Source organism: Kitasatospora purpeofusca, from assembly GCF_042691725.1.
GTDB classification, from domain to species: Bacteria; Actinomycetota; Actinomycetes; order Streptomycetales; family Streptomycetaceae; genus Kitasatospora; species Kitasatospora purpeofusca_B.
On the sequence record NZ_CP170483.1, the window covers coordinates 1,541,456 to 1,594,265 of the forward strand.

The 52,810-nt window shown below is 73.7% G+C and carries 62 protein-coding genes and 2 pseudogenes (2 of these 64 cut by a window edge); 23 read left to right on the forward strand and 41 right to left on the reverse strand.

From position 1 onward, the window contains the following. The 6 genes from ACFCLZ_RS05985 to ACFCLZ_RS06010 all read right to left on the reverse strand — a co-directional run. A protein-coding gene (locus ACFCLZ_RS05985; RefSeq protein WP_380283655.1) for a hypothetical protein crosses the window boundary here: on the reverse strand, positions 1 to 136 show its 5' portion. The gene continues 65 nt to the left of window position 1, outside the view; only the first 136 of its 201 coding nucleotides appear in the window; the start codon lies at positions 134 to 136; its stop codon lies off the left edge, out of view. 98 nt (positions 137 to 234) lie between these two features. Continuing rightward, on the reverse strand, positions 235 to 405 hold the full coding sequence (locus tag ACFCLZ_RS05990) for a hypothetical protein (RefSeq protein ID WP_380283656.1): 171 nt from the start codon (positions 403 to 405) through the stop codon (positions 235 to 237). Between the two features lie 54 nt (positions 406 to 459). Continuing rightward, a complete protein-coding gene (locus ACFCLZ_RS05995) occupies positions 460 to 693 on the reverse strand; it encodes a hypothetical protein (protein ID WP_380283657.1) in 234 nt (77 codons plus the stop codon). Between the two features lie 313 nt (positions 694 to 1,006). Then, positions 1,007 to 1,855, reverse strand: coding sequence for a helix-turn-helix domain-containing protein (locus tag ACFCLZ_RS06000; protein WP_380283659.1), 849 nt, complete (start codon positions 1,853 to 1,855; stop codon positions 1,007 to 1,009). A gap of 20 nt (positions 1,856 to 1,875) precedes the next feature. Then, positions 1,876 to 2,406, reverse strand: coding sequence for a DUF6879 family protein (locus tag ACFCLZ_RS06005; RefSeq protein WP_380283660.1), 531 nt, complete (start codon positions 2,404 to 2,406; stop codon positions 1,876 to 1,878). Continuing rightward, complete coding sequence (locus ACFCLZ_RS06010; protein ID WP_045704700.1) at positions 2,378 to 2,620, reverse strand: hypothetical protein; 243 nt, start codon at positions 2,618 to 2,620, stop codon at positions 2,378 to 2,380. The genes ACFCLZ_RS06005 and ACFCLZ_RS06010 overlap by 29 nt, the downstream gene beginning before the upstream one ends. A gap of 203 nt (positions 2,621 to 2,823) precedes the next feature. On the opposite strand from ACFCLZ_RS06010, the pseudogene ACFCLZ_RS06015 reads away from it, so the two are divergent. After that, positions 2,824 to 3,414, forward strand: a pseudogene (locus ACFCLZ_RS06015) (alpha/beta hydrolase fold domain-containing protein); the annotation flags it as partial. Between the two features lie 20 nt (positions 3,415 to 3,434). Here ACFCLZ_RS06015 and ACFCLZ_RS06020 read toward each other — a convergent pair. Beyond that, entirely contained in the window at positions 3,435 to 3,866 is a 432-nt protein-coding gene (locus ACFCLZ_RS06020) for a nuclear transport factor 2 family protein (protein ID WP_380283661.1), read from the reverse strand. Positions 3,867 to 4,001: 135 nt separating this feature from the next. Here ACFCLZ_RS06020 and ACFCLZ_RS06025 point away from each other — a divergent pair, with 135 nt between their 5' ends. After that, positions 4,002 to 4,574 (forward strand): TetR/AcrR family transcriptional regulator, encoded by a 573-nt coding sequence (locus tag ACFCLZ_RS06025; protein ID WP_380283662.1) that lies wholly within the window; start codon positions 4,002 to 4,004, stop codon positions 4,572 to 4,574. A 677-nt stretch (positions 4,575 to 5,251) separates the two neighbouring features. Here the strand turns inward: ACFCLZ_RS06025 and ACFCLZ_RS06030 are convergent. Genes ACFCLZ_RS06030 through ACFCLZ_RS06050 form a run of 5 tightly spaced genes read right to left on the reverse strand, consistent with a single transcriptional unit; the run spans position 5,252 to position 13,283 of the window. Further along, the gene (locus tag ACFCLZ_RS06030; RefSeq protein ID WP_380283663.1) at positions 5,252 to 8,395 is read right to left on the reverse strand and encodes a hypothetical protein; all 3,144 of its coding nucleotides are present in this window, start codon (positions 8,393 to 8,395) and stop codon (positions 5,252 to 5,254) included. A 29-nt stretch (positions 8,396 to 8,424) separates the two neighbouring features. After that, the gene (locus tag ACFCLZ_RS06035; RefSeq protein WP_380283664.1) at positions 8,425 to 9,003 is read right to left on the reverse strand and encodes an FHA domain-containing protein; all 579 of its coding nucleotides are present in this window, start codon (positions 9,001 to 9,003) and stop codon (positions 8,425 to 8,427) included. Then, on the reverse strand, positions 8,991 to 9,698 hold the full coding sequence (locus ACFCLZ_RS06040) for a 4Fe-4S cluster-binding domain-containing protein (RefSeq protein WP_380283665.1): 708 nt from the start codon (positions 9,696 to 9,698) through the stop codon (positions 8,991 to 8,993). The genes ACFCLZ_RS06035 and ACFCLZ_RS06040 overlap by 13 nt, the downstream gene beginning before the upstream one ends. Continuing rightward, positions 9,686 to 11,866, reverse strand: a complete 2,181-nt coding sequence (locus ACFCLZ_RS06045; protein ID WP_380283667.1) for an AAA family ATPase — start codon at positions 11,864 to 11,866, stop codon at positions 9,686 to 9,688. Before ACFCLZ_RS06045 ends, ACFCLZ_RS06040 begins: the two co-directional genes overlap by 13 nt. Then, positions 11,856 to 13,283: a hypothetical protein gene (locus ACFCLZ_RS06050; protein ID WP_380283668.1), complete on the reverse strand. Its 1,428-nt coding sequence runs from the start codon at positions 13,281 to 13,283 to the stop codon at positions 11,856 to 11,858. The genes ACFCLZ_RS06045 and ACFCLZ_RS06050 overlap by 11 nt, the downstream gene beginning before the upstream one ends. Positions 13,284 to 13,616: 333 nt before the next feature. Here ACFCLZ_RS06050 and ACFCLZ_RS06055 point away from each other — a divergent pair, with 333 nt between their 5' ends. Beyond that, a complete protein-coding gene (locus ACFCLZ_RS06055) occupies positions 13,617 to 14,285 on the forward strand; it encodes a hypothetical protein (RefSeq protein ID WP_380283669.1) in 669 nt (222 codons plus the stop codon). 4 nt (positions 14,286 to 14,289) lie between these two features. Next, the gene (locus ACFCLZ_RS06060) at positions 14,290 to 14,955 is read left to right on the forward strand and encodes an RES family NAD+ phosphorylase (RefSeq protein WP_380283671.1); all 666 of its coding nucleotides are present in this window, start codon (positions 14,290 to 14,292) and stop codon (positions 14,953 to 14,955) included. Positions 14,956 to 14,991: 36 nt separating this feature from the next. Here ACFCLZ_RS06060 and ACFCLZ_RS06065 read toward each other — a convergent pair whose 3' ends face one another. From ACFCLZ_RS06065 to ACFCLZ_RS06080, 4 genes are all read right to left on the reverse strand, one after another. Beyond that, positions 14,992 to 15,426 (reverse strand): hypothetical protein, encoded by a 435-nt coding sequence (locus ACFCLZ_RS06065; RefSeq protein ID WP_380283672.1) that lies wholly within the window; start codon positions 15,424 to 15,426, stop codon positions 14,992 to 14,994. Between the two features lie 236 nt (positions 15,427 to 15,662). Further along, complete coding sequence (locus ACFCLZ_RS06070; RefSeq protein ID WP_380283673.1) at positions 15,663 to 16,823, reverse strand: PQQ-binding-like beta-propeller repeat protein; 1,161 nt, start codon at positions 16,821 to 16,823, stop codon at positions 15,663 to 15,665. Positions 16,824 to 16,999: 176 nt separating this feature from the next. After that, positions 17,000 to 17,533 carry a hypothetical protein gene (locus tag ACFCLZ_RS06075; RefSeq protein WP_380283675.1) on the reverse strand — a complete coding sequence of 178 codons (534 nt, stop codon included), beginning with the start codon at positions 17,531 to 17,533 and terminating at the stop codon, positions 17,000 to 17,002. 184 nt (positions 17,534 to 17,717) lie between these two features. Further along, a complete protein-coding gene (locus tag ACFCLZ_RS06080; protein ID WP_380283676.1) occupies positions 17,718 to 18,518 on the reverse strand; it encodes a siderophore-interacting protein in 801 nt (266 codons plus the stop codon). A gap of 179 nt (positions 18,519 to 18,697) precedes the next feature. On the opposite strand from ACFCLZ_RS06080, the gene ACFCLZ_RS06085 reads away from it, so the two are divergent. Then, positions 18,698 to 19,096, forward strand: a complete 399-nt coding sequence (locus ACFCLZ_RS06085; RefSeq protein ID WP_380283677.1) for an ASCH domain-containing protein — start codon at positions 18,698 to 18,700, stop codon at positions 19,094 to 19,096. 6 nt (positions 19,097 to 19,102) lie between these two features. On the opposite strand, the gene ACFCLZ_RS06090 is transcribed toward ACFCLZ_RS06085, so the two are convergent. Then, positions 19,103 to 19,909 carry an alpha/beta fold hydrolase gene (locus ACFCLZ_RS06090; RefSeq protein ID WP_380283679.1) on the reverse strand — a complete coding sequence of 269 codons (807 nt, stop codon included), beginning with the start codon at positions 19,907 to 19,909 and terminating at the stop codon, positions 19,103 to 19,105. 426 nt (positions 19,910 to 20,335) lie between these two features. Here ACFCLZ_RS06090 and ACFCLZ_RS06095 point away from each other — a divergent pair, with 426 nt between their 5' ends. Then, on the forward strand, positions 20,336 to 20,806 hold the full coding sequence (locus ACFCLZ_RS06095) for an NADAR family protein (RefSeq protein ID WP_380283680.1): 471 nt from the start codon (positions 20,336 to 20,338) through the stop codon (positions 20,804 to 20,806). Here the strand turns inward: ACFCLZ_RS06095 and ACFCLZ_RS06100 are convergent. Both ACFCLZ_RS06100 and ACFCLZ_RS06105 read right to left on the reverse strand, forming a co-directional pair. Beyond that, positions 20,792 to 21,133, reverse strand: coding sequence for a hypothetical protein (locus ACFCLZ_RS06100; protein ID WP_380283681.1), 342 nt, complete (start codon positions 21,131 to 21,133; stop codon positions 20,792 to 20,794). The two genes, ACFCLZ_RS06095 and ACFCLZ_RS06100, sit on opposite strands and share 15 nt — an antisense overlap. Positions 21,134 to 21,137: 4 nt before the next feature. Next, positions 21,138 to 21,713 (reverse strand): GNAT family N-acetyltransferase, encoded by a 576-nt coding sequence (locus tag ACFCLZ_RS06105; RefSeq protein WP_380283682.1) that lies wholly within the window; start codon positions 21,711 to 21,713, stop codon positions 21,138 to 21,140. Between the two features lie 387 nt (positions 21,714 to 22,100). Between ACFCLZ_RS06105 and ACFCLZ_RS06110 the strand changes: the two genes are divergently transcribed. After that, the gene (locus tag ACFCLZ_RS06110; protein ID WP_380283683.1) at positions 22,101 to 22,868 is read left to right on the forward strand and encodes a hypothetical protein; all 768 of its coding nucleotides are present in this window, start codon (positions 22,101 to 22,103) and stop codon (positions 22,866 to 22,868) included. Positions 22,869 to 23,086: 218 nt separating this feature from the next. Here the strand turns inward: ACFCLZ_RS06110 and ACFCLZ_RS06115 are convergent, their stop codons facing one another. The 6 genes from ACFCLZ_RS06115 to ACFCLZ_RS06140 form a co-directional block, all read right to left on the reverse strand. Next, positions 23,087 to 24,253, reverse strand: a complete 1,167-nt coding sequence (locus ACFCLZ_RS06115; RefSeq protein ID WP_380286090.1) for a lipase — start codon at positions 24,251 to 24,253, stop codon at positions 23,087 to 23,089. A 198-nt stretch (positions 24,254 to 24,451) separates the two neighbouring features. Then, positions 24,452 to 25,207, reverse strand: a complete 756-nt coding sequence (locus ACFCLZ_RS06120; protein ID WP_380283684.1) for a methyltransferase domain-containing protein — start codon at positions 25,205 to 25,207, stop codon at positions 24,452 to 24,454. Positions 25,208 to 25,522: 315 nt separating this feature from the next. Beyond that, positions 25,523 to 26,020 (reverse strand): NUDIX domain-containing protein, encoded by a 498-nt coding sequence (locus ACFCLZ_RS06125; protein WP_380283685.1) that lies wholly within the window; start codon positions 26,018 to 26,020, stop codon positions 25,523 to 25,525. Between the two features lie 8 nt (positions 26,021 to 26,028). Next, entirely contained in the window at positions 26,029 to 26,223 is a 195-nt protein-coding gene (locus tag ACFCLZ_RS06130; protein ID WP_380283686.1) for a hypothetical protein, read from the reverse strand. Beyond that, complete coding sequence (locus tag ACFCLZ_RS06135; protein WP_380283687.1) at positions 26,189 to 26,446, reverse strand: hypothetical protein; 258 nt, start codon at positions 26,444 to 26,446, stop codon at positions 26,189 to 26,191. Before ACFCLZ_RS06135 ends, ACFCLZ_RS06130 begins: the two co-directional genes overlap by 35 nt. Next, positions 26,446 to 26,649 carry a hypothetical protein gene (locus tag ACFCLZ_RS06140; RefSeq protein WP_380283688.1) on the reverse strand — a complete coding sequence of 68 codons (204 nt, stop codon included), beginning with the start codon at positions 26,647 to 26,649 and terminating at the stop codon, positions 26,446 to 26,448. Before ACFCLZ_RS06140 ends, ACFCLZ_RS06135 begins: the two co-directional genes overlap by 1 nt. A gap of 116 nt (positions 26,650 to 26,765) precedes the next feature. Between ACFCLZ_RS06140 and ACFCLZ_RS06145 the strand changes: the two genes are divergently transcribed. The 4 genes from ACFCLZ_RS06145 to ACFCLZ_RS06160 all read left to right on the forward strand — a co-directional run bounded on the left by ACFCLZ_RS06145 (position 26,766) and on the right by ACFCLZ_RS06160 (position 28,374). Next, a complete protein-coding gene (locus ACFCLZ_RS06145; protein WP_380283689.1) occupies positions 26,766 to 27,605 on the forward strand; it encodes a Scr1 family TA system antitoxin-like transcriptional regulator in 840 nt (279 codons plus the stop codon). Beyond that, on the forward strand, positions 27,590 to 27,796 hold the full coding sequence (locus ACFCLZ_RS06150) for a DUF397 domain-containing protein (protein WP_380283690.1): 207 nt from the start codon (positions 27,590 to 27,592) through the stop codon (positions 27,794 to 27,796). Before ACFCLZ_RS06145 ends, ACFCLZ_RS06150 begins: the two co-directional genes overlap by 16 nt. Before the next feature lie 83 nt (positions 27,797 to 27,879). Next, complete coding sequence (locus ACFCLZ_RS06155) at positions 27,880 to 28,092, forward strand: DUF397 domain-containing protein (protein WP_380283691.1); 213 nt, start codon at positions 27,880 to 27,882, stop codon at positions 28,090 to 28,092. A 69-nt stretch (positions 28,093 to 28,161) separates the two neighbouring features. Further along, positions 28,162 to 28,374: a DUF397 domain-containing protein gene (locus ACFCLZ_RS06160; RefSeq protein WP_380283693.1), complete on the forward strand. Its 213-nt coding sequence runs from the start codon at positions 28,162 to 28,164 to the stop codon at positions 28,372 to 28,374. Here ACFCLZ_RS06160 and ACFCLZ_RS06165 read toward each other — a convergent pair. Next, a complete protein-coding gene (locus ACFCLZ_RS06165; protein WP_380283694.1) occupies positions 28,368 to 28,805 on the reverse strand; it encodes a hypothetical protein in 438 nt (145 codons plus the stop codon). The genes ACFCLZ_RS06160 and ACFCLZ_RS06165 overlap by 7 nt on opposite strands. A gap of 35 nt (positions 28,806 to 28,840) precedes the next feature. Next, a complete protein-coding gene (locus ACFCLZ_RS06170) occupies positions 28,841 to 29,869 on the reverse strand; it encodes an erythromycin esterase family protein (RefSeq protein WP_380283695.1) in 1,029 nt (342 codons plus the stop codon). Between the two features lie 78 nt (positions 29,870 to 29,947). Here ACFCLZ_RS06170 and ACFCLZ_RS06175 point away from each other — a divergent pair, with 78 nt between their 5' ends. Then, a complete protein-coding gene (locus ACFCLZ_RS06175) occupies positions 29,948 to 30,667 on the forward strand; it encodes a TioE family transcriptional regulator (protein WP_380283696.1) in 720 nt (239 codons plus the stop codon). A 17-nt stretch (positions 30,668 to 30,684) separates the two neighbouring features. Beyond that, the gene (locus tag ACFCLZ_RS06180) at positions 30,685 to 31,161 is read left to right on the forward strand and encodes a hypothetical protein (protein WP_380283697.1); all 477 of its coding nucleotides are present in this window, start codon (positions 30,685 to 30,687) and stop codon (positions 31,159 to 31,161) included. A gap of 310 nt (positions 31,162 to 31,471) precedes the next feature. On the opposite strand, the gene ACFCLZ_RS06185 is transcribed toward ACFCLZ_RS06180, so the two are convergent. Both ACFCLZ_RS06185 and ACFCLZ_RS06190 read right to left on the reverse strand, forming a co-directional pair. Next, the gene (locus ACFCLZ_RS06185) at positions 31,472 to 32,197 is read right to left on the reverse strand and encodes a hypothetical protein (RefSeq protein WP_380283698.1); all 726 of its coding nucleotides are present in this window, start codon (positions 32,195 to 32,197) and stop codon (positions 31,472 to 31,474) included. Then, on the reverse strand, positions 32,194 to 32,712 hold the full coding sequence (locus ACFCLZ_RS06190) for an RNA polymerase sigma factor (protein ID WP_380283699.1): 519 nt from the start codon (positions 32,710 to 32,712) through the stop codon (positions 32,194 to 32,196). Before ACFCLZ_RS06190 ends, ACFCLZ_RS06185 begins: the two co-directional genes overlap by 4 nt. Positions 32,713 to 32,837: 125 nt before the next feature. On the opposite strand from ACFCLZ_RS06190, the gene ACFCLZ_RS06195 reads away from it, so the two are divergent. Then, positions 32,838 to 33,611, forward strand: coding sequence for an ATP-grasp domain-containing protein (locus ACFCLZ_RS06195; RefSeq protein ID WP_380283700.1), 774 nt, complete (start codon positions 32,838 to 32,840; stop codon positions 33,609 to 33,611). 8 nt (positions 33,612 to 33,619) lie between these two features. On the opposite strand, the gene ACFCLZ_RS06200 is transcribed toward ACFCLZ_RS06195, so the two are convergent. The 3 genes from ACFCLZ_RS06200 to ACFCLZ_RS06210 form a co-directional block, all read right to left on the reverse strand. Next, positions 33,620 to 34,162 (reverse strand): MOSC domain-containing protein, encoded by a 543-nt coding sequence (locus ACFCLZ_RS06200; RefSeq protein ID WP_380283701.1) that lies wholly within the window; start codon positions 34,160 to 34,162, stop codon positions 33,620 to 33,622. A 132-nt stretch (positions 34,163 to 34,294) separates the two neighbouring features. After that, positions 34,295 to 34,768 carry a signal peptidase I gene (lepB, locus tag ACFCLZ_RS06205; protein ID WP_380283703.1) on the reverse strand — a complete coding sequence of 158 codons (474 nt, stop codon included), beginning with the start codon at positions 34,766 to 34,768 and terminating at the stop codon, positions 34,295 to 34,297. A gap of 68 nt (positions 34,769 to 34,836) precedes the next feature. Next, on the reverse strand, positions 34,837 to 35,634 hold the full coding sequence (locus ACFCLZ_RS06210) for a hypothetical protein (RefSeq protein ID WP_380283704.1): 798 nt from the start codon (positions 35,632 to 35,634) through the stop codon (positions 34,837 to 34,839). Between the two features lie 352 nt (positions 35,635 to 35,986). Here ACFCLZ_RS06210 and ACFCLZ_RS06215 point away from each other — a divergent pair, with 352 nt between their 5' ends. Then, positions 35,987 to 36,487 (forward strand): GNAT family N-acetyltransferase, encoded by a 501-nt coding sequence (locus tag ACFCLZ_RS06215; protein ID WP_380283705.1) that lies wholly within the window; start codon positions 35,987 to 35,989, stop codon positions 36,485 to 36,487. Positions 36,488 to 36,644: 157 nt separating this feature from the next. Here ACFCLZ_RS06215 and ACFCLZ_RS06220 read toward each other — a convergent pair whose 3' ends face one another. Together ACFCLZ_RS06220 and ACFCLZ_RS06225 are read right to left on the reverse strand one after the other, a co-directional pair. Further along, on the reverse strand, positions 36,645 to 37,379 hold the full coding sequence (locus ACFCLZ_RS06220; protein WP_380283706.1) for a hypothetical protein: 735 nt from the start codon (positions 37,377 to 37,379) through the stop codon (positions 36,645 to 36,647). A 498-nt stretch (positions 37,380 to 37,877) separates the two neighbouring features. Further along, on the reverse strand, positions 37,878 to 38,426 hold the full coding sequence (locus tag ACFCLZ_RS06225; RefSeq protein WP_380283707.1) for a GNAT family N-acetyltransferase: 549 nt from the start codon (positions 38,424 to 38,426) through the stop codon (positions 37,878 to 37,880). Here ACFCLZ_RS06225 and ACFCLZ_RS06230 point away from each other — a divergent pair. After that, positions 38,425 to 38,751, forward strand: a pseudogene (locus ACFCLZ_RS06230) (RNA polymerase sigma factor); the annotation flags it as partial. The gene ACFCLZ_RS06225 and the pseudogene ACFCLZ_RS06230 sit on opposite strands and share 2 nt — an antisense overlap. 308 nt (positions 38,752 to 39,059) lie before the next feature. On the opposite strand, the gene ACFCLZ_RS06235 reads toward ACFCLZ_RS06230, so the two are convergent. The 6 genes from ACFCLZ_RS06235 to ACFCLZ_RS06260 are packed head-to-tail and all read right to left on the reverse strand — an operon-like array spanning position 39,060 to position 43,652. Then, on the reverse strand, positions 39,060 to 39,536 hold the full coding sequence (locus ACFCLZ_RS06235) for a hypothetical protein (protein WP_380283708.1): 477 nt from the start codon (positions 39,534 to 39,536) through the stop codon (positions 39,060 to 39,062). 7 nt (positions 39,537 to 39,543) lie between these two features. Next, positions 39,544 to 40,092 (reverse strand): hypothetical protein, encoded by a 549-nt coding sequence (locus tag ACFCLZ_RS06240; RefSeq protein ID WP_380283709.1) that lies wholly within the window; start codon positions 40,090 to 40,092, stop codon positions 39,544 to 39,546. Continuing rightward, positions 40,089 to 41,477 carry a hypothetical protein gene (locus tag ACFCLZ_RS06245; protein WP_380283710.1) on the reverse strand — a complete coding sequence of 463 codons (1,389 nt, stop codon included), beginning with the start codon at positions 41,475 to 41,477 and terminating at the stop codon, positions 40,089 to 40,091. Before ACFCLZ_RS06245 ends, ACFCLZ_RS06240 begins: the two co-directional genes overlap by 4 nt. Continuing rightward, positions 41,474 to 42,280, reverse strand: a complete 807-nt coding sequence (locus tag ACFCLZ_RS06250) for an ATP-binding cassette domain-containing protein (RefSeq protein WP_380283711.1) — start codon at positions 42,278 to 42,280, stop codon at positions 41,474 to 41,476. The genes ACFCLZ_RS06245 and ACFCLZ_RS06250 overlap by 4 nt, the downstream gene beginning before the upstream one ends. Positions 42,281 to 42,306: 26 nt before the next feature. Continuing rightward, a complete protein-coding gene (locus tag ACFCLZ_RS06255; RefSeq protein WP_380283712.1) occupies positions 42,307 to 43,152 on the reverse strand; it encodes a zf-HC2 domain-containing protein in 846 nt (281 codons plus the stop codon). Continuing rightward, positions 43,149 to 43,652, reverse strand: a complete 504-nt coding sequence (locus tag ACFCLZ_RS06260) for an RNA polymerase sigma factor (RefSeq protein WP_380286092.1) — start codon at positions 43,650 to 43,652, stop codon at positions 43,149 to 43,151. Before ACFCLZ_RS06260 ends, ACFCLZ_RS06255 begins: the two co-directional genes overlap by 4 nt. Before the next feature lie 217 nt (positions 43,653 to 43,869). On the opposite strand from ACFCLZ_RS06260, the gene ACFCLZ_RS06265 reads away from it, so the two are divergent. After that, positions 43,870 to 44,454, forward strand: coding sequence for a MarR family winged helix-turn-helix transcriptional regulator (locus ACFCLZ_RS06265; protein ID WP_380283713.1), 585 nt, complete (start codon positions 43,870 to 43,872; stop codon positions 44,452 to 44,454). Between the two features lie 2 nt (positions 44,455 to 44,456). Beyond that, the gene (locus ACFCLZ_RS06270) at positions 44,457 to 45,287 is read left to right on the forward strand and encodes an alpha/beta fold hydrolase (RefSeq protein WP_380283714.1); all 831 of its coding nucleotides are present in this window, start codon (positions 44,457 to 44,459) and stop codon (positions 45,285 to 45,287) included. A 147-nt stretch (positions 45,288 to 45,434) separates the two neighbouring features. Here ACFCLZ_RS06270 and ACFCLZ_RS06275 read toward each other — a convergent pair whose 3' ends face one another. Continuing rightward, on the reverse strand, positions 45,435 to 46,844 hold the full coding sequence (locus tag ACFCLZ_RS06275) for a helix-turn-helix domain-containing protein (protein WP_380283715.1): 1,410 nt from the start codon (positions 46,842 to 46,844) through the stop codon (positions 45,435 to 45,437). Positions 46,845 to 47,297: 453 nt separating this feature from the next. Here ACFCLZ_RS06275 and ACFCLZ_RS06280 point away from each other — a divergent pair, with 453 nt between their 5' ends. The 5 genes from ACFCLZ_RS06280 to ACFCLZ_RS06300 all read left to right on the forward strand — a co-directional run. Next, positions 47,298 to 50,486, forward strand: a complete 3,189-nt coding sequence (locus tag ACFCLZ_RS06280; RefSeq protein ID WP_380283717.1) for a M28 family peptidase — start codon at positions 47,298 to 47,300, stop codon at positions 50,484 to 50,486. Positions 50,487 to 50,799: 313 nt separating this feature from the next. After that, entirely contained in the window at positions 50,800 to 51,387 is a 588-nt protein-coding gene (locus ACFCLZ_RS06285; RefSeq protein WP_380283719.1) for a hypothetical protein, read from the forward strand. 3 nt (positions 51,388 to 51,390) lie between these two features. Next, the gene (locus ACFCLZ_RS06290) at positions 51,391 to 51,813 is read left to right on the forward strand and encodes a hypothetical protein (protein ID WP_380283720.1); all 423 of its coding nucleotides are present in this window, start codon (positions 51,391 to 51,393) and stop codon (positions 51,811 to 51,813) included. A gap of 163 nt (positions 51,814 to 51,976) precedes the next feature. Beyond that, the gene (locus ACFCLZ_RS06295; protein WP_380283721.1) at positions 51,977 to 52,363 is read left to right on the forward strand and encodes a hypothetical protein; all 387 of its coding nucleotides are present in this window, start codon (positions 51,977 to 51,979) and stop codon (positions 52,361 to 52,363) included. A gap of 106 nt (positions 52,364 to 52,469) precedes the next feature. Continuing rightward, positions 52,470 to 52,810, forward strand: the 5' portion of a protein-coding gene (locus ACFCLZ_RS06300) for a cytochrome P450 (RefSeq protein WP_380283722.1). It continues 979 nt past the right edge of the window; 341 of the gene's 1,320 nt are visible here — the first part of the coding sequence; the start codon lies at positions 52,470 to 52,472; the stop codon falls past the right edge of the window.

The following is a 52,810-nucleotide window of genomic DNA, read 5'->3' on the forward strand; positions in this document are numbered from 1 at the left end:
CGATGCAGTCGTCGCAGATCGAGTGGCAGGTGCTCTCGCTGTCGCCGGGGGCCTGGAGCGTGGTGCCCGCGCAGACCAGCGTTTCGCGGTGGCAGACCCAGCAGGTCCCCTGCCGGTAGCCGTCGGGGCGGTCCACGACCAACCCCTCGCCCACGATCCGTACCGGCGTCGGCGGGGGGATGTCCTCTCGAACGGGGAATGGCGGGGTCACGCGGACGGGTAGCGGTTGGGCGCTCATTCCGCGGGCTCCAAGTCGGTCAGGAGGACCATCTGCGGGTAGGGGTCACTGGAGCTGTCCGGGTTCACCCAGGCGTGGTTGGCGAGCTTGCTCGGGGTCTCGGCGACGGTGCCCGTCCAGCCGGCCGTCCGGTGCCGGACCGGGTCGCCCTGGATCACACTGTTCACAGTTGCGCCTCTCCATCGGGTCGGGGCGTGCGGTGTAGTGGTGCTCGTTACCGATCAGGCCGCGCGGCCGGCGGGGTGGCGGTTGACTCCCGCCACGACCACCGCGTCCGTGCCGGGGTGGGCCCTGATGTACCCGGCCGACAGGAGGAAGCCGTAGCGCCCGCAGATGTCGCATCCCCAGGTGTCGTCGGTGGGCGACGGGGAGTCGTACGCCGTCTGAAGGAAGCAGAACGGGCACAGCGGCGGCGGTTCCATGCGCTGGCGTGCGGCCTTGGGCATGGCGGTCATGCCGCCGGTCTGCGGGCCTTGCAGTCCCGGCAGACGCAGGAGGAGAGCACGGCGTCCCGCTGGAGCAGGGAGCCCGCGGAGGGGGGACTGCCAGCGGGGTTCGCCGCTCGGTAGTCGTCCAGCGGGTTCCAGCCAGCGGCCGGTCGGTTCGACTCACTCTTGCTCGGGCCGGTCACGACCTCGCGGTACTCACGCGGGGGGTTGCGTCTCGCCATCGGTCTGTCCTCCTTCGCCGTGGCGGTGGGGGGTGCGTGATAGACCGTAGGGAGTCGGCTACAGACGGTGCCACGAAGTTGCACGCGGTTGCACAGGTTCACCCGAGAGCGCTGCGGGCCTTGGCGATTCGGCTTCGTGCTTCGGCTCCGTGAACCGCGATCTTGGCCAGTTCGGCGAAGGCACGAAGGTAGGTGCGGATCTCACCAGGAGCGGTGACGTTGACCTCCGCCGTAAGCGTCTCGACTGCCACAAGGCTCTCGTCAAATGCGTAGAACGCTTCGAGGGGCCAGACGGTCCGGCGAGCCCGAAACGGGATCACGCCGACGGAGACGTTCGGAAGGGACGAGACCCCGAGCAAGTGGTCAAGTTGACCAGCGAGTGCTTCGTCATCGCAGACGCCGTAGTAGAGAACGGCCTCTTCCAGGATCAGGGCGAACTGATGGCTGGCGTCGTGCAGGACACGGGATCGCTTCAGCCGGGCCTTGACCGCGTCCTCCACGTCGTCCGGAGTGCCCTGGAAGGTCGTAATCGAACGGAGAAGTCCGGTCGCGTACGGGGCCGTCTGCGTCATCCCTGGCATGACGTTGGAGGCGTACACCTTGAATTTTCGTGTCCGCTGGTAGAGCGGCAGCGTCTTTTGATGCACTCGCCTCATGCCGTCGCGGTGGAGGTCTCGCCACTGCGTGTACATCGACTCAGCGGTCCGCGACGCTGCGATCAGATCCGCTGCCTTCTCCGCAGACCCACACGCTGTGCACCAAGCACGGATGTCGCTGTCGGAGGGAACCGTCAGGCCGCGGGCGATGCGGGATGACTTGGACTTGTGCCACCCGCACCGCGCGGCCAGTTCAAGCCCTGAAAGTCCGGCGTCCCGCCGGATCTGGTCGAGCTGATCGGCGAGCGCCTTCCGTGCGGCTTGGGCACTGGAGAGAGGAGAAGAGGACATGAACTGGCCGGCTGCGGTGACTACTCGGCGACGCTGAATGCCTCGTGAGGGACAGCACGCTCCCACACAGCGTCGAAAGCCGCCGCGCAGTTGCGCGCCACAGCGGGATCGTCACTCTGATCGGTGTGCACCCATCGGCCGTCGCCGTCAAAGATGTTGAACTGGACGATCTTGCCGTCGAACAGCCAGAAGTCGTTTCCGGGCAGCAGGAGATCAGAGGCGCCCCGGCGAGGGAGCCAGCGCACCTGCTCGCCGCCGGCCACGTTGGTGAACGTGAACGAGTGCTCGTACCGGATGTACTCGCTGGCGGGCTCCGAGATGACCCTGGCTCGTCGCAGGGAGACACCGTTGGCGGTTACCTCCTGGACGAGGTCCAGCCACGGCCTCCACCACGACGCGCGATCAGCAGGGTCGAGTCGGCGACCGGACTTCCATGCGCGAAAGCCTTCGTCCTCGTTGTCGACCGCGTAGACATCGCGCAGTTCCAGGTGGACCGCCGACTCCCGCGCAGACCTCAAAAGGTCAGCGAAGCTGTTCAAGCTCTGCGACATCCAACGCCTCCTTGAGCGCCTTGGCCATGCGGGCAGGGATGCGGACCACGGTCTCATGATCCGGGATCGGACCGTCAGCCAAGCAGTCCGCCGTCGTGGCCTCGTCAATCTTCCACCCCTGAATGACGAAGTCCCTGGTCTCGGGGTCTACCCACACAGTGGGAGAGCCGTGATCCCCCGACTTCTCGTCCTTCGCAACGAACCGTAGTGCCATCTGATCCTCCCGTGTCGAGCCGGTTGCGCTCAGTTGCAAACCTGAGCCGGTGCTCATACTCCGCCCTGAAGGCTCCCCCTGTCAGGACTTTCCATTTCTGACGAACCGCCAGGTACGAGGCGGAGGAATGTCCGGTGATGAGGAGGGGTGGGGCCTGGTGCCGTCGGCCGGCGCGCTCGCCGGGGCCACCTGCCACCGAGGCCGCCCCGGCGGCGCGGTACCCGGCCGCGGTGGAGGACTGCTTCGCCGGGCTCCGTTGGACGGCCGACCACGCGGACCGGCTGGGCATCGACGCCGGGCGCGTCGTCGTCGGGGGCAAGAGCGCGGGCGGCGGCCTCGCCGCGGCGCTCGCCCTGCTGACCCGCGACCGCGGCGGACCGGTCCCGGCCGGCCAGCTGCTGCTGAGTCCGATGCTCGACGACCGCAACGACAGCTTCTCCGCCCACCAGTTGGCGGGCCACGACACCTGGGACCGGATCTCCAACGCGACCGCCTGGCGGGCCGCGCTGGGCGAGCGCCACGGCGCCGCGGACCTGCCGCCGTACGCGGCCCCGGCGCGGGCGGCGGACCTCTCGGGGCTGCCCGCGGCCTATGTCGAGGTGGGGTCGGCCGAGACCTTCCGGGACGAGGCCGTGGCGTACGCCGACGCGATCTGGCGGGCCGGCGGCGAGGCCGAACTGCACGTCTGGCCCGGCGCGTTCCACGGCTTCGACACCTTCGCCCCCGGAGCGGCGATCAGCCTGGACGCCCGTGAGGCGCGGATCCGCTGGCTGCGCCGGATCCTCGCGCGCTGAGCCCGTGCCGGGCTCTCCCGCTACCGCGCGGCCGGCTGCGGCGGCGGGGTGCCGAGCAGGTCGGCGAGGGCGGCGTGGTCGTGGAAGTCCCGGCTGTGCACGATGAGGCCGTCACGGACGCGCAGCACCTGGAGATTGGCCACCGTCACCTCCCGCCCGGTGGCGCGGTGGCGGGCGCGGTAGTCCCACTCGGTGACGACCACCTCGGGGTCGTCGGTCGTGCGGACCACCACGTTGTCGGCGCTCAGTTCCAGCAGCGCGCGCTCGCCGACGGCGAGGAACCGTTCCCGCAGGGCCGCCCGCCCCTCCACCCGGCGCGGGCCGACCGGCTGGTACACCATCTCCACCACGGCGTCCTCGGCGTAGAGCCCGGCCAGTTCGGCGAACCGCCCGGCCGTGATGCCGTCGAGCAGCGCGTGGAACACCTCGCGCGGCGACCGCGTTTCGGACATGATCAACCCCCGGAATGATGTGCGGTCGCCGGAACCGGACCAGCGACTCCGTTTAACACGATACGGACTGGCCACTCCGGTTGTCCAGGGGCCGCGTCCCGTCGTTTCCGCCGTCGAGCAAAGGGAGTTGGAGAGTTGAGCGGCACCCAGGACCGCCCGCTCCGGGCGGACGCGGCCCGCAACCGGGCCAAGCTGCTGGACGCCGCCACCGCGGTGTTCGCCGCCCGGGGCGTCGGCGTGCCGACCGAGGAGATCGCCCGCGCCGCCGGCGTCGGGGTCGGCACGCTGTTCCGGCACTTCCCCACCAAGGAGGCGCTGCTGGAGGCGGTGATGGTGCGCCGGCTGGAGACGATCGCGGCCGGGGCGGCCCGGGTCGCCGCCGAGTCCGAGCCCGCCGACGCCCTGTTCGCCTGCTTCCGGCTGATCGCCGAGCAGTCGGTGGGCAAGACCGCCTTCGCCGGGGCCCTCGCGGCGGCCGGCATCGACGTCCACACCTCGCTGCGCGGGCCCTCGGCGGCGATCCGCGAGCTGCTGGCCGACCTCCTGCACCGCGCCCAACGGGCCGGCGCCGTCCGCCCCGGGCTGACCCTGCCCGACCTGCTCGCCCTGCTGGTCGGCGCCAACGCCGCCCTGGATCAGCTCGGCCCCGACGCGGCCGGACGCGGGCGCGTACTGGAGGTGGTCCTCACCGGCCTGCGGCCGCACTGACGGCGACGCGACCCCGCCGACGGAGGCCCGGGGCCTCTGCTCCGGCGCAGGGCCCGGACGCCAACGCAACGCCGCGCTGCGCGCGGGCTGCGGCACGGTCACCTCGCGGACCTTCGCCGTCGACTTCGTCGCCCAGGCCCTGGCCGTCGGCCGCGACGCCTGGGCGCTGTCCGCCCTCGTCCACGACGACTGCTCCAACGCGCCCGCCTGCTACGGCAACGCCTCGCACCTCGTCAGCGACCTGACGCTCGGTTCGGACGTCACCGAGGACGTGCTGGACACCTTGATCACCCAGGCCTGCCGCAAGGACGGCGACGAGAACGACCTGAACCCCGACTTCGGCACCCTGACCGCCGGGTCGGCCGCCCCGGCGAGCGTCACCCGGGCCGGGGCGGTGGTCGCCTACCGGGTCACCGCGGAGGACGCCGCGCGCGATCCGCTCACCAACACCGTGAGCGCGACGGGCACGCCCCGACCGGGGGCCGCCCCGCCGACACGCCCCCGTCGACGGCCACGGTCGGCGTCACCGCCCATGGCTCCCTGCCCCGCACCGGACCCGCCGGCCACCACGGCCGCCGCAGGAGGCGGTGACCCCGTCCGCGCCCGCCACCGTGCGCGGGACGTCGGGGCCGGGCGTCGGACCGGCCGGCCCTGCCGGCGGGGGTGCGGCGGCGGCGCTACTCCGCGGGGGCGGTGAAGCGGCGGGTGGTCCAGCGGGCCAGGTAGCAGGCGAGCGGGAGCATGAGCAGGAGGGCGGCCCAGAAGGCGGCGTGGCCCCAGAGGGTGGCGAGGGAGCGGAACCAGGGGGCCAGGACGGGGATGCGGAGGGCTTCGAAGGGGCCGAGGGGTGGGGGCCAGGCGCCGAGGGCCACCGTGCCGATCGCGGCGGCGGCCAGGAGGCGGCGGGCGGCCCGGGGGGTGGCGCAGGCCGCGAGGAAGGCGAGGGCGGCCAGGAACAGCAGGTAGTCGGCCTGGTAGGCGGCGCCGACCACCCCGGTGCCCCAGGACTCCGCGGTGGAGTGGTGGTCGCGGTCCACCACGGCCAGCCGGATCTCGACCGCCGCCCACAGCAGCAGGGTCAGCACCAGCGTCCCGCCGAGTCCGAACAGCAGCCGCTCGCGGAAGCCACCGGCCTGGCCCGCGCCGGCCGGACGGCGGCGGGCGGCGAGGCGGCGGCGGTCGCCCGCCGCCCGTTCCGCGGCCGCGTGGGCGGGCGTGAGCAGCCAGCGCGCCGAGCGGCCGTTGAGGACCAGCGCGAGCACCACCGCCCCCACCGCGCCGACGCCCGCCCAACTCCCGATCCCGCCCTCGAACATGACCACCCGGTCGACCACCGACCGCGGCGGCTCGAGCACCGTCATCGGCGGTCCGAGGCTCAGGTAGCCGACGGCGAAGGAGGCGGCGACGGCGAGGAACAGCACCCGCCGTCCGATCCGGGCCGGGAACGCGGCCACCGCCACGGCCGCGACCAGCGCCGCGCCGAGCTGGCCCGCTGTCGCCCGCGCCGCCGCCTCGCCCGCCGTCCGCAGCGGGCCGCCGAACGGGCCGCCGGGCAGCAGCCGCGTGCCCGCGCCGAAGTCGACGGCCATCCGCCAGACCGTGCCCGCCCAGAGGGTGATCCCGAGCGCGAGGAACAACAGCACGCCTGCCACCGCGCGCCGGGGCAGTACGCTGCGTGCGCCGCCCCACCAGGCGCGCAGATCCGCCTTCCACGCCCCCCGGTTGCGGCCGCTCCCCCTCCCCTCCGCCCGGACGCTGCGCACGTGCAGCACGGCCGCCGCGGCGAGCACGCCCCGGCCGTCGGCCGTGGCCGGGTCGGCGGCGAACGCCCGGCGGCTCAGCTCCGACCAGCTGCGGCCGAACGCTCCGCGCCCACCGCCGCGCACCCGTGCGGCCACGGCTCCCGCCGCTCCGCCGATGGCGGCGACCGCCGTGTGGGCACGCGGGGGCAGTCCGGCCAGCGGGCCGGGCAGCGCGGAGATCCGCCGGACGACCGCGCGCCGCTGCCCGTCCGGCTGGACGGTGAGCAGCAGCGCCCAACGCCGCGCGGCCTTGCGCTCGTCCGCGGTCAGCCGACCGCGCAGGGCCCGGGCCTCGCGCTCGACCGCGTCCAGCACGGCCGCCAGCTGGGTGAGCCCGAGCAGCCGGGCGCAGGCCCGCTCCGGGCAGGCCTCGTGCCCGCAGTGGAAGCGGGCGGCGAGCCCGGGCAGCCCGGCGGCGACCAGCTCGTCGACGAACGCCGGCCCGTCCGGCTCCCCCGCCACAAGCGCCAGCCCCGCCGCGTCCACCCGGCGGTCCCGCACGTACGGGACGGCGCCCGGCGCGAACGCCGCGCCGAGCGCCAGCACGGCCCGGGAGGCCGCCGCCGACTTCTCCGCCGGGGTGCCGCGCTCGACGTCCTTGAGGTAGTGCAGGTCGAGAACGGTGTCCTTCACCTCGTCCCGCAGCCAGTCCCGCAGCCGCCGCGCCCCGCCGCTCACCAGCCACGCCGCCGCGTCCGCCGACCGCCCGAGCAGCGCCTCGGCGAGCGCGGCCGGGTCGTGGAAGTCCTCGCCGCGGAAGGCGACCGGACGGTGCGCGGGCCCGGTCGGGGCGGGCGCGGGCGGCGGCGGGTCGACCCGGCTGCGGACCACCTCCGGGCTGCCGCCGGCCAGCCAGGCGCGGACCTGGTCGGCCGTCCAGCGGTCGGCCGGGTCCTTGGTGAACAGCCCCTGGAGCAGCAGCCGGCGCCGCTCGTCGGCGATCGCCGAGACGTCCACCTCGGCGTCCATCACCAGCCGGATCTGCAGCGCCTCGTCGCTGATCAGCCCGCCGTCCGCCCGGCGGTAGCGGCCGGCGCCGGTGAACACCTCATGGAGGATGGTGCCGAGCGCCCACCACGGGCCGGCCGGGTGGTTGTGGCCGGCGAGCTGCTCCGGCGCCATGTAGGCGACGGTGACCTGCATGTCGGTGGAGAAGCGGCGGCTGGCGGTGAGTTTGGCGACGCCGCCGAAGTCGGCCACCACGAACTGGGCGGCGCCGCGGCCGCCCTTGCCGGCCGGGCGGACCAGGATGTTGGCGGGTTTGAAGTCGACCGGGTTGCGCGCGACGGTGCTCTGCCAGAAGGCCAGCAGGTCGACCAGCTCGCGGATGATCCGCTCGCTCTCGCCGGGCCGGTCCAGCCGGCGCCGGGTGCGCAGCTCGGCGACGTGGTCGGCGAGGGTGACCGGGAGGTACTCCATCGCCATCCAGTCGCAGAGCGCGCCCGCGTGCTCGACCCGGCCGTGGCCGAGGATCTCGGGGACGTGGCGGCGGAAGGCGGGGTCGCCGGCGAGGTGGGCGAGGAGTTCGGTGTCCGCCCGTACGCCGGGGTTGCCGACCTTCACGGCCGCGTCGCCGCCGCCGTCGGCGCGGCGGACGTGCCAGACGGTGCCCTCGCTGCCGGAGCCGACGGGGCCCAGCGGGTGGTAGCGGTCGGTGAGGGCGGCGGGGAAGGCACCGGCCGGGTCGGCGGTCGGCGGGGCGGGGGTGGGGCGGTCGGTGGGCGCGGCCGCGTCGGCGGGGCCGGTGGGGCTGGTGGGGCCGGTGGGGCCGCCCGGCCGCTGGACCCGGGTGGGGGCGCCGCGCTGCACCCGGGTCCGCGGGCTCGCCGCGTCGGCGGCGCCGCCGTCCGGGCCGCCGGGGCCGTGCTGGACGCGGGTGCGCGGGCTCTCGGCGGGCGGCGTGTCGCCGGATCCCGGACTCCGCTGCGGGGACCGGCCGGGGACGCGGCCCCGGCCGTTCGCCTGCCCGCGGCCCTGCTTGCGGGTGGGCGGGCTCGGCTCCGGCGGTGTGTCGGCCATCGTGCCGTTCTCCTCCTCGCGCCCCCGGCTCACCGGGGAGCGCCGAACTCGTCGATCTCGATCACCTGGGCGTCCACGTCCATCGCGAACCGCAGCCGCTGCCCCGGCCCGATCGGGGTCGGGCCGGTGATCCGGCGGCCGTCGACGAATGTGCCGTTGGTCGAACCCAGGTCCTCGACGTGCAGCGCGCCGTCGATCCAGCGCAGCCGCGCGTGGCGCCGGGAGAGCTGGTCGAGGCCGGCCAGGCCGGGGACGGCGGCGCAGTCGGCCTCGTCGCGGCCGACCGCCAGCCCGCCGCCCCCGCGCCGGTGTTCGCCGTGGACGGGCAGCATGGCCCCGGCGATCACCAGGGCCAGCCGGACCACCGGCCGCCGGGGCGGGCGCGCCGGACGGGTCGCGGGGTCTCCGGCCCCGGCGGCCCCGGCGGCTTCGGCGGCTTCGGGAGCGGCAGTGGACGGCGGCACGGGCGGCGGCGCGGGCGGTGCGTCCTCGGCCGGGTCGTACCGCTCCAACTGCTGGAACATGTGCACCTGGCAGTACCCCCGGGTGGCCGAGGTCGGACACTCCCCCGGTGCGCCCACCGGGCAGCGGTAGATCACGGTCGCCACGAGGTCTCCCGAAGGGTCACGCCGCGCCGGACCAGGTCGCGCTCGATCCGGCCCAGGTCCCCGGGGCGCGGCACCCCGATCACCCGGACCTCGCCCTCGCTCACGCGCACCTGGAGTTCGGGCCGCTCCGGCCGGTGGTCCAGGAAGGGCGCGTACCGCTCGCGGCCGAGGGCCGTGCGGGTGAGCAGCCGCTGGTTGGCCGAGCCGCGCCAGACGAGCCGGGTGGGCTGCCCGGCCCGGTAGCGGCCGGTGATCACCGCGTCGGCGCCGTCCAGGGCCGCCGCGCTGACCGGGTCGGCGGCCAGTTCCTCGGGCTCCCGGCCGGTGTACACCAGCAGGTCGGCCGTGGCCCCGGCCCGGCGGCGTTCCGCGTCGGCGGCGGCGAGCAGCGCGGCGAGGGCGGCGGGCTGCTCCAGGGGTTCGCCGCCGCTGACGGTCAGGCCGTCGAGGCCCTCGGCGAGCGCCGCCCGCCACATCACGGAGAATCGCTCGATCGTCAACTCCCGTCCGGCGGAAGGGTCCCAGGTGTGCCGGGACATGCAGCCGGGGCAGGCCAGCGTGCACCCCTGGAACCAGACGCCGAGCCGACGGCCGGGGCCGAGCGCGGTCACCGGCCGGGAGACCTGGGCGACCCGGACGGCCACGGCGCCGGTGGACGCGGCAGCGGCGGCGCCGTCGGCGCTCAGCCCGGCCACCGTTCGACCTCCAGGCGGTAGCCCTCGCCGTCCCCGTCGCCCTCCACGGCGACCACCTCGATGCGCTCGCCGCGCCGGGGCGGGTTCCGGAAGACCTCCTTGGCCAGCGGGTTGACCAGCGCCGACTCGACGGCGGTCAGCACGCCGCGCCCGCCGTGGTCGAGCCGCCGGGTGGCTTCGACCCGCAGCACCTCCCAGGCGTCGTCGGCGAGGGTGAGCACTGCGCCGTGGACCTCCTGGACGCGGGCCGCCACCGAGGCGATGGCCTTGTCGAGGATCCGCGGCACCCACTTCTCCTGCATGAAGTCCATCGGGATGAAGTTGTCGCCGAAGCGGTTGCGCAGCTCGGGCCGCTTGATCTGCTCGTTGAAGAAGAGGTCGAAGGCTTCGCGCAGGGCCTGACGCACCGTCACTGGATCGTCGTGGCGGCCCAGTTGACGACCAGCGGCACGGGGTGCGGCGCCGACGGCCGCGTCCGGGCCCGCCGCCCCGGCACCGGAGTCCTCCGTGCCCGACGCGACCTCGCCGCCCGACGCGCCCCCACCGCCCGGCGGGTCGCCCAGCACGGTGGCGGCGACGCCGAGGTTGGAGGTGAAGATCAGCACGCACTCGGTGAAGTAGACGGTGGCGCCGCGCCCGTCGGTGAGCCGGCCGTCCTCCAGGATCTGCAGGAAGAGGTCGAACAGCCGCGGGTTCGCCTTGTCGATCTCGTCGAAGAGCAGCACGCTCATCGGGTTGGCCCGTACGGCGTTGGTGAGTTCACCGCCCGCGTCGTGGCCGACGAACCCGGGCGGGGCGCCGATCAGCCGGTCCCGGGCGTGCTCCTCGGCGAACTCGCTCATGTCGAAGCGGATCGGCCGGGCGTCCTTGCCGAGGATCATCTCGGCGACGCCCTTGGCGAGTTCGGTCTTCCCGACGCCGGTCGGACCGGAGAGGAAGAGCGTGCCGCGCGGACGGCTGGGCGAGCTGGACGCCTGGGCGCCGTTGAGCCCGGCCGCCGAGCGCATGAAGATCTCCAGGGTGCGGCGCACGGCGTGCGGCTGGCCGATCACCTTGCCGTTGAGGAACTCCTCGCCGTCGGCAATGCGTTCGCGCAGCGCGGCGGTGGCCCACGGGTTGTCGAGCACGCCGATCCGGTACAGCCGGGCTGCCTCGTCGAGCCGCTGCACCGGCAGGCTGCGGTCCAGGGCCATCCGTCCGATCGCCATGACCTCCGAACTGCCCATCCCGTGCGAGGAGTCGGCGAGCGACTTGGCCGCCGCCGCGGTCTCGGCCTCGGTCAGGGACGGGCCGCCGGTCGCCGCCTGGTAGCGGGCGAGCCCACCGACCACGTGCCGGGCGGCGGCCAACCGCTGGTCGTGCGGCGGCTGCGGCACGTTGATCACCCGCACGGCGCGGCTGCCGACCGCGAACTCCCTCGGCAGTTCCTCCTGTCGCTCCACCACCCAGAACACCGTGTTGTACGGCGTGACGGTGCTCGCGCCCTGCACCGGGCGGGCGGTGTGGCCCAACTCCTCGGCGGCGGCGAACAATCGGGCGGCCTCCCCGTCGACGGGGGCCTGCGGCGAGCCGAGCCGGCCGGCGTACGGGACGACCAGCGCGATCGGCGGGCCGGGGTGCTGGACGACGCCGACCATCGCGTCGCGCAGGCGGTCGAGCATGTCCGCCTCGTCGTCGTCCTCGCCGGAGCCGCCCTCGCCCGAGCCGCCCTCGCCGGAGCCGTTCGGCGCCGCGCCGCGCCCGCGCCGCCACCGCTCGTCGCGCTCGACGAACTCCCGGATCACCGCCGGGATCTGCTCCGGGGTGGCGCTCAGCCGCAGCAGGGCGATGCGGTCGTTGACCTGGTCGACGAACGCGATCGCACCGTAGCCGCGGGCCGTGCAGACCGACTCGATCACTCCGCCGAGGGTGTACGGCGCGAGCGTCCCGCTGCTGCCGGCGGCGTGGTCGTCCGGCAGCAGGTACTGGTCACGGACGTTGCCGGTGAGCAGCACCTGCGGGTAGACGGTGAGCGCCATGTCCAGTTCGCGGATCCAACTGGGCGTGGCCGGGCGATCGTTGTCCTCGGCCGGGTCCGGCGCGGCGTCCTTGCGCAGGTCCGCCCGCTCCGTACGGTCGGCTCCGTCCGTAGGGGCGGCCCGGTCGGCGGGCGGGGGCTCAGCGGTCACGGTGACGCTCCTGCGGCTTCGGGCGGGCTCCGGTCGACTCGCTCCTGGTGGCGCCGCTCCCCTTCCTGCGGCGGCGCGGCGGGGCGGCCTCGGACGGCGGCTGCGGCCACCATCCGCCCGGCACGAGGCCCGCGGCCAGCGCGCCCGGCGGCATCGCGGAGGTCCGCTCCAGCCGGACGCCCCGCTCCCGGACGCCCTCCTCGATCGCGGGCAACTGCTCCTCGCAGAACCACTGCTGGACTTCCTCGTCCCGCTCCTCGTTCCGCTCTTCGTTCCGCTCCTCGTCGTGCTCCCGGTCGCCGGTCCCGCCGTCGTCGCGGCGGACCACCGCCGTGGTCAGGGTCGCCTGGCCGGGCGCCAGCACCAGGCGCAGCCCGTACCCGGCGGCGGGCGGCTCACCGTCCGTCCCGCCCGCAGCGGAGGCCGCCGCCCGCCCGGGGTCCGGGTCGCCGAACGGCACCACCACCGCGCCCTCCTCGGCGAGCAGGTCCTCGAAGCCCTCGCCCACCTGGTAGTCCCGGGCGCGCAGCACCTCGGCGAGCGCCGCGACCACCGGCGCCCGGTGGCGGCGCGCGTCCGCCCGGGCCAGCGCCTCCTCCACGTCGGGCCGCAGGTACGCCGGGTCGTCGGCGGCGGCGAGGGACGCGAGCAGCCGGTCCCGGTCGGCCGGATCCGCCTCCTGGGCCAGTTCCGCCAGGGCGGCGCGCAGTTCGGCGCGCTCCTCCTCGCGGGCGCGGCGCTGCACCGAGTGCTGGACGAGCGCGGCGAGGTCGGTGAGCGTCGTCCGCACCTCGGAGACGGTGCCGGCCGCCTTCAGCGAGCGCACCAGGCCCGCCACCCGCTCGAGGTCGGCCGGGTCACAGCGGGGCACGTCGCGGTCGAGGATCGCCTGCGCCTCGGCGAGGGCGCCGGCGCGGACCCGCCCGGTCCGTTCGGCACGCTCGCGCTCGGCGGCATCGGCGGCCTCGGCCGTGGCGGCATCGGCGGCGGCGCGGTCGGCCCGGTCCGAGCGAACCGGGCGCGGACGTTCCGGTTCGGCCACCGCCTCCGGCAGCACCGCCGACCAGACGTCCTGCACCGCCTCCGCCAACTCCCGCGCCGCGCGGGCGTTCGCCGCCTGCGCGCGCTCGATCGCCCGCGTGAGCTCGGCCTCGTCCGCCCCCGCCCCGACGGCGACCGTCTCCACGGTGACCCGGGCCGTGCGGTAGGCGCGGCGCAGCTGCCTGGCCTCGCCGCGCAGCCCCTGGGCCTGCTCGCCCAGCTCGCCGAGCCGGGCACGCAGCTCCGACCGCCGCTCCTCGGCCCGCCGGAGGTTCTCGGCGCGCTGGGCCTCGGCGGCCAGCCGGGCCCGCAACCTGCGGCGGCGCTCGGCCTCCTGGTTGACGTAGGACCACCCGTATCCCGCGGAACTGCTCACCGGCCGCCTTCCGAGCGCGAGTCGTGACCTGCGGCGCGGACCGACGGCATGCCACCGGTCCGGACCCCCTGCGCACGCGCCGCCGAGACCGGTACGGGTCGTGCGTGAGGACGTGAGGACGTGAGGACACGTGACAGACGACCGCGCGCGAACCGGCACCGCCCCCGAGGTGCTGCTGAGGCCCCATCATGCCGCAGAACCGGCCATGGCCGTTCGGCCTTTGCAAATCCGAGATCACCACCCGCGGCCGGGCTCCGACGCGCTAGATTGACGTACCGTCGGCACCCGCGGGGTCGGGGTCGCAACCGGGCTGAGGGGGGTGAGGGGACGGTGGTGCCACCGGAGGACGTCCTGGCAGCGCTGCGCGCGCACTGGGACGAGATCCGCGAATTCCTCGACGCGCCGTCCCTGGCCGGGCTCCAGGCACTCGCCGAGGACACGACCGGCGATCCGGAACGCGTCGCGCGCAGGATCGTCCGCCTGGTGCTCGCCGCCCTCCCGGACGGGCACCCGCTCCGGGAGCTGTTCGACGACTCCGTGCGCTATGCCCGGGGCGACAACGGCGTCCGGGTCGGCAGCAAGGACATCGGGTCCTTCACCCTCCAGGCCGGCATCGCGCACCTGGTCCGACCCGCCTCGGCCGCCCCCGGCGCCTCGCCCCCCGACGACGCCGACGACTGGCTGCTCGCCGCGGACTCCGTCACGGCCGCCGCCTACCGGGCCGGCGGGCACGACCCCGCCGACCCCGACCTCATCCGGCTGACCGACCGCCAGGGCACCGTCCGGCTCCCGTCGTTCCAGTTCGACGGCGCCTCCGGACGCCCGCTGCCCGTCGTCGTGGCCGTCAACCGCCTGCTCGACGCCGCCGACGACCCGTGGGGCGTGGCCGACTGGTGGCTGGGCGCCAACGCCTGGCTGGACGCCGTGCCCGCCCGTCTGCTGGGCACCGCCGGTGAGCGCACGCTGCTCGCCGCCGCCCGCGCCGAGATCGCGGAGTGGTGAGGGCATGCCCGACGTGAAGGTCCCCGCCCCGGCCGTGCGCGCCGCCCCGTTCCGCGAGGTGCTGCCCGCCGGAACCGTCCTCCACCGGGTGCACTCCGCCGCGTACCCGGCCACCTCGTTCAACCCGAACCCCTCCGACACCCATTACGAGGGCGGCCGGTTCTGCTCCTACGAGGGCGACGGCGCCCACCTGCCGTACCTGTACGCCGGGTTCTCGGAGCGGACTGCGGTGATGGAGACGCTGGTCCGCGGCGTCCCGTTCGACGAGCGTGGCCGGCGGCGGATCCGGCGTGCCTCGGTGCGGGGCAGGGTGCTGTCGCGGATCGAGACCACCTGCGACATCCCGTTGGTCGGCCTGATGACGCTCGACCAGCTCGCGGCCGTCCACCAGGACGAGTGGCTGATCCACTCCACTCCCGACGCCTACCCGCGCACCCGCCGCTGGGCGGCCTGGATCCGCGGCCAGGCGCCGTGGGCGCTGGGGCTGCGCTGGCCGTCCAAGCGGGACCTGGGGAGCAGCGCCTGCGTCCTCTACGAGCGGGACGCCGCCACCCCCCTCGTCAAGCCGGCCGGGCCCGCGCCCGTCGCGCTGGACACCGCCGAGGGCGCCGAGCTGCTCAACCGCCTCCTCGCTCCGGCCCGCACCCGGATCGACCCGCCGCGCCGGTAGGGCCGTGGGCGTCGGCCGGGCCGGCCTTCGCGGGTCTCACCAGCGCAGGGCCATCGGCCGGTTCCTGGTCCGGCGCACCGCCCGCCGCAGGGCGACGGTGCACGCCGCGGCGGCCAGGAGCAGCGCCGCCGGGGCCGCCAGGGCCGCGGACCAGGCGGCGAGTCCCCTGCGGGGAACGACGTACGAGCCCCAGGGCGCCTGCACCGCGTCCACGCTCTCGCCGGGCCGGCCGGCGTGGCGCAGTGAGACGCGGGTGCCGTCGGCGAGGAGGCCGTCGCACTGGACGTAGGCGTTGCGTCCGGCGTGCCTGGTCTCGCACTCCGACACCGCCACGCGTTCCGCCGTCCCCCAGGGCGCCACCTGGGTCAGGCCGAGCAGCAGCGCGACACCGACCGCCCCCACGCACAGCGCCGTCAGCACCGCCCACAGCACGACCGTCGCCCGGCCGCCCGCCCCGCTCACCATGGTCACGGTACGAAGCTACCCGCCGGACGCCGTCCGCACCATGGCCTTTTCACTCCTCCGCTTCGCCCCGCCGTCGATACTTTGCAAAGTGTCACTTTGCAAAGTATCGACACATATACCCAGTTCACCGCCCCTGTCGTGGCCGCCCTCGCACTTTGCAAAGTATGAGACTTTGCAAAATACATGGCCCGCAGGTGGGCTCGCGCTCAAGCTCAGGCTCAAGCTCGCGCTCAGGTTCAGGCTCAGGCCGAGGGAAGGGCGGTGAACGCGCGGAGGCCGGTGCGGCTGCCCCGGTAGACGGCGGATCCGGCGACGGCCAGGGAGACCCAGGTGAACGCGGTGTCGGCGCGGAGGCGCTCCGGCTCGTCCTGCCAGCGCAGCCGGCCCGTCGTCAGGTCGTACGCGAAGAGGCGGTCGTCGTTCGTCCCGACGTACACGGCGCCCTCGGCGGCCGTCAGCGAACTCGTCCCCCGCCCCATCCCGCGCGGCACGGTGGCCGTCCACCGCTCGTCGCCCGTCACCGCGTCCAGGGCCAGCAGCTGGTCCCCCTTGATCAGGCAGACCGCACCGTCCGCGGCCGCCGGGCCGATCGGGCCGTGCTGCTGCGCCCGCTTCCAGAGCACCCGACCGGTGGCCGCCTCCAAGGCGAACACGGTCGACCTCCCCGAGGCGAGGTCGGTGTCCGCCACGTGCACGATGCCGCCGTGGACGACCGGCGGGTCGAAGACGAAGCCGACGCCGTCCTGCGCCCACCGCTGCTCGCCGCTGCGGACGTCGAACGCGAGCAGCCCCGCGGACCGGCCGGGGACGTACACGGTGTCCCCGGCCACGAGCGGGGCGCCCGAGACCGCCGGCGGGCCGCTCCAGCGGGCCCGGCCGGTGGCCGCGTCGAAGGAGCGCAGCGACGCCCCGTCGACGATGATCACACTGTCCCCCGCCACGGCGACGCCCTGGGCCGTCGAGAAGTCCCGCCAGTCGGGCACGGCGACCTCCCAGCGCGGTTCTCCCGAGGCGGCGTCAAAAGCCTGGACCTTGGTCGCGGAGTTCACGCACACCACGCCGCCGCCCTCGGCCAGCGGCCAGCCGCCCCGGTTCTCGGCGGCGTCGGCCGTGCTGACCGCCGTGGCCCAGCGGACGGCGCCGGTGCCCGGGTCGAGGGCCCGGACGCTGCCGTCGTACCCGGCCGCGTAGAGGTGCCCCCGGGGATCGGCCGACGGGACGACCCGCCCGCCGGCGTCCGCCGCGTCCCAGAGCCGGGGGCCGCGGGCGGTCTCCCGGACCGCCCACCACCGGGCCCCGGCCGGCACCGCGAGCGCGCCCAGCCCGGCCGCAGCGCTCAGCAGCAGGCGGCGGCGGTCGATCCGGTGCGGGGAGGGCTCGTTGCGCGCGGTGTCGGAGTTCACGCCGCCCACGACATCGCCGACCGCTCCCCCGGTTCCCCCGGTGGCGGTGGTCGGCCCTTTCGGGCACCGCGCACGGGTACGCCCCGCCCGGACGGGAGCCGGGCGGGGCGGGTCTGCGGGTCACCGCGCTACCCGGTCACCCGGTCATGCGGTCATGCGGTCACCCGGTCACCCGGTCACGGGCAGAGGCGGCCCGGGCGGCACTCGGGGTCGGTCGGGTCCCCGCCGGGGCGGTAGTTGGACCACCAGAGCGGGGTGCTGCCCGAGTAGATGACGAGGTTGCCGCTGTTCTGGATGGCGAGGTAGGCGCCCGGGTGGTACGGCGTCCGGCTGTTCCACACCGCGCGCATGCCGGCGTCGTACGCGACGAGGTTGCCGTCCGCCTGCATGTAGAGGTAGGTGCCGACGCCGTACGTGCCGACGGCCGTCCAGATGGCGACGTTGTTCTTGTACAGCACCACATGCCCGTCCCACTGCTGGTAGAGCACGGTGCTGCCGTCCGGCGAGGACCAGCTCTCCCCGCGGTTGAGGCCCGCGGTGCCGTAGATGACGGTCTGGTTGGCATCGGACACGGCCGCGGCGGCTGCGGGGGCGCTCGCGGCCGGGGCGCCGTCGGCCGCGTGGGCCGGGCCGCCCAGCAGCCCGGCCGCCATCAGCACGACGCCGAAGGCGACGCCGGCGCGGGGAACGAGGGAACGAGGGATTCTCATGACGGGAACTCTCCTGAAGTCGCTGCTGCGTGAGACACCTTGGGGAACGTTCCGGTACACCGACGCCGTGATCGCGTCGGCCCGGCCAGTCTCACGGCGCGCGGGACCGCCGGGCAAAGCCCTTCGAGCGCCCTCGAATCCGGACTCGCCCGCGTCAGCCCGCGTCAATCCGCGTCAGCCCGCCTCAGTCCGCGTCCGCCTCCACCGGTTCGTCGGCCCGCTGGTCCTCGGTGCGGCCGAGGCGCCAGTAGCCCATGAAGCAGACGGCGCGCCGGTCGTAGCCGCGCTCGCCGACCAGGTGGCGGCGCAGCTCGCGGACGGCCGCCGCCTCGCCCGCGATCCACGCGTACGGCGTGCCGCCCGGCAACGCTGCGGCGCGGACGGCGTCGGGGAGGGCGGGGGTGCCCGGGGCGCCCCGGTGCAGCCAGGTGATCTCGGTGCCGGCGCGGCCGGCGGGCAGGTAGGCGTGCTCCTGCGGCCTGTCGACCTCGGCGAACACCTTCACCGGCAGGCCCGCCGGCAGTTCGTCGAGGATCGCGGCGACGGCGGGCAGGGTGGACTCGTCCCCCGCGAGCAGCACCCAGTCCGCCCCGTCGGGCAGCCGGAACTCGACGCCGCCGGCGTCCTCGATCGCCGGCCCGCAGACGACCACCCGGTCGCCGGGCGCCGCCGTCACGGCCCAGCGCGAGCCGGGTCCGTGGTCGCCGTGGACGGCGATGTCGATGTCGACCTCGTCGGGGTCGTGGCGCTGGGCGCGGACGGTGTAGGTGCGCAGCACCGGGCGGACGGCGGGGTCCATGGCCCGCCAGCTCTGGTACCAGCCGAACTCCTCCTCGCCCTCGGGCACGACGGGTTCGGTCTGTCCGGGGAGGGGCAGCAGGAGCTTCACCCGCTGGTCGAGGCCGCCGTTGACGAATCCGGCGAGGCCGGGGCCGCCGAGGGTGATCCGGGCCATGTGCGGGGTGATCCGGGTGACCCGGATCACCTGGAGCGGGAAGAGCAGGAAGCGCGCGGGGGCGGTGGTGCTGGTCAGGGCCGTCTCCTCTCACCTGAATTTAGGTAAGGCTAACCTATCTTGGCGCGTGTTCGCCCCCGCCCGGCCGCCTCGCCGCCCTATCGTCATCAGGAGACACGATCGCGGTACGCGGAAGAGGTGATGACAGGATGTGGCCACGCGTCAACGGCCTGCGCTCGATGGAACTCGGCACTCCGGGCCGGATACGGGCCGAGCTGAACGCCCTGGCGCTGTCCGGCCGGAAGACCGCCACCACCGGCCTGCTGGCGGAGTACGCCGAGGAGGCCGAGGGCCTGGAGTACCCCGGCGAACGACTGGCGCTGCTCGACGACGACGGGCGGGCCGTCGCGGTCATCGAGATCACCGGCGTCGAGGTGAAGCCGTTCGCCGAGGTCACCTGGGAGCACGCCCGGGCGGAGGGGGAGGGTGACGCCTCCCTGGCGGAGTGGCGCGCCGGGCACCTCGGCTACTGGGAGCAGTTGGGCACCCCGGTCGAGGAGCACACGCCCCTGGTCTGCCTGGCCTTCCGCCTCGTCGGGGCCTCGTAGCCGTCCTCAGTCGCCCAGGAACCCGGCGACCAGGTCACGGAAGGCCGTCGGCCCGTCGACCCACGGCCAGTGCCCGCACCCGGCGAGCACCTCCAGGCGCCCGGCCGGGTAGCAGGCCGCGACGCGGCGCGGCGTATCGACGCCCGCCACCCCGTCCTCGGCTCCGGCGACCACCAGCACCGGGCTGGACACGGCGGCGCGACGGGCGGTCTCGGCGGCCGCGGCCGCCTCGGAGGCCGGGCGCACGTAGAAGGCCTCGCGCAGCCACGACGGCGGCTGCGGATAGCCGGCCTCGGCCTCGTGGTGCCGGCGCGCCGCCTCCGACCAGGCGCCGTAGCTCCAGGGCTGCGCCCCGGCGGCCAACGCCTCGGCGCTGCCCGGCCCATCGGCGCGCCGGGCCCGGATCGCCGCCACCTCGGCCTCCTCCACGTCCCGGGAGACCAGGCCGGGCGGGGTGACGAGGACGAGCCGGCCGAGCCGCTCCGGCCGGTCGGCCGCGAACGCCTGGGCGGTCAGCGTGCCCGCCGAGTGGGCGAGCACGTCCAGGCGTTCGATCCCCAGCCGCCGCCGCAGTTCCTCCACGTCGCGGGCCTGCGCGGTGAAGGCGCAGCTCGCGCGGTCCGTCGGGGTCGCCGAGCGTCCGGCGGCCCGGCCGTCCAGCATGACCAGTGTGCGGAACCCGTCCAGCCCCCCGAGGTCGCCGAGGTCGCGTACGTCCGCCCCCGGCCCGCCGGCCAGGCAGAGCAGGGCGGGGCCCGTTCCGGTGACTGAGTAGAACAGTGTCGTTCCGTCAGTTGAGGTGAAGTCAGGCATCCGGCCATCCTCTCACCCCGCCCCGAACCACCGTGGTGCCGCCGGGACGTCGGCGGGCCTGCGCGTACTGCCGGGCCGCCGCCAACGTCGCCTCGGTGAAGGCCCCCGTGGTGCTCCGGCGGATCCCGACGCCGGGCAGCCGGGGCGGGCATCACCCGCAGGGCGTACACCACTTGGGCGGCCAGGTCTGCGACCGGGGCACTTCAGGCCTGGGCGCCGTCGGACCGATCAGCATCCAGACCGCCGCGAAGACCACGGCGTACCTCACCGAGGCGTCCACGAGCTGGAGCCATTTGCACGTGTTCAATGACGAGTTCCGCCGCCCACCGCGGTCGCGCCCGGCGGGAGGAAAACCGGTTGCGGGGGCCGGAGCAGGCCTGACACGGTGCGGGGGTTCCCGCCACACCCGTGAGGTTGCAGGTAGCCATGACGATCTACTTCTACGGCGCCGACGAGGCCCCTTATGGATGCTTCTCGAACTTCTCCGATCACGGCTTCGACCTCGACGGCCTCTGGTGGCCGACCTCGGAGCACTACTTCCAGGCGCAGAAGTTCAAGGGCACCCGCCACGCGGACCTCGTCCGGCGAGCGCGCACCCCGCTGCGGGCGGCGGAGCTGGGCCGGGACGCTTCCCGGCCGCTGCGCAGGGACTGGGAACGGGCCAAGGACGACGTGATGCGCCGCGCGGTGGCGGCCAAGTTCCGCGCGCACGCCGACATCCGCGGGATCCTGCTGTCCACCGGTGACGAGGAGATCGTCGAGGACACCACCACCGATCACTACTGGGGCCGGGGCAGGACCGGGAACGGCAAGAACATGCTCGGGCGGATCCTGGCGCGCACCCGCGGCCAGTTGCGTGCCGAAGGCGCCGACGCCGCCGAGTCACTCGGGCAGTGAGACACCGAGCGATGCGATCCAGGACGCGAAGTCCGCGGACTCGACCTCGAAGTCCTCGGGGCCCAGATCGCCGAGGTCCGAGGAGTACACGGCGGAGTGCGGATCACCGGCACGCAGGAGGAACCCGCGGCCGCCGCTGTCGTCGCCGACGAGCACGAAACCCGGCGCGTACTGCGTGACTTCGTAGGTGGCGTTGCGTTCGCCGATGCACCCGGCCGAGTACACGGTCACGCCGGCCTCGGTCATCAGGCCGTCCGCCGCCTTCCACAGCGCCACGAGTGGCGCGGGAAGGCTCGGCCCGATGTCCGCCCGAACGGCCTCCGGCACGTCGTCATCCCTCCGCGGTCCGCCGAGCCGCGACGCCCGCGTCGGCCCACTCGGCGGCCAGCATCGCGTACACGGCCAGGTCCGCCCGCTGCCCCTTGAGCATCTCGCCCTGCACGAAGAAGGCCTCCCGGCGCATGCCGAGGCGCTCCATCAGCCGCATCGACGCACCGTTGTCCCCGTTGCACAGGCCGACCACCCGGTGGAAGCCGTACCGCTCGAACGCCAGCCGCAGCACCTCGCGGCCGGCTTCGGTGGCGTACCCGCGGCCGCCGTGGTCGGGGTTCATCACGAAACCGATCTCGGCGCGGCCCAGTTCGGCGCTCAGCCAGTCCAGGTTGAAGCTGCCGATGAGCCGACCGGACTCGCGCAGCTCCACCGCGATGGCCAGGTTGTCGCCCGCCCCGGCCAGCTCGGACTGCGTGATCCTGGTGGCCAGCGCGGTGCGCGTCTCCTCCCGGGTGCGGGTGTCCCACAGCAGATACCGGGTCACGTCCGGACGGCGCTGGATGTCGTGCAGGTCGTCGAGATCCGCCTCGGTGAAGGAGCGCAGCACCAGCCGGTCGGTGAGAACAGGATCCATGGATGGGGCTCCGCAGGGGATTCTCCGATAAGGGGTCAGCAGATATTAGCATCCGAAGATCGGCATACGAAGGAGTCAACACAGGGCCCGGAAGCGGCGCTTGCGCTCCGACCGCACGCGATCACCTGCTCCGGTCCAGGGTCGCCCGCAATGGCTGAGCCCTCTTCTCCGACCGCCGTCCGCGAGTCGTACGACCGGTCGCCGCCGACCACCTCGAACGCGTCCCGCCTCCAGCCGCGATGGACCCGCCGTCACGCGCGATGCCGGCGGGCGCGGGCCACGACCACGAAGCGCCGGGCGGACGGCCAGGTCCGCCCGGACCATGGTCCACTCGGTCGGCGAGGTGGGAGACTCGGTCGCGACACGGCGATTGAAGGAGTGCAAGGCATGACGACGGCTGCCCCCGACGAGCCGGATCCGGCGATATCCGCCCCTGGGCAACGAGTTCTCGACCTCCTGGACAAGGCGATCGACCTCCAGAGCCCACTGGTGCGCAAGAACATCGCCCGGGCCCGCCAGCGGAACCCCGAGGCGCCACCGGCCCAGGTGATCCGCAATCTGGAGCGGATGTACGTCAGTGCCTTGACCGGGACGGGGGCTGCCGTGGGCGGGACCGCGGCCGCGCCCGGCGTCGGCACGGGAGTCGCACTGGCGCTGTCGGCGGGCGAAGCGCTGTCGTCCCTTGAGCTGAGCGCCCTCTTCGCGCTCTCGATCGCCGAGGTCCACGGGGTCCCCATCGACGAGCTCGAACGCCGCCGGACGATCGTTCTGGGAGTCATGCTCGGCGGGAGCGGCTCGGCCACCATCTCCAAGGTCGCCGAGCGTACGGGGCAGCACTGGGGACGCCAGGTCGTCGCCAAGATACCCGGCGAGACGCTGCGTCAGATCAACAAGATCCTGGGGAGGAACTTCGTCACGAAGTACGGCACCAAGCAGGGAATCATCGTGCTCGGCCGAGTGGCACCCTTCGGTATCGGCGCCGTGATCGGCGGTGGCGCCAACGCCGCCATCGCGAGTCTGACCGTGAGGGCCGCTCGTCGCGCGTTCGGCCCGCCCCCGACGTCCTGGCCGTGGCCGGCTTCAGCCCCCGCACCGCGCTGCGCGACACCTGACGGGGACCCGGCCGGGGAAGCCAGGACGCCCGTCGAGTCGTGAACAATGAGCGGTCCGGGCAGGGCCATGGCTTCGGACCGTCGGGGCACGCAGTCGGGACGCGCACCTGGCTGACCAGGGGCGGCGCCCAATCCACCGCGCTCTTCACAGCTTTGGCGATCGGACCAGGCCCGCCGACTGCTGCCGCGACCCCTCGGGCCACCGGGCCACACCCTCCCGCTCGGCAGGGTGCGGCCCGGTGAATCCCCACGGGCTGGAGTTCAGCCGATCGGCCGCGTATGCGAGCGGGCGCGGAACGGGCCCTCGTCGGCGAAGGCGTGGGCGGCGAAGCGTTCGCCCATCCGGCGGTACGCGGCGGCGGAGGGGTGCAGGCCGTCGGGAAGGTCGTCCACATCGGCCGGGCCGAGCAGTTCGCGTCCGTCGAGGTGGTGCAGGTGAGGATCGTGTGCCTGCCGGAGCGCCACGATCCTTGCCAGCTCGTCACGGACCACCTGCAGCGACAACGCCCCACGGGCCAGATCGGCCGGGTCGCCCAGCGCTGTGATCCTGCCGTCCCGGCCCACCCCGGTCGGGCCGGGACGCTCGTCGAGTGCCGGGCAGCTCAGCGGGGAGATCACCAGCAGCGGGGTGTCCGGATGGCCGTCCCGAATCGTGTCCAGGAATCCGTGCACCGCCGGGCCGAACGTCCGCAGCCGGAAGGTGGCCCGGGCCACGATGTTGACGCCCGTCTTGAAGCTGATCAGGTCGGCCGGCAGGTCGCGGATCGTCCGGGCGACATAGGGGTCCAGCATGTCGTTGCCCGGCTGGCTGAGGTTGGTCACCTCCACCGCCCCGAGCGACGCCGCCACCACGGGCCAGGTGCCGGTGGGGCCGTCGGCTTCGAGGCAGTGGCTGAGGGAGCTTCCGTGGTGCACCCAGCGGGGCCGACCGTCGGGCAGGGGCGCCAGGACCTCACCGTCGGCACGGAGCGCCACCAGTTCCGTGGGGGTCTGCTGCGGCAGCCACAGCTCGACGGTCTTCATGCCGGCCGGCAGCCCGGCGAAACGTGCCGTTCCCGGCTGTCCCGGTATCAGTCGCTGCGCGGCCCCGGGGCCCGCCATCCGCACCACATGACCCAGCGGCGCTCGTCGGCGCCCGGCGGGAGCACCGTCCACCGTCAGTTCCAGCATCCCGGTCGGCCGAGGCCGGGGGTCACCGTCGAGTTGCCCCGTGGAGGTGAGGACCTCGAACTCGAGCACCCGCGCATCGGTGCGGAACACCAGCCGCACCCCCGAAGGCATCACCGTTCCCCCGTAGACCGACGGGTCCTGGTACTGCTCCTTGGTCCACGCCGGCAATCGGCGCGGCATCACCCCCGCCGGCGTCCTCTCCAGGTCCAACGCACCCCGTACCTCCACCGGCCCGCCCACCAGCGGATACTCCCGCATCGCCACTGTCACCACTCCTCGGCTCTGGCCCGTCCGGCCGGGTACGTGCTCGGCCGCAGCCACCGGGCCTCTCCCGAAACCTAGTACCGCAACGGTGCCTACGGCAGCGGTTGCCGGGTTCGCATGATCCGTCGGGCGGCCGCTGGCGGTCGGTCCGGCACTCGCTCGGCCCGGCGGAGACCCGCCCCGCGCCTGGGGTCAAGCTCGGGCTGTCACCACCACGGCCGTCTCGGCGAGGAAGAAGCGTCCGTGATCTGCGGCGAGCCGCAGCGCCTCGTGCCAGGTCTCGATCTCCGCAAGGGACACAGACCCCCGGCCCTTCGACGCGGCACTGCTCAGCGCCTGCCGGATGCCCTCGATCCGGCGGCCGGCATGACCGCTCAGCTCGGTCGAGCTCGTCACCCATGGATGGACCCGTTCCACCAGCAACGGCGAGGCGTTCACCAAGCCGGGCAGCTTCCGCCCGATCCTTCCGTCCGCGTGATCCATCCACGGCTGCTGGTCGTCGGTGAAGGCGTGGCAGATCCGCCGGTCGAGGTCCCGGCTCGCTCCCGAGATCACGAGGGAGTCGAAGTCGACATGCGCCACCACCAGCCGGCCACCGGGCTTGAGCACGCGCGCGATCTCCGCGAGAAGCGCAGCAGGGTCCGGAAGACACTCGAGGACGTTGTAGGAGACCGCGGCGTCAACACTGTTGTCGGGCAACGGAAGTCGTTCGGCCAGATCCGCCACCTCGATCTCGGCGCCGCCCCTGTGGCCGGCCAACAGGCCCCGGGCGGCCTCGACGCTCTCCGCCGACCGGTCGAAGCCGATCAGGCGGGCGCCGGGGTGCCGGCGCGCAAAGGCCGCGAGGGTAGGGCCTCTCCCGCACCCCAGGTCGACGACGCAACCGCCGTCGCGCACCGCCGCCGAATCCACCAGGTGGTCGTGGATCAGCTCATCGACGTCCGACATTCGCTCTCCCCTCTCGTCCTCGCCCCTCGCGCGAGGACAGCCAGCCTCCAGCGCACTCCACGACCGCCGCCGACGACATCGACCACAGTCTCGGGCTGCCGGGATCGCGGCGCTCCTCCACGCCGTTCCGGAGGACGGCCGATCGCCGGGCTCGCTCAATTCGGCACTGAGTCCGCCGAATCCACCCGGAGTAGACCCGCGATCAGGTCTCGGGGCGGTTCGGCCGGCGTCTCGCGGTCACAGTAGCCGATGCCCGGATGCGGCCTCAGCCGATTTTCCGTGGTCCGCGCCCTCGTGAGGATCGGCGTCCGACGCTCAGGCGGCGGCGTGTTGGCCGTGGGTGAGGAGGGGGAGGGTGCGGCCGAGGGTGGCGAGGGCTTGTTGGGTGCGGGCGTGCTGGGCGGGGCTGAGGAGGGTGGGGAGGTCGCGGGGGTCGGCGAGGCGGGCGCCGAAGAGGTTGCTGCGGTGGCGGGGCGGGACGGTGATGCGGGCGGTGTCGCGGTCGGTGAGGGTGCCGCCGTCGAAGACGAGGGTGAGGCGTTCGAGGTAGCGGTCGGCGGGGGTGAAGTCGACGGCGAGGAGGTGGGTGACGGGTCGGTGGAGGCCGGTCTGGGCGTGGAGGGTGCGGGTGGCGGCGTGGTGCGGGGGCTCGTTGGTGCGGCAGGCCCCGCCGGGGAGGAGGTGGCCGTCGAGGAAGTCGGGGTCGACGAGCAGGACGCGGCCGTCGGGGGTGCGCAGCAGGACCTGGGTGCCGAGCCGGCAGGCGGGGGGCTTGGCGAGCAGGCGGGGGTCGCGCAGGGGGAGGGTGCGCATGGCGGGGGCTACTTTCCGGTGGTGTTGGTGGTGCGGTTGAAGCCGGTCATGAGGGAGGCGGCGAAGAAGAGCCACCAGACTTGGCGGGAGGAGCGGGGGTCGGCGAGCGAGGCGGCCAGGTGGGCGATGACGCTCGCGGCGGCGAACACGGCGATGGTGGTGAGGAGTTCAGCGCGGGTGGGCCGGTCGCTGGGCCTGTTCATGGCGCAGTCCCTTCCGCAGGAGGTCGGTGATGCGCTCGATCTGTTCGGTGCGGGCGGCGCCGAGGCTGATGAGGTAGCAGCCGGTGCGGCGCCCGAAGTCCCAGTCGACTTCGAGGGAGGGCAGTTTGGTGTCGGCGAGGGTGAGGACGGCGGTCAGGTCCTCGATCGCGTACGCGGCCGCGCGCCGCTGGTCGGCGGTCGCCTGGTTGAGGATCGGCCCCATCAGGCGGCCCCCCTACGGGGCTCGAACACCCGGTACGCCGATTCGGCGGCCGTGAAGGAGGAGAACCCGGCGAGGAGGCCGGAGCCGTCGAGCAGCCACTCCCCCGAGGTCTCGTTGCGCACCCGGTAGCACCGGGCCGACGGGTCCCACCGCACGCCGTAGCCGTGGAGCTTGGTGGGGGGCTGGATTCGGGCAGGTCTCATGGGAACCCTCCGCAGTCGGGTTTTCACGTTCTGTGCCCATAGTGGCGCGGAAGGGGTTAGCATCGGAAGCGCCGAACGACTTGACCCCTTTTGTGGGGAACGTTGGGGGAACCACCATGAACAAGAGGGAACTTGACCCCACGTCGAGCCCCTGGGCTCCCTTCGGAGTACAACTCCGCAGGTCACGCGAAGCGCGTGGACTCACGCAGGCCCAGCTGGCGAGGCTGATCGGGTGCGACCCGTCCCACGTCTCGCTCGTCGAACTTTCCCACCGACCGCCCAGCTTGAAGTTCGCCATGAAGGCGGACGAGGTGCTGGAGACCGGCGGCACGCTGACGCTGATGTACTGGCAGCACAGGCACACCGCTTTGGTGCCTGGCTTCCCCGAGTACGCCAACTACGAGGCGAAGGCGGCCGAGATCCGCTTGTTCTCAATCGGAGCGGTCCCGGGCCTGCTGCAGACCCGGACATATGCAACCGCTTGGGAAGCGGGCAACATCCGGCGAGGCACGGCTACACCGGAGCAAGCCGAGGAACGAGTGGCCTTCCTCATGACCCGACAGCAGTGCCTCGAACGCACGCCACCCCCGCTCCTCCACGCTGTGCTCGATGAAAGCTGCTTGCGTCGCCCGATCGGCGGGCCTGAAGTGATGGTGGAGCAACTCCTTCACCTCGAAGCCCTGGCTGCAAAGCCGAACATCCTCATCCAAGTGGCACCGTTCGCGCTAGGTGAGGACCGACCATTCAGCTCGCCGGTGACGTTGCTCGCGATGCCCGATCGCAAGCAGCTCAGCTACACCGAGACCGAGGTACGGGGATTCCTCGACCGAGACATCGACACTGTCACTCCGCTGGTCAAGGGCTACGATCGGCTTCAGGTCGAGGCGCTGAACCAGGCCTCGTCTGTAGCCATGATCGGTGCAGTACGGAGGGACTATGAATGGACGTTGACCTGACCAACGCTCCTTGGCGCAAGAGCACCTACAGCGGAGGACAGAACGGCTGCGTGGAGGTGGCCGACGGCTACCCTGGCGTCATGCCCGTCCGTGACTCCAAGGACCCCAACGGCCCCACCCTCCTCTTCCCCACCGACGCCTGGCAGTCCTTCGTGACCGCCATCCGCGCCGGGGAGTTCGACCAGCGCTGACACCGGCGCCCGGAGTGGGAAGTCGGACCCGCCGACTTCCCACTCCACATCAAGGGATCCGTTCTGGACGAAAGGCACCTTGAATGGAGCTCGACCTGGCTGAGGACCGTTGGAGGAAGAGCTCCTACAGCGGCGATGCGGGCCAGTGCATCGAAGTGTCCGACGGACACGCGGGCCTTATGCCCGTCCGCGACTCCAAGGAGCCCGACGGGCCCACCCTCCTCTTCCCCACCGACGCCTGGCAGTCCTTCGTGACCGCCATCCGCGCTGGCGAGTTCGACAGCCCCCTGGAGTGAGAAGTCGGACTCACCGACTTTCCACTCCATGTCAAGGCCATGAATCCACGCTGAATGAAAGGTCCTCGCATGGAACTTGATCAGGCCGGAAGCTCTTGGCGGAAGAGCTCCTACAGCGGCGGTGGCGGCGCGTGCATCGAGGTGGCCGACGGGCACCCGGGGCTCATGCCCGTCCGTGACTCCAAGGACCCCAACGGCCCCGCCCTTCTCTTCCCTGCCTCCGCCTGGCAGTCCTTCGTGACCGCCATCCGGGCCGGGGAGTTCTCCCGTCCCCCTCAGTAGCGCTTGAGCCATCCAGCGGTGTCGTTCATCATCGCGGCAGCTTCGGCAGTCCGTGACGCGGTGAGGAGGTCGCCGGTCTGGGGGTCGTAGGCGCTCAGGCCGGTCTCCTCCTCCACGATCGCGGCGAGGCCGTACACCAGCGCCATCACCTTCTCGGCCTCCTCCCCCTGGTGCCAGTACGGCACGTTCATCATCACGTTCGCACCGTACGCCGACAGTTGGAGGCCGGACGGGCCATGCCCGATGCCGAGCCATGACTCGTTCCCGCCGAGCTCCGCGTCGCCCAGCAGTTCGAGCGCCCTCGGGGTGATCCGCCGCCACGCCTCACCCAGCTCCTGCGGCACGGTGGACGATCGGCCCTCCCCCGCCTCGATCGCCTCCGACACGGAGGGGTACCGGCGCAGGTCGAGGAAGGAAACGTCGTAGCTCATGGGTGTCACCGTAGGGGCGGCCTCCGACAACGGACTCAGCCTGCCTCCTCCTCACCACCCTCGACCTCAAGCAGCAGATCGGCCTCGACGAGCGGCGCTTCCTCCTCCACCGGGGCCAGGGCCCACGGACCCGGCCGGCCGGCGAGGCCGCCCGCCACGAAGAAGTAGTCCTCCCCGCCCACCAACGCTGCCACGATCCGGCCGGCGCCGTTCCAGGTCACGTCCTTCTCCTCCATCCGCCATACGCTCGGGTTCCGTTGCAGGTGTCCGTTGTGGGCGGACACGAACGTCCCGCCGCGCCCCGCCTCCAGGCTCCGGATGTCGAGCAGGTTCCGGGCCGTGATCTCCTCCCTGGTCCCCAGCAGCCCCGCGAGTCGCTCGCTCGGCTCCATCGGCCGCGCCGCCTGCCGGTGGTAGCGCAACAACCCCGCCCCCGCCGTCAGTCGCGTCCTCGCTCGCACCCACTCCTCCCTCGACGTGGCCGCGATCAGCTCCGCCGCCCTCGCGTACAGCTGGCCGAGCAGGTCGTCCGCGACCGCCCGCAGCCGGTCCGCCTCCGCCGAGGCGCCCGGCGACATCGCCGCGTCCAGCAGCGCCTCCGCCCGGCTCCACCGCTCGTCGTCCCCCGCCAGGGCCGCCACGTCCACCTCGGCGCCCAGGTAGTCGCGGGCGTGTTCGAGGTACGGGCGCGGGCTCGGGGCCATGGTGTTCTCGGTCGGGGCGTCGAAGCCGTGGAACGCCAGCCGCTCCTCCGGCGGCCGGTTCCGGTTGTACGCGCGCATCCACGCCACGAGTCGCCGGTTGGACTCCTGCTCCCCCCAACCATGGCTGAAGCCGTCCCGCATCACGCCCTCCAACGACCCCACCCCCTCGCGGACGAAGGCGTCCACCGCCAGCGCCGCCACCCGGTCCGTCTCCAGGACGATCGACCGGAAGCCGCACTCGACCAGCTGCGCGAACAGTTCGTTGCGGGCCCGCCCGAAGGCCGGCTCCTGGTGCGTCGGCTCGCCGAACGCCACCAGGCCGCACGACGGGGGCAGGAACTCTCGGATGTCCTGTGTCATGAGCCTCAAGCGTATCCCTGAAAGACCGGTTGAGACTTTCCCGGTCCCGGCCCGAGGAATCTCTTATAAAGTCTCAAAGTGCCCAGCAACCCCACCAAGAAGACGAACCTGCGCCCGGCCGACCTCGCCCGCGAGCACGGCCTCTCCGCCCAGGCCGTCCGCAACTACGAGCAGGACGGCTTCCTCCCGCCCGCCGAGCGCACGGCCACCGGGTACCGGATCTACACCGAGCTGCACGCGGCGGCGCTGCGCACCTTCCTCGCGCTCGTCCGGGCGTACGGGCACCGGACCGCCGGAGCGATCATGAACGCCGTCCACGACGGCCGGACGGACGACGCCCTGACCGCCGTCCACGGCGGGCACACCCAGCTGCTCCGCGACCGCGAGACGCTCAACGCCGTCCGCGCGGCCGTCGACCACCTCACCGCCGCGACCGTCCCCGGGGCCCCCGACGGCCCCCTCCCCCGCACCATCGGCGAACTCGCCCACCGCCTCCGGCTCACCCCCGCCACCCTGCGCACCTGGGAGGCGGCCGGCATCCTGCGCCCCACCCGCGACCCCACCACCGGCTACCGCGTCTTCCACGCCGGCGACGTCCGCGACGCCGACCTCGCCCATCTGCTGCGCCGCGGCGGCTACCGGCTCCGGGACATCGCGGCCGTCGTCGAGCAGATCCGCACGGCCGGCGGCACGAGCGCCCTCGCCGCCGCCCTCGCCGGCTGGCAGCAGCGGCTCACCGGCCGGGGCCTGGCCATGCTCGAAGCGGCCGCACACCTCCACAACTACCGCTTGCGGTAACGGATATCATCGTTCGCATGCCCAAGCGGAAGCGCCGCCCCGCCCCTGCTCCCATCCCGGCACTCACCGACGTCCCGGAGAACCGCGCGCTGGTCGCCCACCTCCGCGAGCAGGCGACCCCGCCCAGCGGCCCGAAGGACTTCAAGCTCGGCCCCTGGCAGCTGCACACCCACCCCGATCTCTGCGACCGGCTCTCCGAGTTGGCCCCGCGCCACCCCGTGGAAGGCGTATACGGCATGCCGGCCCTGGCGTTCGAGGGCGTGGTCGCCGTCGTCGCGGCCGGCATGGGCACCCTCCTGGTCCGCCTGCCGGCCCTCCCCGAGGGCATCGAACCCGGCCACCCGCGGCCGCCGCTCACCGACGGTGAGTGGCGTTCCGTCCACGCCTACCCGCAGGACTGCACCAGCACCGAAGGCACCGCCCGCCTCACCGCACTGGTCCGCGAGGCCCTGCTGCACGCCCGCGACCTGAGCCGCAACCGGCCCCGGTACTGAGCGGAGCCGACACGAGGCCCGGACGCACCGGTCCGCGGTCGACGCCGGCAGCTCCCCACTCCCACGGCGTCGTCAACGAGCTTGTCAGCAAAGGGATATGAGAACCACGCGGTTCTGCCGGCCCCTCCGGCGCCCGCGAGTGCGCAACCGGACGGTCCCGTCTTCGGCGATTCACGGGTGGGGGCACGGGCGCACAGCTGGAAATACCGGTCTCGCGGTCTACAACACCTGGGGCCTGCAGCTCGCCTGACCGGGCCTCGCGCGCACCGAAGGGCTTCCCCGGGCCGGACGGCCCGGGGAAGCCCGCTTCTCAGCGCGGGAACGGTGCCCGCGCCACCAGGAGCTGCGGCCCGGCCGCGGCGGGCCCGGTGGCAGGCGTCTCGACCGGCTGCCGGAGCAGGACGACCACCTCGAAGCCGCCGGGTTCGGCCCACACCCGGGGCCAGTCCCACGACGGGCAGAGTCGGTTCCGAGCCCCCAGTTGCTGCGTGAGCGGCTGTCCCGGTGCGAGGTCCAGGGGATGTCCGACCGTGTCGACGCCCTGCGGAGTGTCGCCGTCCCCGGGCCGGTTCAGCATCGGGCCGCCACCGACGACGACGCCGTCCCGCAGGTACAGCACCTCGATGTACTCCGGCGGCGTGGAGACGGCAGTGAGCGGCCGATCGGCGGTGATGGCGGCCTCGACCCGCGGCCCGGCCTGAGTGTCCGCCCTGCGGACGGAGCCGACCGTCAGCGTGAGGCCGTCGCGCGTGGCCGTCTCACCGGGGAGGTCCAACCGCCCGCCGCACACGTGGATGCCGGCGGCGCGGGCCGACGGCGCTCCGGCTGGCTCGGCCGTCCGCGTGGGGTGGCCGCTCCACCGGGTGGCGCCGATGAACGCGGCAACCACCGCCACCACCAAGGCGGTTCCCATGACCGCGTAGCGCCTCCCGCGACGCCGGCGGACCTCTCGGACCACCTTCCCGGTGTCGACGTGCGGCGGCCCCGCCAGGTCGGCGACGAAGGGCAGCTGATGACGGAGTTCCTCTGGATTCACGCGCCCATTCCTCGCTCCGGATCTCGATGCGCCGCCTTCAGCGCTGCGGCCAGCCGCGCCAGCGCATCACTGAGGTGTCTCTTGACCGTTCCTTCTCCGCAGTCCAGACGATCGGCGATGGAAGCCACGGGGAGGTCCTCGTAGTACCGCAGCACCACGCAGGCCCGCTGCTGCGGCGAGAGCGACCCCAACGCCGCCAGGAGTTCGAGCCGGTCGGTGACCGCGCCGCTGTGGTCGGCGCTCGCGGACCTCTCGACCAGTCGCGGCGCGAGTCCGGCATAGCGCGCTCTGCGTCGATGGAGGTCCAGGAAGCGGTTGAGCATCGTCCGCCGGACATACCGCTCGACGTCGGCCAGTTCCCACGACCGGCCAGGGTGCGCGAACACCCGCACCAGCGCCTCCTGCACCAGGTCGGCGGCCTCGGAGCGGTCTCCGCTCAGGAGGAAGCCGTACCGGTTGAGCTCGGAGCCGCGCGACTCCACCAACTCGGCAAGAAGGCCTTCCCACCCCGCCATTCACCCTCCCCTCGGTCCGCCTACCTGATGACACGAACGGCCACCCCGTTTCGTTGGGGGGGTCAGCACGCCGGAGCGGAAATCCGCTGGCAGGAGCCGTCGCGGGTGGGCCACCATGGCGTCCCATGACGCTCCTGATGCTCGCGCCCCGGATCAACGAGACCGGCCTCCAACTGCTCACCCGCGCCCGTCGGCGCGGGCTGCGGGCGCACACCGCCGTGCGCTGGGAGGTCCCGGCCGAGCTCGCCGGGCTGCGGCCGGCGCACCTGTACGGGGGCCCGCTGTTCGCGGACGTCGCCGCCGGGCCGCTGGGCGTCGTCCCGCTGGAGCCGCCCGCCGACTGGCTCACCACACTGCCCGCCGAGCTGCTCTCCCGCCGGGTGGAGTGCACCACGCTGGCCGAGGCGCGGCGGCTGCGCCGACCGGCGTTCCTCAAGCCGCCGGTCGACAAGCTGTTCCCGGCCCGGGTCCACCCCGACGGAAGCGGCCTGCCCGGCCCGGACGCCCTCGACGACGACACCCCGGTCCTGGTCAGCGACGTGGTGGCGTTCGCGAGCGAGTACCGGCTGTTCGTGCTGGACGGCGAGGTGCGCGCGGCGAGCCGCTACGCCGTGGCCGGCTCGCTCGCCGTCTCGCCGGAGGTCGGGCCGGACGTCCTCGCGTTCGCGGCGGACGTCCTGGCGGCGGGCGGCCTGCCGAGCGCCGCCGTGGTCGACGTCGGCCCGCTGAGCGACGGCACCTGGGCGGTGGTCGAGGCCAACCCGGCCTGGGCGAGCGGTGGTTACGCGTGCGACCCGGACCAGGTCCTCGACGTCGTCCTGCGCGCCGCCGGTCCCGCCGACGCGCTCGCCCCGACGGACCTCGGCTACGCGCGGCCGGTCCCGGAGGTGGTCCGGTAGGCCCGGTGTCAGACGCGTTCGAGGGGGCGGTGCGGTCCCTGCGGCAACTCGACCTCGATCGCGTCGCCGGGGCGGATCACACCGCCCGCCACGACCACGCTCATGATCCCGGCCTTGCGCACCACGTTCCCGGCCTCGTCCCGCCCGACGACCTGCTTCAGCAGGCCGTCCTGGAACCGGTCGATCTGCAGACACGGGTTGCGCAGCCCGGTGACCTCCACCACCGCCTCCGACCCGATCCGCAGCAGCGTGCCGACCGGCAGACCGAGCAGGTCGATCCCGCGCGTGGTGACGTTCTCGCCCAACTGCCCGGGCGCCACGTCGAATCCCCGCTCGCCGACCTCGGCGAACAGCTCCTCGTGGATGAGGTGGACCTGCCGCAGGTTCGGCTGCGTCGGGTCCTGCGCGACGCGCGACCGGTGCTTGACGGTCACCCCCGCGTGCACGTCCCCCGCCACCCCGAGCCCGGCGAGCAGTGTGATGCTCTCCCGGTTCGGCTTGGTGAAGGAGTACTCCCCGTTACTGCTGACCGCGGTGACCGTCCCACTCATCCGTGCGAAGCCTCTCGTCCGAAGCGATGATCCACCCGTCACCCTAGACCCGCACCCTGCAACCGCCCAGCCCGCCGTCGGCGTGGAAGGGTCCACGGGCGGGATCACGAGCGGACCGGGAAAACGTGGTTGTCATCGGACGACCCGCACCCGGCGCGGCGGCCATACCACGAGTAGAGCCCGGCCCGTTACCTGCCGAGAGCCGATGCAACCGTATTCTCGTGAGTCGCGCGAGACCCTCCGGTTGTCCCCGAGTACGAAAATTCTGCCCGGGGGCACGTCCATACGCGTTTCGTTGTCGATCGCTTCATCTGTCGGGGCATTGCCTGTCAGGGCATTGCCGTCGAGAAGGAGGCTGTCTCCTCCGGTGGCGGCGACTCGCTTGACCATCCTGCGCCCGTCGGCACCGGCGGTGAAAATGACAACCTGGCCACGAGCGGGACAGCGCCGCGCCAGCACCGACTTTCGGACAACCAGGATCCGGTCGTCGACCATCAGTGTCGGTGCCATGGACTCCGTTACTATCCGAACGAAATAGGTCAGCGAAGCCACGGCAATGAGTGCGAGCGCCAATCCGGTCAGATATATGATCTCGGCAGTGTGCACCAGTCGTTCCCCCAGCCGGCCGCCAGAAGACCTGCCCCGCGATTTATCGGCGGGGCAGGCGTGGTGTGTCAGCGGCCAAGGGCGAGCCTGAAGTCGGGGATGGCTTGACGTTGATCTCCGATTCTCAGGACAGCCGAGGCCCTCCTCACCTGGTACTTGATGTCCCCCAGCAGTGCATAGCCGGTTTCTCGCGTCGAGAACGGGGCCGGAAGAAGGCTTTCGTCGAATCCCTCGGGGGTGACGATATCCAGCTCGACGTACGAGGACGGCTCCGAGATGAACCGGGTCAGCTCCAGCGGGAACCAGGCGGTATCGGTCTTGAACGAGTAGTGAACGCTGCCGCCAGGCGCGAAGTTGACAAACTCCGACGAGTCCTCCCGCGCGCTGTGGAAGTACGAGCGGAGGAACAGGTCCTGACGTCCGCTGTTGTAGACGATCACGGCGCGCTGGAGCACCAGGCTGCAGGCCACGAATGCTCCCGGATCGCGGACACTCGGATGGTCCACCAGCGCCATGAAGATGGTGTTGCCGCTCTTGAGGTAGCTGTCGTAGACGCTGAGGGCTTCGGGCTCCATCTCGATTCCATAGCGCCCCTGCCAGCGCACCAGCTCGTCGGGCGTCCACGCCGTGCAGGCGTTGAACACCTCGGACGTGCGAAGGTTCTTCAGGTACTTCTCCGGGTAGTCCTGCGGAATTCCCGACCCGGTGGCCTGCTCCACCCGCTCGAAGACATCGCCGTTCGCCAGTCTCACTCGTGCCTCTTTGGGGGCGGGTCCCGCCCAGGTGACGACGAGTCCGCCATCGAAATACATGGGCGCGTCGCCGCACTTCAGATCGGCATAGGCAGGTCGCGAAAGGCGGATCATGAGGCCCAGCAGAGCAACTGCCGTACACGTCAGGACAACGATAAGCATGAGACTCTCCCGTCGGTCGCAGTCGACAGTCTCAGGCATCACTGATACTTGGCACCAAGCCTAGTCGCCACGGAGATGATTCGCACCCTTACGGACAGTGTTCCGTCGCGGCAGTCGAGCCCCGAAGTGACTGATAGTGATGAGCATCTGCCATGTGCCCGTTCACCGCACCTGATCACCACCGTCCTGGGGGTGCACGGAGGAAGAGGGGTGCAGTCGGTCGTCACGTATGTACGTCGCGGCGGGACGGGTTGGGCGCGGAAAATCAGGTGGTCTCGGCGCGCCGTCCGGATAGAGTTGCGCCGTGCCCGAGCTGAAGCAGCTGGATGCTGACCATGCCCCGGCGGTCCTGGCCTTTGAGCTGGCGAACCGTGCCTACTTCGCCGCCTCGGTTCCCGACCGGGGCGACGAGTTCTACGACCGGTTCGCCGACCGGCACAGCGCCTTGCTGGCTGAGCAAGCGGCCGGCATCTGCGCCTTCTACGTGCTGATCGCCGAGGACGGCTCGGTCCTGGGCCGGTTCAACCTGTGCGACTTGGAGGACGGCACTGCCAACCTCGGCTACCGGGTCGCGCAGCACGTCGCAGGCCGCGGCATAGCGACCGCGACCGTCCAGGAGCTGTGCCGGCTGGCGGGAGTACGGCACGGGCTGCACACACTGCGGGCAGCAGCCGCTCAGGCCAATGCCGCGTCCCAGAAGGTGCTGACCAAGGCCGGGTTCGTCCCGGTCGGCCCGGCAGACCCGGCCGACCTCGGCGGTGAGCCAGGCACCTGGTACCAGCGCGGCCTGGCACTCCAGCCGTAGGCCGTGATCTTGCCGGTGGACCGGCTGCGCGACGGCCGGCCGACGACGGGACCGGCCCCGACGGACCGATCCCGCTCACTTGCCCGCTCCCGGGGCGGCTGACCACCAAGGTCCATCTCGCCGTGAGCCGTGTCACCGACCTCCGTGGTCAGAACACTCAGGGCGCGGGGTCGTTCGCCACGTCGGCGGCGACCTGGCGCAGGACCACCGTCGGTGAGGGCATGACCGCGTACCAGGTGTTCTCGGTGTCGTCCTCGACCGGGGCCCAGGCGGCCACCACCGGGAGTTCGCAGTGGTCGCCCGCCTCCAGTGGCGGCAGCCGCCACGTCATGGCGGGGCTGCCGGTGGCGTCGACGCCCCAGCCGTCGAACCTCCGGGCGTGGACCTCGTCGAGCAGGGCCGTCCAGCGCTTGGGCGCCTCGCCCGCCTCGGCGGCCCCGCAGATCGCCTCCTCGTCGTTGCCGCCGACGGTGAGGCGGGTCTGCTCGTCCTCGACGGTGAAGGCGGCCAGTGCCTGCCCGCCGTCCCAGCCGCTGTCGGCGCCCTCGGGGAGCGGGTGCGGCAGTGACGCCTCGAACCGGACCCGCGCGAGCGGAGCGAGGGCCTCGATCCGCCAGACCGCCGCCCGGCAGTCGGTCAGCGGCCCCCAGGTTTCGGGGTCCAGGTCGGCGTCGTACGCGGTGAGCAGCAGTTCGACGCGGGCCGAGGGGCGGGTCCACCGGGCAATCAGGCGGCCGCCGGAGCCGCCGGGCAGGACGAAGAGTTCGTCGGGCCGCGGCGGGAGGGCGGTGTCCCCGAGGACCGTCTCGAAGGCGAGCGGGCCGAACGGCGTGTCGACGGTCGGCCGGAACGGCGGCCGCAGGGGGACGCGCGGGGCGGCGGGGAGCAGCATCGGCCCACCGTACCGGGGTTCCGGCGGTGGGCCGTCGCCGGGGGTCGCGGTCCGGTGTCAGGCGCAGGGGCTGTGGTGGATCCCTCCGGGAGGTATGAACGATCTCGTACCTCGGGACGCCGGGCGACCGGGGAGGCACGGTGCACGTCATACCTGGGAGGTGATGGCGATGCCCGACGGCGAGGGGCACCCGGACCCGGCGGAGATCGAACTCGGCCGTGTCCTCGCGGCACTGGCCGACCCGCTGCGGCGGCGCGCGTCGTGCGGGAGCTGGCCGCCGGGCCCAGGGACGGCGCGCGGACGTGCAGTTCGTTCGCGCTGCCGGTCGGCAAGGCGACCGGCACCCACCACTTCCGCACGCTGCGCGAGGCGGGGCCGATCCGCCAGGTCGACCGGGCAACAGCCCGATGGCCACGCTCCGCCGCGCCGACATCGAGCGGCATTTTCCCGGCCTGCCGGCGATCCTGACGGCGGAGGAGCTGCCGTCGGAGTGAGCCGTCAGCCCCGCGACGGCGCGATGCGGAACAGGACGTTGCGGCGCAGCGGACCCTCGGGCTCGGCGGGGTCGTCGAAGTCGTCCGCCGGGTCGGTGGTCATGCCGATCCGGCGCATCACCGCCTGGGAGCGCAGGTTGCCGGCCGTGGTCACGGCGAGGATCTCGGGCAGCGCGAGCGTCTCGAAGCCGAAGGCAAGGACCGCCCGCGCGGCCTCGGTGGCGTAGCCGTGGCCCCAGGCCGGCCGGGCGAGCCGCCAGCCGATCTCCACGCCGGTGAACGGCAGGCCGTCGTCGACCTCGTCCAGGCCCGCGAAGCCGACGAACTCCCCGGTGGCCCGGACCTCGACGGCCCACCATCCGTAGCCGCGGCGGTCGAACTCGGCCTCGAAGCGGGCGACGGAGGCGTCGCTCTGCTCGCGGGTGAGGACGGCCCCCAGGTGCTCGCGGACCTCGGGGTCGGCGTTCATCGCCGCCCACGGTTCGAGGTCGGTGTCGCGCCAGCGGCGCAGGAGGAGGCGGTCGGTGTGCAGGTCGGTGCGCAGGTCGGTCATGCCGCCCAGCCAAGGTGATCACGCCCTCGGGGGCAAGCGGGTTTCGGTCGGCGCCCCGCGTCGGCGCAGCGGAGTGTGGCGCGCGGATCACCGCAACGGCGGTGCGCCGGGGGGCGCGGCGGCGTTCGGGCAGATCTTCGAGGATCACTCCGGCGCCGTGCACCGGTACGCCCTGCGGATGACCGGCGACTGGGCCGCCGCCGAGGACCTCGTGTCGCTGACCTACCTGGAGGCGTGGCGGCTGCGCGCGCGGGTGGCGCCGGAGGGCGGGAGCCTGAGCCCCTGGCTGCTGGGCATCGCGACCAACGTCATCCGCAACACCCGGCGGGCGGCGCGCAGTTGTTCCTCTGCTTCCCGCTCGCCGAGTCCGACCCGGAGAACAGCTTCCGCGAGTCCGCCAGGTTCTACTACAACCCGCCGGCGGGCGGAGGCCGCGCCGTGGGAGCGGAGTGGGAAGTCGGCCGGTCCGACTTCCCACTCCGGGGACCGGGGAGTCAGCGCTCGTGCTCGCGCAGCCGGCGGCCTCCGGGGAGGCGGCCGGCGCGGGCCCGAGCCCGCTCGTCCCGCCGGTCACCAGTGCCTTCGCCATGACCGGGAGGCTGGGAGGTCGAGCGCACTCGAAGTCACGTCGCGCTATTCCAGCATGCGTTCGGCGTCCTCCGGGACCCACGGGAAGGGGACGTCGGGCCAGCGGGCGGCGGCCCAGGCGTCGAGGTCGACGGCGAGGACGGCGTCGACGAAGACCTGCGGCGGCCGGTAGCCGTGGGCGGTGATGTAGTGCGTGATCAGGAACGGGGCGGCGTAGGCGATGCCGGGCTCGCCAGGGATCCGCACCTCCCCGTTTCCTTCCGGGGCGTCCTCCTCGGGGCACAGGCCGCACTCGTGCACGCCCAGGCAGACGTTCATCCACTGGACCCGCTGGACGGCTTTCAGCTTCTCCAGGAAGCCGTCCGGCACCGGTCCGGTCGGGTACGGCCGGCCGGCTTCCAGCCAGCCGACGTTCAGCCGGGTGTACGTCGGGCGGTACCAGACCGCGAAGACACCCGACTCCGGGTCGTCGAAGGAGTCGGTGGGCCGGTAGTCGTACTTGGTGAGGTCTTCGTAGAACACGTGCCCATCATCGCCGGGGACCGGCGAGGGCGTACGCGGTGGTGCCGGTGGCGGCGAGGGTGAGGGCCGTCCAGGTGGCGGGGGTGGTGCCGGGTGGGAGGAGGGGCCAGGTGAGGATCTGGGTGGCCAGGTCCGGGGCGGGCGGGAGGACGAAGGAGGCGCAGAGCCAGCCGAACGGGAGCAGCCAGGCGTGGGCGCGCCCGAAGCAGGCCGCGCCGAGGGCGGCGAGGCCGGTGAGGCCGGCGCTGTCGCGGACGGTGAGGGCGAGGGGGCCCGGCGGCAGGACGGCGGCGGCGAGGACGGCGCAGAGCAGGACGTGGGCCGCCCGGCGGGGTGGCCAGCGAAGGGCTGCCGTGCGCTCCAGGGCGAGGTCCTGGCCGCCGAGTCCGGCGGAGAGCGCCATCGCCCCGGCGGCGAGCAGGAGGGCGGACACCCGCGGGCCGCCCAGGCCTCCGTCACCGAGCCGCGCGAGGGCCGCGAGGCCGGCCAGCGCCGCCAAGGCGGCCAGCGTGGCAGGTAGTTGGCGCGAGCGCGCGTACAGGGTCAGCCACCTCACCGGGTCGCACCGCCCGCCAGCGCGTCCAGCGGGTCGTCCGCGCAGGAGACGGCGGCGGTGTGCAGGGCGGCGATCCGCTGCCGTTGCTCGGCGGGCGGCAGCGCGCTGAACGCCTGCCAGACCGGGGCGGCGAGGTCGGTCTGGTCCTGCGCGCGGTGCATCGTCTTGTCGAGCGGCCGCAGCTCGCCGAGGACCCAGGCGGCCGCGATGCTCTGGGCGACCGTCTCCGGCAGCGTGCCGCTCTCGCGCTCGCTGCGGGGGTGGCAGAGCGGGGCGATGCCCTGGCCGACCAGCGCGCGGGTCAGCGCCTCTCCCTCGGCGGCGCCGATGACCTCGTCGTCGAAGTCGACGAGCAGCGCGTCGCCCGGGCGTTCCGGCGTGCCGCCGATCGCGCGCGGAACGGTGGTCTCGCGCACGGCGGACGGCGCCCGGTCGCCGAGGGCGCCGTGCAGCAGGCCGAGCGCGTCCCGGCCGGGGCCGGCCAGCTCGTCGAGGCGTGCCCGGTGGGCCGCCGTCACGCACACCGGGCCGTCGCACACCTGGGCCGTCGCGGGCCGGTCGAGGACGTAGGTGTCGCGGGGGTCGGCGGGGAGCACCAGCAGGGCGAGCGCCCCGCCCGCGAGGAGGGGCGTGAGGGCGAGCAGCCGGGCGCGCCGGGTGGCGGCGGCCAGCAGGGCGAGGCCGGTGGCGGCCAGGCCGAGCAGCCAGAGCGTCTGCCCGAGGTGGACGGGGGCGGCGAGGGTGAGGAGGGTCTGGCGGACGTCGGCGAGCATGGGCGACAGCAGCGAGAGCCGGTTCGGCACGGCGGAGGTCGGCACGGCGGCGTCGGTCCTCTGGCGCAGGAGGTTGGTGAGCACGAAGCCGGCGACGGCCAGGGCGGGTGGGGTGAGGACGGAGGGCAGGGTCCGGGCGACGCCCATGCCGAGGACGGCGCCGGCGGCGAGCGCGAGCGCGCCCACCAGCGAGATCGGCAGCCAGCCGGCGCCGGTGGACGCGGCGCCGCCGGCGAGCAGGCGCGCCGCGCCCAGGAGGACGAGCAGCGCGAAGGCCCCGGCGAGGGCGAGGGCCGTCGGGCCGGCGAGGGCGGCCGCGCGGTGGCGGGCCGGTCGCGGGGTGGCGGCGAGCAGTTCGGCGGTCCCCGAGCGGTGGTCGCGCAGCCCTTGCAGGGCCCCGAGGCCGAGGGCGAGCGGCCACAGGAAGACCAGCAGGTGCCGGGTCCACAGGGCCATGGACGTCCACTGGGCCGTCCAGAGGGTGCTGCCCTTCGACCACGGTCCGGGGGCGAGTTCCAGGAAGGCGAGCGCGGTGGCCAGGACGGCGGCGCCGGCCCAGGGGGCGACGGAGCACCGCAGTTCGGTGCGCAGCACCCGCAGCGGAACGCTCACCAGGCACCTCCGGTTCGCGCCGGGGCGGCGAGGAGGGCCGAGTAGCCGCGCTCCAGCGGGCTGTCGCCCTCGTGTTCCGGGCCGCCCGCGGCGGCCAGCTGGTCCGGGGTGCCGTGGAAGACCAGCCGTCCCTCGGCGAGGAGCACCACGTCGGTACAGGCGGCGGCGACGTCCTCCACCAGGTGGGTGGCGACGACGACGCAGGCGTCCGTCCCCAACTCCTGGAGCAGCTGGCGCAGTCGCAGCCGCTGCGCCGGGTCCAGGCCGACGGTCGGCTCGTCGAGCAGCAGCACGGCGGGGTCGTTGACGATGGCCTGGGCGATGCCGGCCCGCCGCACCATGCCGCCCGACAGGGCCTTCATCCGCTCGTCGGCGCGGTCGGCGAGGCCGACCCGCTCGACGGCGCGCTGCACGGCGGCCGGGATGCCGGCGGCGGGCACCTCCTTCAGCCAGGCCATGTACTCGACGAACTCCCGTACGGTGAAGCGCTTGTAGTAGCCGAACTGCTGCGGCAGGTAGCCGATCCGGCGGCGCAGCGCGCGGTACTCGCCCGGGCCGCCGAGGGGCTGCCCGAGGAGTTCCAGTTCGCCGCCGGCCGGGCGCAGCACGGTGGCCAGGGCGCGGACGAGGGTGGTCTTGCCCGCGCCGTTGGGGCCGAGCAGGCCGTGGACGCCGGTGCCGAGGGCCAGGTCGAGGCCGTCGACGGCCATCCGCCTGCGGCCGGCCCTGACCTTCAGTCCGCTCGCCCGGATCTCCCGGGCGTAGCGGGTGGGGGCGAGGTCGGCCGTGCTCACTGCGGGCATCGCGGGGTTCCTGTTCTTCCGGAGTGTCAACGGTTCTGTCCCTGGGTCGTGTAGGCGCCCCGGCGGGTGAGGACGACGGCGGCGCCGAGGGCGAGGAGCGCGCACCAGAGCGGCAGGCCGTCCGCGCGCAGGACGGAGGGCGTGCGGCCGGCGGCCAGGGTCGGCGCGGCCACCGCCGCCGTCCAGGCGGCGGTCAGGGCGACGGCGGCGCGGGTCATGCCGATCAGTCCGCCGAGCGCCAGCGTGGCGCAGGTGCAGGCCAGGCAGGGCAGCAGCCACTGCGCGGCCGTCAGCCCGGTGGCCCGGCCCGCCGCGAGCAGGGCGGGGATCACCACGGCGAGCACGGCGACGGTGCGGCGCAGCACCAGTGGCAGGCCGGCGCGCGGGGTGGCGGCGGTGAGTTCGTGGGCGGGGTCGAGGCCGCGCGACCAGGAGGCCGCCACCCCGGCCACCGGCAGGACGGGGGCGAGCAGCAGGACGAGGGAGATCCGGCCGGAGCCGGGGCCGGCCAGGTCCAGCAGCAGGGCGAGCAGGGTGACGGCGAGGACCATGGCCAGCCACGGGGTCATGGCGGGTGTCGTCCACGGTGCGAGGCGGGCGATCAGGCGGCGGCGCGGCGGGGCGGGGGCGGCGCGGGCCAGGCGGGGGGCGAGGTCGGCCCAGACGGCCTCGGTGAGCGCCGCCACGGCGGGGGCCGCGGCGGTGACGGCGGCCGCCAGCCGGTCGCGGCAGCTCCGGCACGCCTCCAGGTGGGCCTCCAGGGCCCACACCTCGTCGGCGGCGAGGCCGGCGACGGGACCGGAGGCGAGACCGGCGGCGCCGCGCGCGTAGCCGTCGATGAGTCGTGCCGAGGCGTGTTCGGTGCCGCTCATGCCAGTGCCTCCCGCATCGCGATCCGGGCCCGGCGGGCACGGGTCTTGACCGTTCCTTCGGGCAGTCCGAGGACCACGGCGGTCTCCCGGACGGACAGTCCGTCGAGCACCATCGACTGGAGGACGTCCCTGAGTTCGGGCGCGAGGCGCCGCAGGGCGTCCCCGACGTCGCCGCCGACGGTGGCCACCAGCGCCTCCTCCTCGGCGGCGGGCGCCACGGGGTGCGGGGCGGCGGCGGCCGGCGGCTCGGCGTGGTGGGCGCGGCGCCGGAAGGCGTCGACGAGGCGGCGGGCCGCGATCGTCCACAGCCAGCCGACGGCCGTGCCGCCGGTGCGGCTTCCGGCGAAGGATCCGGCCGCCCGCCACACCGCCAGGTACGTCTCCTGCATGACCTCGGCGACGATCTGCTCGTCGGCGCAGCGGCGGCGCAGCCGCACGGCCAGCCACGGCGACGTGCGCCGGTACAGCTCCTCGAAGGCGGCCCGGTCCCCCCGGGCCACCCGGTGGAGGAGGCCGTCCTCGTCCAGTTCCTGCGGCGGTGCCGCCTTGGCGCGTCTCACACCTGCTAGACGCCCGGATCGACCTGCGGGTTTTCGACGAGGCGTGATCCCCGTCACGTCGCGAGGGGAGGATGTGTCGCCGCGCACCGCGACGGCCGTGCCGACAGTCGACCGGCTTTGGGTTCCATCACGACATCGTTGATGTCATGATGACACCATGAGTGTCAGTCAGGAGTCGGGCGGGGACGGGCCGGCCGTCGAGGGGCTGCTCGACGACGTGATCCGGCGGCTGTGGCCGGTGCACCGGGTGATCGTGCGGGCGGTCGAGCGCGGGCTGGCCGGGACGGGCATGACCGCCGGGCAGCACGCGGTGCTGGACGCGCTGCGGCGCGGCGGGCCGCGGACCGTGCCGCAGCTGGCGCGGGCGCTGGACCTGGACCGGCAGCCCGTGCAGCGGCTGGTGAACGACGCCAAGGCGCTCGGGCTGGCCGAGACCGTCGCCAACCCGGAGCACCGGCGCTCCTCGCTGGTACGGCTCACCGCGCGGGGCGAGGCCGTGCTCGCCCGCGTCCGGGGAGCCGAGCGCGAGGCGCTGCGGCGTCACCTCGGCGACCTGGATCCGGCCGAGGTCGCCACCGCCCTGCGGGTGCTCGACCGGCTCGGCGAGGTGTTCCACGCGCTGGAACGCGCCGCCGGCGAACGCAACCGGACCGACCGGAACGACCGAACCGACCAGAACGACCGAACCGACCGGAACGACCGAACCGACCGGAACGACCGGAACGACCGAGGAGTGGACTGACCATGACCGAAGCGCGCACCGGCACCGCAGCCGTCGAAGGCGGCGAGCTGGCCTACGAGGTCGCGGAGGGCGCCGGGCCCGCCGTCGTCCTGCTGCACGGCGGGCTGCTGGACCGGCACAGCTGGGACGAGCAGTTCACCCGGCTCGCCGCCGCGGGGCGCCACGTCGTCCGCTACGACGCCCGCGGGCACGGCCGCTCCTCCACCGTCGGCGGCGACTACGCCCACCCCGACGACCTGCGGGCCCTGCTCGCCCACCTGGACGTGCCGCGCGCCGTGCTGGTCGGGCTCTCGCTCGGCTCCCGGATCGCCCTGGACACCGCGCTCACCCACCCCGGGTGCGTGGCGGGCCTGGTGCTCACCGCGCCGGGCGTCAGCGGACGGCCGTTCACCGACCCCTTCGTGACCCACCACACGCAGCGGCAGATCGCCGCGCTGGGCGCCGGCGGCGAGGAGGGCGTGGGCCGGTTCGTGGAGCACTTCCTGCGGATGTGGGCGGACGGCCCGCACCGCTCCCCCGCCGAGGTGGACGGCGCGCTGCGGGAGCGGCTGCGCGCCTCGGTGACCGCCAACGTGCTGCGCCACGCCGCCGGCTTCGGCGCCGGGCGTCCGCGGGAGGCGGGCGCGGCCGACCGGCTCGGCGAGCTGGCGGTGCCGACCCTGGTCCTGACCGGGGAGCTGGACGGCGCCGACATCCTGGCCAACGCCCGGGCCGTCGCCGACACCGCCCCGCACGCCCGCGAGCTGGTGCTGCCCGGCGCCGCGCACATGGTCCCGCTGGAGCGCCCGGACCTCTTCGAGCCCGAGCTGGACGCCTTCCTCGCCGCCCTCTGACGCCCTCTGACGCCCTCTGACGCCCGCTGAGGCCCGCTGAGGCCCGTCGGCCGCGACCCTGTGCCGGAGCAACGGGCGGACGGTGATCGAGGCGCGTGGGCATCACGGTGCCCGACGGCGCCCGGCCCCGCGAGCGCTCCGGCCCGTTCAGCCCGCGAGGCCGTGCCCGACCAAACGGCCGCGCAGCCCCGCCAGTTCGCGCCGGACCAGGGGCGGCAGCCCGTCCTCGCCGTCGCCCGCCGCCAGCACCGACCGGAGCAGTTCGGCGGCGGCCCGCGGATCGTGGGCGAGCAGGTGGCAGTCGGCCACCCGGACGGTGAACAGCAGCCGGGCGGAGGGCAGTTGGTCGGGGGCGAGCAGGGCGAGCGCGGTCTCGGCGGCGTCCACGGCGCGCCGGGCGAGCCGGGGGTCGTCGACGGCGGCGGCCGCGTCGCGCAGCGCGGCGGCTGCGCCCGCCTCGACCCGCAGCCGCATCGAGGCGATGGAGAGCCAGGCGGCGTCGGACTCGTCGTGGACCCCGATGTGGTCGAGGTGGTGCCGGGCGCGGGCGATGTGGCGGACGGTGGCGTGGACGTCGCCGGTCATGGCGTGGGCGCGGGCCAGGCCGATCTGGCCCATCGCACCGGCCCAGTGCCGGGCGGGGGCGACCCGGACGATCTCGTGGGCGTAGCCGAGGGCGGCCGCGGGGTCGCCGTCGAGGCGGGCGAGGAAGCTCATGTCGCTGAGCGCGGCGACCTGGGTGGCGGCGTCCTCGGCGAGTTCGGCCCAGCCGAGGGCGCGGGAGAAGCAGGCCATCGCGGTGGCGTTGCGGCCGTCCTGCATCCGCAGCGCGCCGGCGGCGTGGGCGTACTCGCCGGCGAGCCGGGCGAGCGGGCGGCGGGCGGGGCCGGCCGGGTGGGCGGCCAGGCGGCGCAGTACGACGCGCAGGGTGTCCTCGACGGCGCCGGTCCCGGGGGCGCCGGGGCTGTCGCCGGCCCGCAGGTGGGCGGCGAGCAGGCCGGCGAGGGCGTGCACGGTGTCGGGGTCCAGGGGCGGGGCGGCGGCGGGGTCGGCGGCCCGGAAGGCGGCGTGCAGCACGGTGAGGTCGGCCGGCGGGGGGACGTCGCAGCCGGCGGCGTCGTGGAGCGGGCAGAGCAGCCCGTAGTCGGGGAGGCGGACCGGCAGTTGGGTGGCGAGGCCGGGCGGCAGGGCGGGGACGAGGGCCGCGACGGGCGGGCCGGGCAGCGGGGCGCGGGTCCAGTCGCCGGGTGCGGGCGCGACGGGGTCGGCGGCCGGGGGGCCGGCCGGGGCGGGCAGGACGCCCTCCTCGGCGAGGCGGCAGGCGGCCCGCAGGTCGCCGTCGGCGAGCAGCAGGTCGTCGAGGCGGTCGGCGATCCGGGGGCTGGTGCGGCGGGTGCCGTGTTCGAGTTTGCTGACGGCGGTGTGGTCGTAGCCGATCTCGGCGCCGAGCTGGGCCTGGGTCAGGCCGGCGCGGCGGCGCCACTGGCGCAGGCGCAGCCCGAAGGCACGCCAGGCCTCGTCCTCGGCGGGCTTGGTCGCCGCCCGGTTCCGGTGCACGGGGCTGCCCTCCCGAGTGCGTTCCGGGCCTTCCGGTAAGGAGGTCCGCTGAGGAGGACGGTACTGGACGAGGGCCTGCGGCGTACATGAGATGGTCTCAACCACTTTCCGTCACTGGTCTCTACCTCTCCCCTCTTTGGTCTCAACCTCTCCACCGGCCGCCCCGGCCTCCCCGACACCGGCCGCCCGGACCGGTTCGGCCGCCCCCACCTGCCCGGATGTCCCGCCAGGCGTCAACTCACCGCGCAGCGAGGCCTCCTGACGTGACTTGACGGAATTTGCCAACCGGCCGCCCGGCATGCCCGAACCGTTGACCGGGCCATGACGGCGTGTGAGGGTTCCGGCACCCGAGCGCGGACGCCCGCAACGGCCGTCCCCCAAACGGCCCCGCGGTGAGCGCCCTGACGGCACACCGTCCGCGGTCGAGCACCCCCACGTTCGAGGAGCCTCGGAATGAAACGCAGATTGCTGACGGCGGGAACCACCCTGACCGTCCTGGCCGGCATGCTGACCGCCACCGCGGTCGGCCAGGCCGCCGCCGATCCCGGCCCGGCCGCAGCGGCGCCCCCCAGCGCCCTGGCCGCCGCCGTCAACGCCGCCGACCAGGCGGCCGCGGCAGGCCTGGACGCCCTCGCCAAGGGGCCGAACGAGACCTATGAGCGCCAGTCCGTCACCCCCTGGGTCGGCGGCCTCTACTCGGTCGCCTACGAGCGCACCTACAAGGGGCTGCCGGTGGTCGGCGGCGACGCGGTCGTCCTCGCCGACGGCCAGGGCAAGGTGCGCGGTCTGCAGTCCGCCGCCTCCGGCCCGCTCGGCGTGCCCACCACCGCCCTGGTCAGCGCCGCCAACGCGGAGAAGACCGCCCGCGCCAAACTGGCCCAGGTGGACGGCGTGCAGTCCCGGCGCCTGGTCGTCCGGGTCCAGGACGGCGCCGGCCGGCTCGCCTGGGAGACCGTGCTCACCGGCCGCACCGCGACCGCCCCGAGCACCCTGCACGTCTTCGTCGACGCCCGCAGCGGCGAGGTCATCGACAGCTACGACGACGTCCGGGCGGGCACGCTCAACAGCAAGTGGAACGGCCCCTCGCCGACCATCAACACCACCGGCTCCGGCAGCTCCTACTCGCTGCGCGACCCGGGCCGCCCCGGCCTCAGCTGCGCCGACAACGCCACCGGCCAGGTCTTCACCAAGTCCTCCGACTCCTGGGGCAACGGCAGCCCCACCAGCAAGGAGACCGGCTGCGGCGACGCCATGTTCGCGGCCCAGAAGGAATGGGACATGCTCCGCGACTGGCTCGGTCGCAACGGCCACAACGGCAACGGCGGCAGCTGGCCCGTCAAGGTCGGCCTCAACGACGTCAACGCCTACTGGGACGGCTCCTCCATCTCCATCGGCCACAGCAACGCCAACGAGTGGATCTCCTCCATCGACGTCGTCGGCCACGAATTCGGCCACGGCATCGACCAGTTCACCCCCGGCGGCGCCAACAACGAGAACGGCCTGGGCGAGGGCACCGGCGACATCTTCGGCGCCCTCACCGAGGCCTACGCCAACCAGCCCGCGCCGTACGACAGCCCCGACTACCTCGTCGGCGAGATGATCAACCTCGTCGGCAGCGGCCCCATCCGCAACATGTACAATCCCTCACTCGTCAGCAACAACCCCAACTGCTACTCCGCCTCCATCCCGAGCACCGAGGTCCACGCGGCCGCCGGCCCCCTGAACCACTGGTTCTACCTCCTCGCCGAGGGCTCCAACCCCGGCGGCGGCAAGCCCACCAGCCCCACCTGCAACAGCTCCTCCGTCACCGGCGTCGGCATCAAGGACGCCGGCCGGATCTTCTACGGCGGCATGCTCCTCAAGACCAGCGGCATGACCTACAAGCGCTACCGCACCACCACCCTGACCGCCGCCAAGAACCTCGACGCCAGCTGCAACCTCTTCAACCGCACCAAGGCCGCCTGGGACGCGATCAGCGTCCCCGCCCAGAGCGGCGACCCGACCTGCACCGGCCAGGTCAACGAGTTCTCGCTCTCGCTCAACCCGGGCTCCGGCAGCGTCCAGCCCGGCTCCTCGGCCACCGCGACGGTCAACACCCAGGTGACCCAGGGCTCCGCCCAGAGCGTCAACCTGACCGCCTCCGGCGCCCCGAGCGGCGCGAGCGTCGGCTTCAGCCCGTCCTCGGTGCAGACCGGCGCCTCCGCCACGATGACCGTCTCCACCGGCGCGAGCACCGCGCCGGGCACGTACGTCATCACGGTCACCGCCACCGGCCAGGCCACCCACACCGCGCAGTACACGCTGACGGTCGGCGGCGGCAACCCCGGCGGCAGCGCGCCCGACATCAGCGTCGCCAACGTCCAGGCGCACCTGGCGCAGCTCAACACCATCGCCTCGCAGAACGGCGGCAACCGGCGCACCGGCACCTCCGGCTACAGCCAGTCGCTGGCCTACGTGAAGGCCAAGCTCGTGGCGGCCGGCTACCAGGTCAGCGAGCAGACCTGCGGCTCGTGCACCTACACCGCCAACAACCTGATCGCCGACTGGCCGGGCGGCCCGTCCGACCAGGTCACCATGTTCGGCGCGCACCTGGACGGCGTCAGCGCCGGCCCGGGCATCAACGACAACGGCTCCGGCTCGGCCGTCCTGCTGGAGAACGCGCTCGTCCTCGCGCAGCAGAACCCCAGCCTGACCCGGCACGTGCGGTTCGCCTGGTGGACGGGTGAGGAGCAGGGCCTCCAGGGCTCGCAGTACTACGTGAGCCAGCTCAGCTCCACCCAGCGCGGCGCCATCAAGGGCTACTACAACTTCGACATGGTCGGCTCGCCCAACGCCGGCTACTTCATCAACAACGTCAACTCCACCACCTCGGCGCCGATGAAGGCGTACTGGGACTCGCTGAACCTCCAGCCGGAGGAGAACGTCGAGGGCCAGGGCCGCTCGGACGACGCCTCGTTCCAGTCGGCCGGCATCCCGACCTCGGGCTACGCGGCGGGCGCCAGCGCCACCAAGACCTCGTCCCAGGCGGCGAAGTGGGGCGGCACGGCGGGCCGGGCGTACGACTCCTGCTACCACTCGTCGTGCGACACCACCAGCAACATCAACGCCACCGTGCTCGACCGCAGCGCCGACGGCGTCGCCTACACCCTGTGGAAGACCTCGGTGGGCAGCGGCCCGATCCCGACCAACGACTTCTCGGTCTCGGTCAACCCGGCCACCGGGAACGTCAAGCCGGGCGAGTCCACCACCGCCACGGTGAACACCCAGACCACCTCCGGCTCGGCCCAGACGGTGAACCTCGCCGTCTCCGGCGCGCCGGCCGGTGTGACCGCCTCGGTCAGCCCCTCCTCGGTCCAGTCCGGCGGCTCCGCGACGCTCAGCATCGCGGTCGGCTCGTCGGTCCCGAACGGGACGTACAACCTGACCGTGACCGGCACCGGTTCGGTCGGCCACACCAGCAGCTACTCGCTGGTGGTCACCTCCGACCCGGGCCCCGGTGGCGGCACCTGGACCCCGGGCACCACGTACCAGGCGGGTGACGTCGTCACCTGGAACGGAGTCAGCTACCGGTGCCTCCAGGGCCACACGGCCCAGGTGGGCTGGGAGCCCAACATCGTCCCGGCCCTCTGGCAGGCGATCTGAGCGGACCGGATCGTCTCCGGGACGGGATAAGGGCGGTGCCGCGGTTCGTCGAGGGGGACGGATCGCGGCACCGCCGCCGCATGTCCGGACAGCGTTGCGCCGCCCCGGCCCGGTGCCGGGGCGGCGCCGTTCCCGGGTCCCGCCCCCCGAATGGTCTGGACCGGACAAACGATCACGGCCCGCCACCTGGGCGTTCCCCTCAGTAAACGGGGGTCGTTCCGGCCGCCTAGTTTCCCTCCCGTAGGAGAACCACTGCGAGCGGGCGGGGGAACACCGCCGCGCGTGCGCGCCGGCGCGGAAGGAGGCGGACCGAGTGGCACACCAGCCACCCTCGGACTGGTACGGGGAAGCCCTCGACCGGGACACCGCGGCAGAGATCCCCGAGGAGGTCCACCAGTGGCTGCAGCACGACTTCCTCCCCTTCTGCACCACCGAGGCGTTCCGAATAGAGGGTGACCCGCGGGTCGACCCGCAGGCCGTCGCCACGGAGGGCGTCATCCGCGCCCTCTGCGACTGGGAGAACACCCGCAGCGCCCCGGAGACCGTCGTCTACGACACCGTCATGTCCTGGGCCGCCCAGTGCCGCCTCGCCGCGGCCGCCACCCGTGCGCCGCTCGCCCTCCAGCCGCTCTCCCGGCTGCTCCGCGGCCACCTCGACGAGGACGCCGACCGCCTCACGGCCGTCGACGGACTCCAGCCCCGCCGACGGGCCGTCTACCACTGCCAGATCGTCTTCCGGATGAGCCGGGCCGAGGCCGCCGAGGCCGCGGGCATGCTCAAGGCCACCGTCGGCACCACCCTGCACTACGCCCGGAAGGCGCTCAGGAAGCAGGAGCCCCATCTCGACCAACTCGAGGAACTGATCAAGGAAACCATGCTGGTCAACAGGAAGGACGACTGACACATGCTCACGCTCCAGACCACGAAGGAGACGCACGACAGCGAACCGCCCCCTGCCACCAGGCTGAAGACCACCGCACCGCGGACCTGCGCGGCGGTGTCGGACGAGGACTACCAGCGGCTGCGCGACGAGGTCGAACGCCGCCGCCGGCTGCGCCGCAACGGAGAGGAGAACGTCGTGCTGCTCAACCCCGGGGCGAGCACCAGGCCGAGCGCGCCCCGGACCCGCCGGGGAGCCATGGTCGTCAACATCACCTTCGAGAGCACCCGCGCCGACCTGGCCTGGCTCGTCATGGTCGTCCTGGCCGGCGTGCTGGCCGTGGTGATCGAGCCGACCAAGTGGACCGTCGGCCTCACCGCCGTCGCGGGCGGCGCCCAGCTCCACCGGATCGCCCATCTCAGCACCGGGTGGCGGCGGGGACCGTGACCTGAGCACCTTTCAGGAGCACCACAGGACAGCTGCCCGCCGACGCGGATTCCGGCCCTGGCCGGCGGACAGCCCCGACAAGCACTCATCAGGAGCACTCGACATGTTCAACAATGGCACACCGCACATTCGAGCGGGCAAACACCAGAAGAAGAGCGCGCCGATGCCCGAAACCGCGCCGTGCGAGCGGATCGACGCTACCCTTCCCGCCCTCGACCTGCGCCCGCCGGTCCGCACCGGCCCCGGCGGCCCCTGTGGCGGCACCGACGGCGGCCTCGACGGCGGCCCCGACGAGCGGGCGCACGACTGCCCGAACGGCTGCCCGAACGGCGCCCCGCGGTCCGCCGCCCGCGAGCGGCCCGGCCGCACGCGCCACCGCGTCATCACCGCCGTCCAGCTCGCCGCGTTCTCCGTCGGGAGCGCCCTCGGCCTGACCGGCGGCGCCGTCGCCCTGCGGCACGGCAACGGCCTCCAACTGTTCGCGGCCAGCGCCTTCCTGTTCGGCGCCGCCACCGTCCTGCAGTTCTTCCGGCCACCGTCCGCCCCTTGACGGAACGTCAGTACGGTGGCTCGGCCTCCCCGCTTCCCGGTGCCCGGCGGGGCGGCCGCTGACGTAGAGTCGGCGCGGGCCGACCGTCGCCGACCGAGGAGATCCCGTGACCACCAGCGCGAACCCCGGCTCCGTGCCCGTGCCCGTGCCCGTGCCCGAACTGCCGCCCGAGGCGGTCGAGGAGTGGCGTACCGAGGAGGCCGAGCTGGTCGAGCTGCTGGCCCGCACCCGGCAGCGGCTCGGCGGCGTCGCCGCGTTCCGGATCGGCCCTCGGCCCACCGTCCTGGTCACCGACCCCGAGGCCGTCCAGCACGTCCTCGGCCGCCACCCCGAGCGCTACGTCAAGCGCTCGCACCGCGCCCGGATGCTCGCCGGGGAGGGCGTCCTGTCCGCCACCGGCGACGCCTGGAGGCGCCAACGGCGCATGCTCCAGGCCCAGTTCACCGG

Excerpts from the sequence above, each read along its gene's own strand:
- ACFCLZ_RS06265 (WP_380283713.1), top strand. The coding sequence starts at position 43,870 with ATGAGTGTCAGTCAGGAGTCGGGCGGGGACGGGCCGGCCGTCGAGGGG.
- ACFCLZ_RS06255 (WP_380283712.1), bottom strand. The coding sequence starts at position 43,152 with ATGAGCGGCACCGAACACGCCTCGGCACGACTCATCGACGGCTACGCG.
- ACFCLZ_RS06115 (WP_380286090.1), bottom strand. The coding sequence starts at position 24,253 with ATGCGGGAGTATCCGCTGGTGGGCGGGCCGGTGGAGGTACGGGGTGCG.
- ACFCLZ_RS06140 (WP_380283688.1), bottom strand. The coding sequence starts at position 26,649 with ATGAGACCTGCCCGAATCCAGCCCCCCACCAAGCTCCACGGCTACGGC.
- ACFCLZ_RS06270 (WP_380283714.1), top strand. The coding sequence starts at position 44,457 with ATGACCGAAGCGCGCACCGGCACCGCAGCCGTCGAAGGCGGCGAGCTG.
- ACFCLZ_RS06130 (WP_380283686.1), bottom strand. The coding sequence starts at position 26,223 with ATGAACAGGCCCAGCGACCGGCCCACCCGCGCTGAACTCCTCACCACC.
- ACFCLZ_RS06030 (WP_380283663.1), bottom strand. The coding sequence starts at position 8,395 with ATGGCCGACACACCGCCGGAGCCGAGCCCGCCCACCCGCAAGCAGGGC.
- ACFCLZ_RS06225 (WP_380283707.1), bottom strand. The coding sequence starts at position 38,426 with ATGACCGACCTGCGCACCGACCTGCACACCGACCGCCTCCTCCTGCGC.
- ACFCLZ_RS06090 (WP_380283679.1), bottom strand. The coding sequence starts at position 19,909 with ATGCCTGACTTCACCTCAACTGACGGAACGACACTGTTCTACTCAGTC.
- ACFCLZ_RS06155 (WP_380283691.1), top strand. The coding sequence starts at position 27,880 with ATGGAGCTCGACCTGGCTGAGGACCGTTGGAGGAAGAGCTCCTACAGC.
- ACFCLZ_RS06160 (WP_380283693.1), top strand. The coding sequence starts at position 28,162 with ATGGAACTTGATCAGGCCGGAAGCTCTTGGCGGAAGAGCTCCTACAGC.
- ACFCLZ_RS06250 (WP_380283711.1), bottom strand. The coding sequence starts at position 42,280 with ATGCCCGCAGTGAGCACGGCCGACCTCGCCCCCACCCGCTACGCCCGG.
- ACFCLZ_RS06165 (WP_380283694.1), bottom strand. The coding sequence starts at position 28,805 with ATGAGCTACGACGTTTCCTTCCTCGACCTGCGCCGGTACCCCTCCGTG.
- ACFCLZ_RS06170 (WP_380283695.1), bottom strand. The coding sequence starts at position 29,869 with ATGACACAGGACATCCGAGAGTTCCTGCCCCCGTCGTGCGGCCTGGTG.
- ACFCLZ_RS06000 (WP_380283659.1), bottom strand. The coding sequence starts at position 1,855 with ATGTCCTCTTCTCCTCTCTCCAGTGCCCAAGCCGCACGGAAGGCGCTC.
- ACFCLZ_RS06290 (WP_380283720.1), top strand. The coding sequence starts at position 51,391 with ATGCTCACGCTCCAGACCACGAAGGAGACGCACGACAGCGAACCGCCC.
- ACFCLZ_RS06295 (WP_380283721.1), top strand. The coding sequence starts at position 51,977 with ATGCCCGAAACCGCGCCGTGCGAGCGGATCGACGCTACCCTTCCCGCC.
- ACFCLZ_RS06005 (WP_380283660.1), bottom strand. The coding sequence starts at position 2,406 with ATGTCGCAGAGCTTGAACAGCTTCGCTGACCTTTTGAGGTCTGCGCGG.
- ACFCLZ_RS06010 (WP_045704700.1), bottom strand. The coding sequence starts at position 2,620 with ATGGCACTACGGTTCGTTGCGAAGGACGAGAAGTCGGGGGATCACGGC.
- ACFCLZ_RS06150 (WP_380283690.1), top strand. The coding sequence starts at position 27,590 with ATGGACGTTGACCTGACCAACGCTCCTTGGCGCAAGAGCACCTACAGC.
- ACFCLZ_RS06060 (WP_380283671.1), top strand. The coding sequence starts at position 14,290 with ATGCCCGACGTGAAGGTCCCCGCCCCGGCCGTGCGCGCCGCCCCGTTC.
- ACFCLZ_RS06110 (WP_380283683.1), top strand. The coding sequence starts at position 22,101 with ATGACGACGGCTGCCCCCGACGAGCCGGATCCGGCGATATCCGCCCCT.
- ACFCLZ_RS06120 (WP_380283684.1), bottom strand. The coding sequence starts at position 25,207 with ATGTCGGACGTCGATGAGCTGATCCACGACCACCTGGTGGATTCGGCG.
- ACFCLZ_RS06200 (WP_380283701.1), bottom strand. The coding sequence starts at position 34,162 with ATGAGTGGGACGGTCACCGCGGTCAGCAGTAACGGGGAGTACTCCTTC.
- ACFCLZ_RS06180 (WP_380283697.1), top strand. The coding sequence starts at position 30,685 with ATGCCCAAGCGGAAGCGCCGCCCCGCCCCTGCTCCCATCCCGGCACTC.
- ACFCLZ_RS06125 (WP_380283685.1), bottom strand. The coding sequence starts at position 26,020 with ATGCGCACCCTCCCCCTGCGCGACCCCCGCCTGCTCGCCAAGCCCCCC.
- ACFCLZ_RS06220 (WP_380283706.1), bottom strand. The coding sequence starts at position 37,379 with ATGCTGCTCCCCGCCGCCCCGCGCGTCCCCCTGCGGCCGCCGTTCCGG.
- ACFCLZ_RS06210 (WP_380283704.1), bottom strand. The coding sequence starts at position 35,634 with ATGATCCGCCTTTCGCGACCTGCCTATGCCGATCTGAAGTGCGGCGAC.
- ACFCLZ_RS05995 (WP_380283657.1), bottom strand. The coding sequence starts at position 693 with ATGACCGCCATGCCCAAGGCCGCACGCCAGCGCATGGAACCGCCGCCG.
- ACFCLZ_RS06195 (WP_380283700.1), top strand. The coding sequence starts at position 32,838 with ATGACGCTCCTGATGCTCGCGCCCCGGATCAACGAGACCGGCCTCCAA.
- ACFCLZ_RS06105 (WP_380283682.1), bottom strand. The coding sequence starts at position 21,713 with ATGGATCCTGTTCTCACCGACCGGCTGGTGCTGCGCTCCTTCACCGAG.
- ACFCLZ_RS06020 (WP_380283661.1), bottom strand. The coding sequence starts at position 3,866 with ATGTCCGAAACGCGGTCGCCGCGCGAGGTGTTCCACGCGCTGCTCGAC.
- ACFCLZ_RS06085 (WP_380283677.1), top strand. The coding sequence starts at position 18,698 with ATGTGGCCACGCGTCAACGGCCTGCGCTCGATGGAACTCGGCACTCCG.
- ACFCLZ_RS06075 (WP_380283675.1), bottom strand. The coding sequence starts at position 17,533 with ATGAGAATCCCTCGTTCCCTCGTTCCCCGCGCCGGCGTCGCCTTCGGC.
- ACFCLZ_RS06280 (WP_380283717.1), top strand. The coding sequence starts at position 47,298 with ATGAAACGCAGATTGCTGACGGCGGGAACCACCCTGACCGTCCTGGCC.
- ACFCLZ_RS06145 (WP_380283689.1), top strand. The coding sequence starts at position 26,766 with ATGAACAAGAGGGAACTTGACCCCACGTCGAGCCCCTGGGCTCCCTTC.
- ACFCLZ_RS06135 (WP_380283687.1), bottom strand. The coding sequence starts at position 26,446 with ATGGGGCCGATCCTCAACCAGGCGACCGCCGACCAGCGGCGCGCGGCC.
- ACFCLZ_RS06095 (WP_380283680.1), top strand. The coding sequence starts at position 20,336 with ATGACGATCTACTTCTACGGCGCCGACGAGGCCCCTTATGGATGCTTC.
- ACFCLZ_RS06190 (WP_380283699.1), bottom strand. The coding sequence starts at position 32,712 with ATGGCGGGGTGGGAAGGCCTTCTTGCCGAGTTGGTGGAGTCGCGCGGC.